This window comes from Actinomyces sp. zg296 (genome assembly GCF_009829695.1).
GTDB lineage: Bacteria > Actinomycetota > Actinomycetes > Actinomycetales > Actinomycetaceae > Actinomyces > Actinomyces marmotae.
The window spans coordinates 1-56,855 of the sequence record NZ_VWPG01000010.1 but is presented as its reverse complement, the minus strand read 5'-3'; the positions used below and the strand labels follow the sequence as shown (position 1 = coordinate 56,855).

General features: G+C 71.5%; 47 protein-coding genes, 4 tRNA genes and 1 other RNA gene (1 of these 52 running past the window's edge). 27 read left to right on the top strand and 25 right to left on the bottom strand.

Annotation, left to right across the window (positions count from 1 at the left end):
* On the bottom strand, positions 1 to 727 hold the 5' portion of the coding sequence (gene ypfJ / locus GVV76_RS08585; RefSeq protein WP_159523275.1) for a KPN_02809 family neutral zinc metallopeptidase. 182 nt of this gene lie to the left of the window's left edge; 727 of the gene's 909 nt are visible here — the first part of the coding sequence; it begins with the start codon at positions 725 to 727; its stop codon lies off the left edge, out of view.
* 91 nt (positions 728 to 818) lie between these two features.
* On the opposite strand from ypfJ, the gene GVV76_RS08580 reads away from it, so the two are divergent.
* Entirely contained in the window at positions 819 to 1,874 is a 1,056-nt protein-coding gene (locus GVV76_RS08580) for a quinone-dependent dihydroorotate dehydrogenase (protein ID WP_159626397.1), read from the top strand.
* Positions 1,875 to 1,930: 56 nt separating this feature from the next.
* On the opposite strand, the gene GVV76_RS08575 is transcribed toward GVV76_RS08580, so the two are convergent.
* On the bottom strand, positions 1,931 to 2,944 hold the full coding sequence (locus GVV76_RS08575) for an aldo/keto reductase family protein (RefSeq protein WP_159626395.1): 1,014 nt from the start codon (positions 2,942 to 2,944) through the stop codon (positions 1,931 to 1,933).
* 73 nt (positions 2,945 to 3,017) lie between these two features.
* A complete protein-coding gene (locus GVV76_RS08570; RefSeq protein WP_159523272.1) occupies positions 3,018 to 3,629 on the bottom strand; it encodes a DUF3043 domain-containing protein in 612 nt (203 codons plus the stop codon).
* Between the two features lie 19 nt (positions 3,630 to 3,648).
* Here GVV76_RS08570 and GVV76_RS08565 point away from each other — a divergent pair, with 19 nt between their 5' ends.
* Entirely contained in the window at positions 3,649 to 5,037 is a 1,389-nt protein-coding gene (locus GVV76_RS08565; RefSeq protein WP_159626393.1) for a dipeptidase, read from the top strand.
* Complete coding sequence (locus tag GVV76_RS08560; RefSeq protein WP_159626391.1) at positions 5,034 to 6,242, top strand: glycerate kinase; 1,209 nt, start codon at positions 5,034 to 5,036, stop codon at positions 6,240 to 6,242. The genes GVV76_RS08565 and GVV76_RS08560 overlap by 4 nt, the downstream gene beginning before the upstream one ends.
* Positions 6,243 to 6,264: 22 nt before the next feature.
* Here the strand turns inward: GVV76_RS08560 and GVV76_RS08555 are convergent, their stop codons facing one another.
* Both GVV76_RS08555 and GVV76_RS08550 read right to left on the bottom strand, forming a co-directional pair.
* On the bottom strand, positions 6,265 to 7,290 hold the full coding sequence (locus GVV76_RS08555; protein WP_159523269.1) for a LacI family DNA-binding transcriptional regulator: 1,026 nt from the start codon (positions 7,288 to 7,290) through the stop codon (positions 6,265 to 6,267).
* Between the two features lie 177 nt (positions 7,291 to 7,467).
* On the bottom strand, positions 7,468 to 8,694 hold the full coding sequence (locus tag GVV76_RS08550) for a glycosidase (protein WP_235905206.1): 1,227 nt from the start codon (positions 8,692 to 8,694) through the stop codon (positions 7,468 to 7,470).
* A 295-nt stretch (positions 8,695 to 8,989) separates the two neighbouring features.
* On the opposite strand from GVV76_RS08550, the gene GVV76_RS08545 reads away from it, so the two are divergent.
* From GVV76_RS08545 to GVV76_RS08530, 4 genes are all read left to right on the top strand, one after another.
* The gene (locus tag GVV76_RS08545) at positions 8,990 to 10,279 is read left to right on the top strand and encodes a deoxyguanosinetriphosphate triphosphohydrolase (protein WP_159626438.1); all 1,290 of its coding nucleotides are present in this window, start codon (positions 8,990 to 8,992) and stop codon (positions 10,277 to 10,279) included.
* A gap of 191 nt (positions 10,280 to 10,470) precedes the next feature.
* Positions 10,471 to 12,465 (top strand): DNA primase, encoded by a 1,995-nt coding sequence (gene dnaG, locus GVV76_RS08540; RefSeq protein ID WP_159626389.1) that lies wholly within the window; start codon positions 10,471 to 10,473, stop codon positions 12,463 to 12,465.
* 140 nt (positions 12,466 to 12,605) lie between these two features.
* The gene (locus GVV76_RS08535; RefSeq protein WP_159523267.1) at positions 12,606 to 13,073 is read left to right on the top strand and encodes a hypothetical protein; all 468 of its coding nucleotides are present in this window, start codon (positions 12,606 to 12,608) and stop codon (positions 13,071 to 13,073) included.
* Positions 13,074 to 13,164: 91 nt separating this feature from the next.
* Positions 13,165 to 13,236, top strand: a tRNA-Asn gene (locus GVV76_RS08530).
* Here GVV76_RS08530 and GVV76_RS10710 read toward each other — a convergent pair.
* On the bottom strand, positions 13,198 to 13,554 hold the full coding sequence (locus tag GVV76_RS10710; RefSeq protein WP_413227741.1) for a helix-turn-helix transcriptional regulator: 357 nt from the start codon (positions 13,552 to 13,554) through the stop codon (positions 13,198 to 13,200). The genes GVV76_RS08530 and GVV76_RS10710 overlap by 39 nt on opposite strands.
* A 72-nt stretch (positions 13,555 to 13,626) precedes the next feature.
* On the opposite strand from GVV76_RS10710, the gene GVV76_RS10705 reads away from it, so the two are divergent.
* Positions 13,627 to 13,890 (top strand): helix-turn-helix domain-containing protein, encoded by a 264-nt coding sequence (locus GVV76_RS10705; RefSeq protein WP_413227740.1) that lies wholly within the window; start codon positions 13,627 to 13,629, stop codon positions 13,888 to 13,890.
* 943 nt (positions 13,891 to 14,833) lie between these two features.
* Here GVV76_RS10705 and GVV76_RS08515 read toward each other — a convergent pair.
* Both GVV76_RS08515 and GVV76_RS08510 read right to left on the bottom strand, forming a co-directional pair.
* Positions 14,834 to 15,682, bottom strand: a complete 849-nt coding sequence (locus tag GVV76_RS08515; protein ID WP_159523264.1) for a hypothetical protein — start codon at positions 15,680 to 15,682, stop codon at positions 14,834 to 14,836.
* 398 nt (positions 15,683 to 16,080) lie between these two features.
* Positions 16,081 to 16,944, bottom strand: coding sequence for a hypothetical protein (locus GVV76_RS08510; RefSeq protein WP_159523262.1), 864 nt, complete (start codon positions 16,942 to 16,944; stop codon positions 16,081 to 16,083).
* Positions 16,945 to 17,760: 816 nt separating this feature from the next.
* Here GVV76_RS08510 and GVV76_RS08505 point away from each other — a divergent pair.
* The 4 genes from GVV76_RS08505 (at position 17,761) to GVV76_RS08490 (ending at position 22,501) form a co-directional block, all read left to right on the top strand.
* On the top strand, positions 17,761 to 19,842 hold the full coding sequence (locus tag GVV76_RS08505) for a DUF1800 family protein (protein WP_236263338.1): 2,082 nt from the start codon (positions 17,761 to 17,763) through the stop codon (positions 19,840 to 19,842).
* Positions 19,843 to 19,859: 17 nt separating this feature from the next.
* The gene (locus tag GVV76_RS08500; RefSeq protein WP_159626387.1) at positions 19,860 to 21,323 is read left to right on the top strand and encodes a DUF1501 domain-containing protein; all 1,464 of its coding nucleotides are present in this window, start codon (positions 19,860 to 19,862) and stop codon (positions 21,321 to 21,323) included.
* 30 nt (positions 21,324 to 21,353) lie between these two features.
* On the top strand, positions 21,354 to 21,845 hold the full coding sequence (locus GVV76_RS08495) for a peptide deformylase (RefSeq protein WP_159523258.1): 492 nt from the start codon (positions 21,354 to 21,356) through the stop codon (positions 21,843 to 21,845).
* Positions 21,846 to 22,000: 155 nt separating this feature from the next.
* Positions 22,001 to 22,501, top strand: coding sequence for a DUF3145 domain-containing protein (locus GVV76_RS08490; protein WP_159523256.1), 501 nt, complete (start codon positions 22,001 to 22,003; stop codon positions 22,499 to 22,501).
* 11 nt (positions 22,502 to 22,512) lie between these two features.
* On the opposite strand, the gene GVV76_RS08485 is transcribed toward GVV76_RS08490, so the two are convergent.
* The 3 genes from GVV76_RS08485 to GVV76_RS08475 form a co-directional block, all read right to left on the bottom strand.
* Positions 22,513 to 23,787 (bottom strand): beta-ketoacyl-[acyl-carrier-protein] synthase family protein, encoded by a 1,275-nt coding sequence (locus GVV76_RS08485; RefSeq protein ID WP_236263345.1) that lies wholly within the window; start codon positions 23,785 to 23,787, stop codon positions 22,513 to 22,515.
* Positions 23,788 to 23,800: 13 nt separating this feature from the next.
* Entirely contained in the window at positions 23,801 to 24,058 is a 258-nt protein-coding gene (locus GVV76_RS08480) for an acyl carrier protein (RefSeq protein ID WP_159523253.1), read from the bottom strand.
* A gap of 91 nt (positions 24,059 to 24,149) precedes the next feature.
* Positions 24,150 to 25,376 carry a PucR family transcriptional regulator gene (locus tag GVV76_RS08475; protein WP_159626383.1) on the bottom strand — a complete coding sequence of 409 codons (1,227 nt, stop codon included), beginning with the start codon at positions 25,374 to 25,376 and terminating at the stop codon, positions 24,150 to 24,152.
* Between the two features lie 122 nt (positions 25,377 to 25,498).
* Here GVV76_RS08475 and aspA point away from each other — a divergent pair, with 122 nt between their 5' ends.
* A complete protein-coding gene (aspA, locus tag GVV76_RS08470) occupies positions 25,499 to 26,995 on the top strand; it encodes an aspartate ammonia-lyase (protein WP_159523251.1) in 1,497 nt (498 codons plus the stop codon).
* A gap of 98 nt (positions 26,996 to 27,093) precedes the next feature.
* On the opposite strand, the gene aceE is transcribed toward aspA, so the two are convergent.
* On the bottom strand, positions 27,094 to 29,853 hold the full coding sequence (gene aceE, locus GVV76_RS08465; protein ID WP_159523249.1) for a pyruvate dehydrogenase (acetyl-transferring), homodimeric type: 2,760 nt from the start codon (positions 29,851 to 29,853) through the stop codon (positions 27,094 to 27,096).
* Positions 29,854 to 30,205: 352 nt separating this feature from the next.
* On the opposite strand from aceE, the gene GVV76_RS08460 reads away from it, so the two are divergent.
* The 6 genes from GVV76_RS08460 to GVV76_RS08435 all read left to right on the top strand — a co-directional run bounded on the left by GVV76_RS08460 (position 30,206) and on the right by GVV76_RS08435 (position 32,823).
* Positions 30,206 to 30,610: a DUF3052 family protein gene (locus tag GVV76_RS08460; protein ID WP_159523247.1), complete on the top strand. Its 405-nt coding sequence runs from the start codon at positions 30,206 to 30,208 to the stop codon at positions 30,608 to 30,610.
* 49 nt (positions 30,611 to 30,659) lie between these two features.
* Positions 30,660 to 30,732: transfer RNA gene (locus tag GVV76_RS08455), tRNA-Val, on the top strand.
* Positions 30,733 to 30,757: 25 nt separating this feature from the next.
* A complete protein-coding gene (locus tag GVV76_RS08450; RefSeq protein WP_159523245.1) occupies positions 30,758 to 31,435 on the top strand; it encodes a YdcF family protein in 678 nt (225 codons plus the stop codon).
* A gap of 5 nt (positions 31,436 to 31,440) precedes the next feature.
* A complete protein-coding gene (locus GVV76_RS08445; RefSeq protein WP_159626381.1) occupies positions 31,441 to 32,319 on the top strand; it encodes a Sir2 family NAD-dependent protein deacetylase in 879 nt (292 codons plus the stop codon).
* Between the two features lie 295 nt (positions 32,320 to 32,614).
* Positions 32,615 to 32,705, top strand: a tRNA-Ile gene (locus GVV76_RS08440).
* Positions 32,706 to 32,741: 36 nt separating this feature from the next.
* Positions 32,742 to 32,823, top strand: a tRNA-Leu gene (locus tag GVV76_RS08435).
* A 97-nt stretch (positions 32,824 to 32,920) separates the two neighbouring features.
* On the opposite strand, the gene GVV76_RS08430 is transcribed toward GVV76_RS08435, so the two are convergent.
* Complete coding sequence (locus tag GVV76_RS08430) at positions 32,921 to 33,538, bottom strand: DM13 domain-containing protein (protein ID WP_159626379.1); 618 nt, start codon at positions 33,536 to 33,538, stop codon at positions 32,921 to 32,923.
* Positions 33,539 to 33,785: 247 nt separating this feature from the next.
* Here GVV76_RS08430 and GVV76_RS08425 point away from each other — a divergent pair, with 247 nt between their 5' ends.
* Together GVV76_RS08425 and GVV76_RS08420 are read left to right on the top strand one after the other, a co-directional pair.
* Positions 33,786 to 34,682 (top strand): Nif3-like dinuclear metal center hexameric protein, encoded by an 897-nt coding sequence (locus tag GVV76_RS08425; protein WP_159626377.1) that lies wholly within the window; start codon positions 33,786 to 33,788, stop codon positions 34,680 to 34,682.
* A gap of 43 nt (positions 34,683 to 34,725) precedes the next feature.
* On the top strand, positions 34,726 to 35,460 hold the full coding sequence (locus GVV76_RS08420) for a zinc ribbon domain-containing protein (protein WP_159626375.1): 735 nt from the start codon (positions 34,726 to 34,728) through the stop codon (positions 35,458 to 35,460).
* Between the two features lie 66 nt (positions 35,461 to 35,526).
* On the opposite strand, the gene GVV76_RS08415 is transcribed toward GVV76_RS08420, so the two are convergent.
* Positions 35,527 to 36,321 carry a YaaA family protein gene (locus GVV76_RS08415; protein WP_159626372.1) on the bottom strand — a complete coding sequence of 265 codons (795 nt, stop codon included), beginning with the start codon at positions 36,319 to 36,321 and terminating at the stop codon, positions 35,527 to 35,529.
* 56 nt (positions 36,322 to 36,377) lie between these two features.
* Here GVV76_RS08415 and rnpB point away from each other — a divergent pair.
* Positions 36,378 to 36,761: RNase P RNA component class A (gene rnpB, locus GVV76_RS08410), an RNA gene on the top strand.
* A gap of 135 nt (positions 36,762 to 36,896) precedes the next feature.
* Here the strand turns inward: rnpB and GVV76_RS08405 are convergent.
* Both GVV76_RS08405 and map read right to left on the bottom strand, forming a co-directional pair.
* Positions 36,897 to 38,057 carry a hypothetical protein gene (locus GVV76_RS08405; RefSeq protein WP_159626370.1) on the bottom strand — a complete coding sequence of 387 codons (1,161 nt, stop codon included), beginning with the start codon at positions 38,055 to 38,057 and terminating at the stop codon, positions 36,897 to 36,899.
* A gap of 239 nt (positions 38,058 to 38,296) precedes the next feature.
* Positions 38,297 to 39,205, bottom strand: coding sequence for a type I methionyl aminopeptidase (map, locus tag GVV76_RS08400; RefSeq protein WP_159523231.1), 909 nt, complete (start codon positions 39,203 to 39,205; stop codon positions 38,297 to 38,299).
* Positions 39,206 to 39,327: 122 nt separating this feature from the next.
* Here map and GVV76_RS08395 point away from each other — a divergent pair, with 122 nt between their 5' ends.
* Positions 39,328 to 40,053: a histidine phosphatase family protein gene (locus GVV76_RS08395; RefSeq protein ID WP_159626368.1), complete on the top strand. Its 726-nt coding sequence runs from the start codon at positions 39,328 to 39,330 to the stop codon at positions 40,051 to 40,053.
* A 75-nt stretch (positions 40,054 to 40,128) separates the two neighbouring features.
* On the opposite strand, the gene panB is transcribed toward GVV76_RS08395, so the two are convergent.
* Positions 40,129 to 40,977 carry a 3-methyl-2-oxobutanoate hydroxymethyltransferase gene (panB, locus tag GVV76_RS08390; protein WP_159626366.1) on the bottom strand — a complete coding sequence of 283 codons (849 nt, stop codon included), beginning with the start codon at positions 40,975 to 40,977 and terminating at the stop codon, positions 40,129 to 40,131.
* A gap of 176 nt (positions 40,978 to 41,153) precedes the next feature.
* Between panB and glnA (GVV76_RS08385) the strand changes: the two genes are divergently transcribed.
* From glnA (GVV76_RS08385) to GVV76_RS08375, 3 genes are all read left to right on the top strand, one after another.
* Positions 41,154 to 42,485, top strand: coding sequence for a type I glutamate--ammonia ligase (gene glnA / locus GVV76_RS08385; protein WP_159523227.1), 1,332 nt, complete (start codon positions 41,154 to 41,156; stop codon positions 42,483 to 42,485).
* A gap of 43 nt (positions 42,486 to 42,528) precedes the next feature.
* The gene (locus GVV76_RS08380) at positions 42,529 to 45,987 is read left to right on the top strand and encodes a bifunctional [glutamine synthetase] adenylyltransferase/[glutamine synthetase]-adenylyl-L-tyrosine phosphorylase (protein WP_159626364.1); all 3,459 of its coding nucleotides are present in this window, start codon (positions 42,529 to 42,531) and stop codon (positions 45,985 to 45,987) included.
* Positions 45,988 to 46,057: 70 nt separating this feature from the next.
* Positions 46,058 to 46,744, top strand: a complete 687-nt coding sequence (locus GVV76_RS08375; protein WP_159626362.1) for a histidine phosphatase family protein — start codon at positions 46,058 to 46,060, stop codon at positions 46,742 to 46,744.
* 181 nt (positions 46,745 to 46,925) lie between these two features.
* On the opposite strand, the gene GVV76_RS08370 is transcribed toward GVV76_RS08375, so the two are convergent.
* From GVV76_RS08370 to lipB, 7 genes are all read right to left on the bottom strand, one after another.
* The gene (locus GVV76_RS08370; protein ID WP_159523224.1) at positions 46,926 to 47,738 is read right to left on the bottom strand and encodes an amino acid ABC transporter ATP-binding protein; all 813 of its coding nucleotides are present in this window, start codon (positions 47,736 to 47,738) and stop codon (positions 46,926 to 46,928) included.
* On the bottom strand, positions 47,735 to 48,718 hold the full coding sequence (locus GVV76_RS08365) for an amino acid ABC transporter permease (protein ID WP_159523223.1): 984 nt from the start codon (positions 48,716 to 48,718) through the stop codon (positions 47,735 to 47,737). Before GVV76_RS08365 ends, GVV76_RS08370 begins: the two co-directional genes overlap by 4 nt.
* Before the next feature lie 5 nt (positions 48,719 to 48,723).
* Positions 48,724 to 49,653: an ABC transporter substrate-binding protein gene (locus GVV76_RS08360; RefSeq protein WP_159523222.1), complete on the bottom strand. Its 930-nt coding sequence runs from the start codon at positions 49,651 to 49,653 to the stop codon at positions 48,724 to 48,726.
* Between the two features lie 121 nt (positions 49,654 to 49,774).
* Positions 49,775 to 51,199: a type I glutamate--ammonia ligase gene (glnA, locus tag GVV76_RS08355; protein WP_159523221.1), complete on the bottom strand. Its 1,425-nt coding sequence runs from the start codon at positions 51,197 to 51,199 to the stop codon at positions 49,775 to 49,777.
* 161 nt (positions 51,200 to 51,360) lie between these two features.
* The gene (locus GVV76_RS08350) at positions 51,361 to 52,083 is read right to left on the bottom strand and encodes a DUF4191 domain-containing protein (RefSeq protein ID WP_159523220.1); all 723 of its coding nucleotides are present in this window, start codon (positions 52,081 to 52,083) and stop codon (positions 51,361 to 51,363) included.
* Positions 52,084 to 52,182: 99 nt separating this feature from the next.
* Positions 52,183 to 53,250, bottom strand: coding sequence for a lipoyl synthase (gene lipA / locus GVV76_RS08345; RefSeq protein WP_175994040.1), 1,068 nt, complete (start codon positions 53,248 to 53,250; stop codon positions 52,183 to 52,185).
* Between the two features lie 105 nt (positions 53,251 to 53,355).
* A complete protein-coding gene (gene lipB, locus GVV76_RS08340) occupies positions 53,356 to 54,054 on the bottom strand; it encodes a lipoyl(octanoyl) transferase LipB (protein ID WP_159626434.1) in 699 nt (232 codons plus the stop codon).
* Between the two features lie 189 nt (positions 54,055 to 54,243).
* Between lipB and GVV76_RS08335 the strand changes: the two genes are divergently transcribed.
* Positions 54,244 to 55,722 (top strand): serine/threonine-protein kinase, encoded by a 1,479-nt coding sequence (locus GVV76_RS08335; protein ID WP_159626360.1) that lies wholly within the window; start codon positions 54,244 to 54,246, stop codon positions 55,720 to 55,722.
* A 96-nt stretch (positions 55,723 to 55,818) separates the two neighbouring features.
* Here GVV76_RS08335 and sucB read toward each other — a convergent pair.
* Positions 55,819 to 56,855, bottom strand: a 1,037-nt coding sequence (gene sucB, locus GVV76_RS08330) for a 2-oxoglutarate dehydrogenase, E2 component, dihydrolipoamide succinyltransferase (protein ID WP_236263336.1), incomplete at its 5' end; no start/stop codon positions are given.

Below are 56,855 nucleotides of genomic sequence, written 5' to 3'. Positions count from 1 at the left end.
CGGTCTGGATCTCCTCATCGCTGGGCGTTTTGAGGAAGGGCTTGCCGGTCTCGGGGTCTTTGGCCGTGGAGGCGTGGTGGACCCAGGCGCCGGCGTAGCAGTCCGCCTGGAGCTCGGTGCGCACGGAGTCGGAGTCGGCGCCGGTGCCGGAGCGGTCGGTCCTGCTCATCGTTCCCTGGAGGTTCTGGATGTGGTGGCCGAACTCATGGGCGACGATGTACTCCTCGGCCAGGGGCGTGTCATTGGCGCCGAGCCGGGACTCCATGTCGGAGAAGAAGGACATGTCGAGGTAGACGGTGGAGTCGCCGGGGCAGTAGAAGGGACCCACGGCGCTGCTGGCGGACCCGCAGGCGGTGGAGACCCGGTTGCCGTTCCACAGGACGAAGCCGGGCTTGGTGTAGGCGCGCCCGTCCTGGGCGGGCAGTTGCTCGCCCCACACCGCGTCGAGCGACTCGGCGGTGGCCACCATGCGGCACTGCGTGTGCTTGTTCGCGGCCTCGCCGGTGGTGCATATCGAGGTGTCGATCGAGGATGAGCCCGTCTGAGCGGCGCCCCCGCCGTCGTCCTGGCTCACCAGGCCGGTCAGGTCCACGCCGGTGAGTTGGGAGAGCAGCATGACGGCGATGACCGCCAGCACGGACCCGCCGCCGATGGCGGCGCCGCGGCGCCCCGTCGATCGCGTCGAGACCCGGTTCGGGTCGAGCTCGATGCCAGAGTTGAAGGACACGGTTCCTCCGATGCGGTGCGGGAGCCGGGGGACTGGCCCTCCGGCGCGTGACGGCACCAGGGTACTGGTAGAGCACGGGTAGGCTGGCCGCGTGCTCTACGACCTGCTGTACAAGACCGTGCTGACGCGAATCGATCCCGAGATCATCCACGACATCTGCCTGGACGCGATCGAGGCCACCGGGCGCGTTCCCATCGTGCGCGACCTCGTGCGCCAGATGTGGGGGCGCCGCCCGAGCCTGCCCGTGCCCAGCGCCTCCCAGGGCGGCCCCTTCGCCCGCCCGGTTCCCGGGATCCTGGGCCTGGCCGCGGGCATGGACAAGGAGGGCAGGGCCGTCGAGGGCCTGGATATGCTCGGTTTCGGCTTTATCGAGGTCGGCACGTTCACCGCCCGCGCCCAGCCCGGCAACGACAAGCCCCGCATGTGGCGCTACCCCGAGATGCGCGCGATCCGCAACCGCATGGGATTCAACAACGACGGCGCCGATGAGGCCGCCCGCCGCCTGCGCGCCCTGCGCTCGACGCCCAGGGGCCGCTCGATCGTCGTGGGCGCGAATATCGGCAAGACCAAGGCCACCGCGCTTGAGGACGCGGTCGAGGACTACCGCTACTCGGCCTCCCGGGTGGCCCGCTGGGCCGACTACATCGTCGTCAACGTCTCCAGCCCCAACACCCCCGGCTTGCGCAGCCTGCAGAGCGTGGAGTCCCTCAGGCCGATCCTCATCGCCGTGCGCGAGGCCGGGGACGCCGCCGCGCGCAGGCGCGTGCCGCTCCTGGTCAAGATCGCCCCGGACCTGGCCGATGAGGACATCGACGCCGTCGCTGACCTCGTGCGCGAGCTGGAGCTCGACGGCGTGGTGGCCACCAACACCACCATCGCCCATGACCTGGGTGAGGGGGGCCTGTCCGGCTCGCCGTTGCTGCCCCGGGCCCTGGAGGTCGTGCGCCGCCTGCGCGCGCGACTGGGGGAGGGGCCCACGATCATCGGCGTCGGCGGCATCTCCTCGATCATGGACGCCGAGCTCATGCTCGAGGCCGGCGCCGACCTCCTCCAGGCCTACTCGGCCTTCATCTACAACGGCCCGGCCTGGCCCGGCCGCATCAACCGCGCCCTGGCCGTCTCCCACGCCCGCCGCCCCGTGCGCTGAGCCGCCTTCTTCGACCGGAGGGGGCGGGATTCGGCGCGCGGGGCCGGCCGGGGCGATCAGGCCGGGCGGGGGTTGGGGGAGACGGCGCGGGTCAAAGCCGGATCGCGCGTGACGACGTCGCCGAGGGCGGTATCGATCGCCCGCATCACCGCCTCGTCTAGGACGACGCCGGAGGCCCCTACCGTGTCCCTCAGTTGCTCGGGGCGCGAGGCTCCCACGATGGCCGCCGAGATCGCGGGGTTCTGCAGGACCCAGGCGATCGCGAGCCGCGGCATGGTCAGGCCCGCTTCCTCGGCCACGCCCCGCAGGCGCTGGACGGCGGTGAGGACCTCGGGGCGCATCCACCTGGCGATCGTGCCCTTGCCGCCCTTGTCATCGGCGGCGCGAGAGCCCGCGGGCGGCTCAGCGCCCGGCAGGTACTTGCCGGACAGGACCCCCTGAGCCATGGGCGAGAAGACGATCTGGCCGATCCCCAACTCGGTGGAGGCGGGGATGACCTCGCCCTCGATGACCCGCCACAGCGCTGAGTACTGAGGCTGGTTGGACACCAGGCGGAAGCCCATCTGGGAGGCCAGCGCCTGGCCGGCGCGGATCTGCTCGGCCGTCCACTCCGAGACCCCGATGTAGAGGGCCTTGCCCGCGCGGACTACGTCCGCGAAGGCCTGCATCGTCTCCTCCAGCGGGGTCTCGTAGTCGTAGCGGTGCGCCTGGTAGAGGTCGACGTAGTCCACCCCGAGCCGCCTCAGCGAGCCGTTGATGCCCTCCATGATGTGCTTGCGGGACAGCCCCACGTCATTGGGGCCCTTCGGGCCGATGGGCCAGTAGACCTTCGTGAAGATCTCCAGGGACTCCCGGCGCTGCCCGGCCAGGGCGCGCCCGAGGGTCTCCTCGGCGACGGTGTTGGCGTAGACGTCGGCGGTATCGAAACTCGTGATCCCAAGGTCCAGCGCGGTGTGGACGCAGTCGATGGCGGTGTCCGCCTCGACCTGTGAGCCGTGGGTGATCCAGTTGCCGTAGGTGATCTCGGTGATTTTCAGCCCGGATGAGCCCAGGTGGCGGTAAGTGACCATGCCCCGACGCTAGCCCGAGGCGCGCCTGGTTGGAAGGGCTCTCGCGCCGGTGGGGTACTGAACCGGCGCGTCATCACTCCGGGTACTGGCGGCGGGCCACCTGCGGCTTGGGCTGGCGCATGCGGCGCATACTGACGCAGCGGGCCATGATGTACCAGAAGACCCGGCCCTGGGACGTCCAGGCCTCGCGGCCGAACTTGGCGTCGAGGCGGCGGCGCAGGATGAGCCAGCAGACGATGACGTCGAGGATCATGATGAGCGTCAGCGCGTACAGGCCGAGCATGAGCCACAGCATCAGTTGCCGCATCGACTGCCCGAAAAGGCCCAGGATGAGGACGGTGAAGGCTACGGGGATGAAGAACTCACCCACGGAGAAGCGGGCGTCGACGTAGTCGCGGACATAGCGCTTGACCGGTCCCTTGTCCCGGGCGGGGAGGTAGCGCTCATCCCCGGTCTCCATCGCCCGGCGCTGGCGCTCCCACGCCTCGTCGCGCCTCGCCCGGGCCTCACGCTTGGCGGCCTTGCGGTCCGTGGGCACCACCGGGTGCAGGCGCTTGGCCTGGGCGTCCCTGCGCTTGGGAGTGGGGCGGCCCTTCCCCCCGGCCTTGGACGGCGTCGTCTCGGGCTCAGGAGCGGGAGCCTCGTTCTTCTTGAAGAGCTTCACCGGCTCAGGGTAGCGGCTCATCCGCGATACCCTGCAAACCATGATCACCGTCGACTCGATCCGCGCCGCGGTGCGCGACGCCTTCCCCTCCATCGTTTCCGATCTGACCGATCTCGTGGCCATCCCCTCGGTCTCTGCCTCCAGCCATGACCAGGCCGAGGTGCTCCGCTCCGCCGAGCATGTGGCCGGTCTCCTGCGCGATGCCGGGCTGGAGGCCGAGGTGACCAGCGTGGACTGCCCCGACGGCACGCCAGGCCGCCCCGCGGTCCTGGCCCACGCCGATGGCCCCGCCGGCTCCCCGCGCGTGCTCATCTACTCCCACCACGACGTCCAGCCCGTCGGCGACCCCTCCGCCTGGCAGCAGGCCGACCCCTTCGTCGCCGAGCGGCGCGGTGATCGCCTCTTCGGGCGAGGGGCCTCGGACGACGGCGCCGGCGTCGTCACCCACCCCCACGCCCTGCGGATCCTGCGCGAACTCGGCGGCGGGGAGCTGCCCTGCTCCGTCACCGTGTACATCGAGGGCGAGGAGGAGGTCGGCTCGCCGTCCTTCGAGGCCTTCCTCGCCGCCCACCGCGACCGGCTCGACGCCGATGTCATCATCGTGGCCGACTCCTCGAACTGGAGGGTCGGGGTCCCGGCGCTCACTACCTCGCTGCGGGGCGTCGTCCAGGTCGACGCCCGCATCGACGTGCTCGACCACGCCCTGCACTCGGGCCAGTACGGCGGCCCCGTCCTGGACGCCGTGACCACCATGTGCCGGCTCGTGGCCACGCTCCACGACGACGCGGGCGACGTCACCGTCCCCGGCCTGGTCAGCGAGTCGACCGCCGCCCCCGACTTCCCCGAGTACCCCGAGGAGGACTTCCGCGCCGACGCCGGCGTGCTGCCCGGCGTCGAGCTCATCGGCACGGGGGACCTGACCGCCCGACTGTGGACCAAGCCGACCATCACCGTCATCGGCATGGACGTCACTCCCCTGGAGCGCTCCGGCAACGTGCTCGCCCCCTCCTGCACCGCCCGGATCTCCATGCGCATCGCCCCCGGGCAGGACCCCGGGCTGGCGATCGAGGCTCTCACCTCCCACCTGTCGTCCCACGTGCCCTTCGGCGCGCGCCTGACCGTCACCGGGCGCGAGGCGGGCCCCGCCTTCCACGGCTCCTCGGACACGCCCGCCGGACGCGCCGCCCACTGGGCCCTGACCACCGGCTTCGGAGTCGAGGCCGTCGACATCGGCCAGGGCGGCTCCATCCCCTTCATCGCCACCCTCCAGTCCACGTTCCCCGACGCCCAGGTCCTGGTCACCGGCGTCGAGGACCCGGACACCCGCGCGCACAGCGAGGACGAGTCGATGCACCTGGGGGACCTGGAGCGCATCGTCGTCTCCGAGGCCCTCCTCCTAGCGTGCCTGGGCGGGGCCATCGAGGCATGAGGGTCCTCCTCGCCCCGGGGGCGATGAGCCCCGAGCCCGGGGGAGCGCCCATCGCCGGGCTCGGACTGGGTGCCCGCGGCGTCGCCGAGGCCCTGGCCCGCGGGTGGTCGCGCGCCCGCCCGGACGATGCCCTCGCGCTCCTGCCGATTGCCGACGGCGGCCCCGAGCTCACTACCGCGATCCAGCCGAGCGCCGTCGAGGACCGCGCCGTCCTCGACGTCCCGGGCCCGCTGGGCCAGGCGCGGCAGGCGCCCCTCGTGCGCCTCGCGCGCGCCGCGGGAGCCAGGGGCGAGGGCTTAGGGGGCGCCACGTGGGTCCTCGACGCCGCGAGTGCCAGCGCCGTGCCCGCCGATCGCCGGGAGGCGGGCCGCGAGGCGCAGCGCGGCAGCACCCGGGGCCTCGGCGAGGCCGTGCGCCAGGCGCTGGAGCGCGCCCGGGAGGGCGACGTGCTCGTCGTCGGGCTCGCGCGCGCCGCGGCGCACGACGGCGGCGCTGGGCTGCTCGACGCCCTCGGCGGGCCCGAGGGGGCCCGCGTCTTGATCGCCGGGCGCGACGTCGTCCTCGCCCTGGCCGACACCTCGCCCCTGGGCGGGATGAACGGGGCGGGACAGGGCCTCATCGCCCTGACCGGGCTCGCCCCAGCCGTGGTCCAGGATCTCGACCGCGGGGCCTGCTCCTGGGCCTCGGCGCTCCTGCCCGCCCTCGCCGGAGGCGATCACGCCCCCAAGGCGCTCCCGATCGGCCAGGCGCCAGGTGCCGGGATGGGCGCTAAGGGCCACCGGGACGAGCCGCTGCGCCCCTCGGCCTGGGGGACGGGCGCTGGGGGAGGAGCGGCGATCATCCTCCGGGCGCTCGGGGCCCGAGCGCTCCCCGGGGCCCGCGTCATGGCGGGACTGACGGGCCTCGAGACCGCCGCGGAGGAGGCTGACCTGGTCATCACCGCCGTCGGGGAGGCCTATGACATCCTGGCCGACTCGGTCGTCGACGTGGTCGGCGCGGCGGCATCCCGACTGGCGCTTCCCGCGGTCCTCGTCACCGGGCTCTCAGCCGTTCCCCGCGGCGAACTCGCCGCGGCGGGCATCGTCTCCCAGTACGCGCTCACCCCCGCGGGCGACGGCGGGCAGTGGTTCGACGGCGGCCCACGCGTGATCGCGCGGCGCCTGGAGGGTCTGGGGGAGCGACTAGCGCGCACCTGGTCCCGCTGAGCGGTGGGCCGACGGCGCCGCCTCAGCGCAGCGCGGCGATCCCCGGGGCCATCGCGGTCGAGCCCCGCACGATGAGGTCCGGGATGAAGGTCATCTCCACGTCCACGGGCTTCTCCCCGCTGATCGCCGCGAGCAGCGTGGACACGGCCGCCCGGCAGATGGCCTCCACCGGCTGGCGGACCGTCGTCAGCGGCGGGTGCGTCATCGCCAGGAGGGGGGAGTCGTCGTAACCGATAACGGAGATGTCAGTGGGGACCGCGCGGCCGGTGGACTGGATTCCCTTGATCGCGCCCAGGGCCATCATGTCCGACCCGCAGATGATGCCGGTGCATCCCTGCTCCGCCAGGGCGGCTCCCGCCGTCGCCCCGCCCTCATAGGTATAGAGGCTCTCCGCGATCCGCAGGTGCTCGCCCGGGCAGCAGGCCCGCATCGCCTCCTCGTAGCCGACGCGCTTGCGCACGGCGGGGACCATCCGCGCGGGGCCGGTGGCGAATCCGATCCGCCGGTGCCCGAGGCTGGCCAGGTGCTCCACGGCCATCGCCGCCGCGGCCCGGTCATCGGTGGTGAACCCGGGCGCATTGATCATGGGCGCGTTGCCGTTGAGCGTCACCAGGGGCACGCCCCGGGACCGCAGCCTCTGGTACCTGGTGACATTGCCCGTCGTGTCCGCGTGCCGCCCGGAGACGAACACGATGCCGGACACGCCCCGCTCCACGAGCATCTCGATGTACTCGTCCTCGCTGACCCCGCCGGGCGTCTGGGTGCACAGCACCGGGGTGTGCCCGCTGGGGGTGAGCAGTTGCTCGATCTCCTGGGCGAAACGCGGGAAGATCGGGTTGCTGAGTTCGGGGACGATGAGGCCCACCAGGCCGCGGGACCGGTTGTCCACGGACTCGGGGCGCTCATAGCCCAGGACGTCGAGGGCTGCCAGCACCTGCCGCCGGGTCTCGTCGGCCACGTTCGACTTGCCGTTGAGCACGCGGGAGACGGTCGCCGTCGAGACACCCGCCTGCTCGGCGATGTCCGTCAGCGTGATGCGCTGCGCCACTGCTCCTCCTTCGAGCATGGATGATCGGCCCGAGCCGATGCATGGTTTCTGGGATGACTCTACGTCTCGCCCACCGGGACCGCTCGCAATCCCGCGCCCTCCCGCCCAACGACGGCGCCCTGGGGACGGTGACGGCGGCAGGCCCGGCTCTTCCCGGCGCGATGCGGGGCGCCCGGCTCAGGCGACGGTGTCAGCCACGCACCACACCGTGGTCGTGGGCGGCACGACAAGGCGGCCATCAGCATGGGCGAGTTCATGCGAGGCCAGCAGCACCTCGGCGTGCTCGGGGAGGCTGATGGAGGCGCTGGTGGTGTTGGCCAGGACGAGCGTGTCCCGCACCAAGATCGCCAGGGCGTCATCCGGGCACCACCCCATCCCCGAGACGAAGGCCATGGGGGCGTCGGGGAGCTGCCTGTCCCGCCGCAGACGGGAGGCGTGACGAACGGTCGCCACCGGGGAGCCGAGCAGATCGCCCTGCTCGGCCGCGAGGCGGTTGACCTCGCCGACGAGCGCCAACGGGCTGTCGTCCTTGTCGTCGTCGAGGATGCCGACCTCGTCCCCCTGGCGGAGGTAGACGGCTCCCGGCAGCGCCAGCATGAGCGTCTGGAGGGCTGTCCCACGGCGCAGGCGCGTGGCGCGGTCCGTGACGAACCAGCGGCGGTCGTCGCTCGGCTCGAGCTCGGGACGGTAGCGGTACGGGGGCATGACGCGCCATGCGGGAGGGGCGCCGAAGCGCTCGTACTCCTCCAGTGAGGCCGTCAGGTGCCGGGTGATCGAGTCGGCGTCCCAGCGCGTGAGGAAGAGCCTGTCATTGCGCAGGTGGTGGAACCAGTCCTTCTGCAAGTGGTGGCGCAGGCTGTCCCCGTACTCCGCGGTGACGTCCGCGCCGAGGATGCCATCGGGCGTCGAGGAGCTCACGAGCATGAGCAGCTCCGCGCAGGTCCGGCTCAGCAGGTCGAGATTGGTCTCCTCGCTGGCCTCGGGCGGGAGGATCGCGCCCAGGTCGATGCCGTCAACACCGGCGTCGATGAACTCCTCCGCGCGCTCGATGAGCCCGGGCCCCAGGGCCTCCTGGCCGGCTGTCAGCGGGTTGTCGTCATGCGCGTGCCGGCCGGTGACCGGCCCGAGAGCGCCCGAGAGCCGGGTGATGACCCGCAGGCCCCGGGCGTGGGCGGCGTCGGAGAAGCGGCGGAGGTCCTCCAGACCGGGGTCCCCCAGGCTGAAGAGGCTGGGGCGCACGAGGACGCCGTCACAGCTCAGCGACTTGGCGTGGTCCAACAGGCTGACAGCCTGGTCATGATCGACCTGGCCGATCACCGGGGCGTTGAGCTCGTAGACCTGAGCGCCTCTCCACCAAGCGTGATCGTTGCTCTGGGGACGATGGACCAGGGTTGTCGTCGTCATGACAGCCGGCTTCCTTCCATCGAGCGCGAGCGCGGCGTCGACCCGGCAGCGCGCCAAGGATAGAGTGAGAGAGGACCCGTCGGGGATCGGGGCGCCTCGGGTGCACTGACCATACCAATGCCGGGCGTCAGGCGCAGGTCGTCCCACCTTTTCCCACCAGGAGTCGCATCACACGCCCGTCGGCGCGCGGCTCCCAGGCCCGTCGCCCCGGCACGCCTGCGCCAGTCGCTAAGGGCGCGTGCGCTACCTTGGGCTGGTGACCCTCCCAGCGCACAGCGATGACACCGGCCTCCCGCTGCCGGCGCCCGGCGGCCGAGCGGGCTACGGCCAGCAGGACGCCGAGCGCTTCTGGGCTGAGCGGGCGAAGAACCCCCAGCGCACCCCCTTCGAGCGCGATCGCGCCCGTGTGCTGCACTCCTCCGCCCTGCGCCGCCTGGGGGCCAAGACCCAGGTGCTCGGCCCCGCCTCCGATGACTTCGTGCGCACCCGGCTCACCCACTCACTGGAGGTCGCGCAGGTGGGACGGGCCCTCGGCCAGGAACTCGGCTGCGATCCCGACATTGTCGACGCCGCCTGCCTCTCCCATGACCTGGGCCACCCGCCGTATGGGCACAACGGGGAGAAGGCGCTTAACGAGGTCGCCCGCTCGATCGGCGGCTTCGAGGGCAATGCCCAGACCTTCCGCATCCTGACCCGCTTGGAGCCCAAGACCATCGACGCCGCGGGGCGCGGCCTGGGGGTCAATCTCACCCGTGCCAGCCTCGACGCCGTCGCCAAGTACCCCTGGGCCAAGGGGGAGGGGCCGGGAGGGCCGGACGGCAAGAGCGCCCGGAAGTACTCCGTCTACGACTCCGACCGGGATGTCTTCGAGTGGATGCGCGCGGGCGCCCCGGCTGGGCGGCGCTGCATCGAGTCGCAGATCATGGACCTGGCCGACGACATCGGCTACTCGGTCCACGACGTCGAGGACGCCGTCGCGCTGGGGCGCATGGACCCGGGGGCCCTGGACCGCCCTGGCGAGATCGACGGCATCGTCGGCGCCACGCGGGCCTGGTACGGCTCCGCCTTCAGCGCCGACGAGCTTGGCGCCGCCTGGGAGCGCCTGGCCGGGACCCCGTACTGGATCGACTCCTACGATCACGGCATCGCCGACGCCGCCGCCCTCAAAAACCTCACGAGCCAGCTCATCGGCCGCTTCGTCGGCGCGGTGGCCGCGGCCACCAGGTCGGTGGCCGGTGACGGCCCGCTGACCCGCTACGCCGCCGACCTCGTCATCCCCGCCTCCACGGCCGCCGAGATCCTCGTCCTCAAAGGCGCGGCCGTCCGCTACGTCATGGCGCCCCGGGAGCACGAGCGCGTCTACCTCATCCAGCGCACCGAGATCTTCGACCTGGCGGACGCCCTCCTGGAGTCGGGGGACAAGCACCTCGATCCGATCTTCGCCGGGCTCTGGCGGGCCGCGGACGACGATGCCGGGCGCACCCGGGCGGTCATCGACCAGATCGCCTCGCTGACCGACACCTCCGCCCGCGCCTGGCACGCCCGCATCTGCGGGATGCTCTCCGAGATCCCCGACGGGCTGTGAGCATCGGCGGCTCGCGGGCCGTTGGCGGGCCCGGCGGACCCGGCTTCACCGGCCCGCCCCGCGCCCCCTGCCGGCCCGGTCGGCTCATGCCGCCGGCCCCGCCCCGGGCCTCCTGGCGGCGCTCCTCGGGGCCTGATGGCGCCAGCCGCCGCTCGTCGGAGCCTGTCAGTGCCCGGACGTAGGATGGCGCCATGGCGGGACTGATCAAGCGCGAGGACATCGACGCGGTGCGCGAGCGCGCCCGGATCGATGAGGTCGTCGCCGAGCACGTCACCCTCAAGCCCGCCGGCGTCGGCTCGCTCAAGGGCCTGTGCCCCTTCCACGATGAGCGCACCCCCTCCTTCCACGTCCGGCCCCAGGTGGGCATGTACCACTGCTTCGGCTGCGGTGAGGGCGGGGACGTCATCTCCTTCATCCAGAAGATCAACCACCTGCCCTTCGCGGAGGCCGTCGAGCACCTCGCGGGGAGGGTCGGCGTGCAACTGCGCTACGAGGAGGGCGGCGGTCAGGTACGCCGCGGCGTCGAGCCGGGCACCCGGCAGCGGCTCCTGGACGCCAACCGCCTCGCCGAGGCCTGGTTCATCGAGCAGCTCGCCACGCCCGCCGCCCAGCACGGGCGGGACTTCCTGACCTCGCGGGGCTTCGACCGCCTCGCCGCCGAGCGCTTCGGCGTCGGCTACGCCCCGGCCGGATGGGACAACCTCGCCCGCCGCCTGCGTGACGCCGGGTACACCGAGGCCGAGCTCGTGGAATCCGGCCTGTGCTCCCAGGGCGGTCAGGACGGCCGCCGCGTCTACGACCGCTTCCGTGACCGGCTCATCTGGCCCATCCGCGACGTCACCGGCGCGACGCTCGGCTTCGGGGCGCGGCGGCTCTCCGAGGAGGACAAGGGCCCCAAGTACCTCAACACCCCGGAGACGGCCATCTACCACAAGGCCCAGGTCCTCTACGGCCTCGACCTCGCTAAGCGCGACATCGCCCGCGAGCACTCGATCGTCGTCGTCGAGGGCTACACGGACGTCATGGCCGCCCACCTGTCCGGCGTGCCCACCGCCGTGGCCACCTGCGGCACCGCCTTCGGCAGTGAGCACGTGCGGATCGTGCGCCGCCTGCTGGGGGATGTCGCCGATCCCTCCGCGGGCGTCATCTCCGGCAACCGCGCGCGCGGCGGTGAGGTCGTCTTCACCTTCGACGGCGACGCCGCGGGTCAGAAGGCCGCCATGCGGGCCTACGCCGAGGACCAGCACTTCGCCGCCCAGACCTTCGTCGCCGTCGACCCCCACGGCTACGATCCCTGCGACCTGCGCATGGCGGAGGGCGACCAGGCCATCCCGCGCCTGCTGTCCCGGCGCATCCCCCTGTTCGAATTCGTCATCCGCACCTCCCTGGGCAGCGTCAACCTTGACACCGCCGAGGGGCGCGTGTCTGGGCTGCGGGCCGCGGCGCCCGTGGTCGCCGGGATCCGTGACCGGGCCCTGCGCCGCGAGTACACGCGGCGCCTGGCCGGCTGGGTCGGCATGCCCAACGAGGAGGCCCGCGCCGCCGTGCGCGCCTACGAGGGCCGCGCTTGGCGCGCCGAGGATCCGCCCCCGGAGGACGGCGGTCAGCCGGCCACGGCGGCGCGCCCGGGCCTGCCCGCGGCGGATGACCCGGTGGCCGCCCTGGAGCGCCAGGCCCTGGAGGTCATCCTGCAGATGCCGCTCGTCGCCGAGCGGGCGGGCGCTGACGACATCGCCCCCGCCTCCTTCACCCTCCCGATCCACCGCGCGGTTTTCGAGGCCGTGCAGGCCGCTGGCGGCACCAGCACGCTGCCGGGTCTCGTCGAGCGCGCCAGCGCCGCCGGCATGGAGCCGCGCGAGGCCCAGTCCCGCGCGATCCGCCACTGGATCGACCTCGTGCGTGGCGGGGCCATCACCTCCGTCGACTCCGCCATCACCGAGCTCGTCGTCGCCCCCCTGCCGCTGCCCGCGCCGCGCGGCAAATCCCCTGAGCTCGACGCCGAGGCGGTGCGCCGCTACGCCGAGGGCGTCCTGGCCGCCCAGGTGCGGCTCGACATCAATCGCCGCCTGGCCGAACTGCGCGCCCGGCACCGGCGCATGAGCCCCGAGGACGAGGGCTACCGGGATCTCTTCGAGGAGATCACCGGCCTGGAGCGCCGCCGCCTACGGATCGGGCAGCGCCCATGAGCCCGGCGCGCTGGCCCCGACCCCACGGGCGAGATGAGGACGAGCGGCGCCCGCGGCGCTGGCGGCGCGGGGGACTCACGCCCGCCGGCCTGCCAGCCCCCTGCCGGGCCCAGTTGCCCCAGGGCAGGCTCCTGGGCGCCGTGCCGATCGATGAGGCGGGGGAGTCCTGGGCCGTCGCCATGACAAGCGGTCTGGTCATCGTGTCGGCCGACGCCCTGGCCGCCGAGCACCCCTGGGACCGCATCGACAAGGGCTCCTGGGACGCCGAGGCCCGTGCCTTCACCCTCACGCTCTCCGACGCCCCCGAGCAGCGCCTGGCCCTCACGGTCCCCGCCCGGATCGAGCAGGGGGGCGCGGCCCGCCCCGTCGCCGTCGACCGCTTCGCCCGAGCGCTGCGCCAGCGCGTGGAGGCCTCCCTCGTCCACCTTGTCACCAGGAGCCTGCCCAGCGGAGCCCAGGCGCGGATTGCCATCCGGCGGGACGCCGACGGGGCCCTCTACGCCGTCGCCTCCCCAGAGCCCGCCAGTGCGGCGACGGCGGAGGACCGCGCCGAGCTCGAGGCCCTCCTACGGCAGGCCCGCGACAGTGTGGGTCTGGACACACGCTGACTTTGCCCCGGTCTGGCGCGCATTCACGGGCGCGGCACGATTCGACGCCCCGGCTCGGTGTTGCTAGAGTTCTATCCGCGCTCAGCGCCTTTCCCGCGTAGCTCAATGGCAGAGCATCCGACTGTTAATCGGACGGTTGCTGGTTCGAGTCCAGCCGCGGGAGCCCACCACGGGCCCCGGCCACAACGGCCGGGGTTCCGTCGTTCCCGAGACCGTCTGGTGAGGGCTGTGGACCGTCCATCAGCCCCAGAATCCAGGCAGCGGGAATCCGGGTCAGCAGTTCGATCCGCTTCGCCAGTGCGACGACGTCGCGCGGCTGGGTGTTGCCCGCCTCCCACTGCGCGTAGGTGCCGGGCTTGGCGTCGAGCGCAGCGGCGAAGTCTCGCTGCGACATGCCCACTTCGAGACGCGCCTTGCGCAGGTAGTCAGCAAGTGTCCACTTCGGAATCCAAAGCGAAGACGGTTGTGGTGCGATGCTCATGGTGAGAGTGTGCCACAACCGCGCAACCCACGCAATGCGCTTGTTACCCAAGCATGCTTGACCTGACGGCACATGCCGCGTATGTTGCTCGCCATGAGCAAGCATGCTTTGAACAAGCGATCCTCACTCAGTTCTGTTGAGGCTGCCGCGATCCTCGGGGTCAGCCGTGACACCGTCGTCCGAGCCGCCGACCGAGGAGAGATCCCAGTCAGGCGGACGCCTGGGGGCCAGCGCCGCTTCAATCCGGATGATGTCGAGGCGTACAGAGCGCGACTCGCCTCGGTCCCGCAGGTCCCGGCCGCGCTCGCGGCCTCCTCTGGTGGGGAGGCGGCGTGATGGTCTTGCGTCGTTCGCTCAGTCGTCCTGTGTGGTGCGCTGTCGCCGCGTTCGCCCTGTTCGTCTTGCTGCTCGCTCGGCCCGACGTGTATAGCGCTGTCGGGCTCGCAGCAGCGCTCGCGGCTCAGACGGCCATGTCGCTGTCACTCGCGCTCCAGGTGCGACGTGCATGCGATGTGCTGGACGCAGTTCTAGGTGGCGCCACCAAGGACGCGCGAGAACTCGAAATCTTGTGGCCGCCAGTTCCGAGTTTGGGACGGCGGGCAGCCAGGTCACGAGGTATTTCCCATGCCGGTGGGGGTGACGCATCATGACCAGGAACCATGTCTCATCGTTGATGGGGGCGGACCTGAACTGCTCCTGGCCGCCCATCGGAACCCGAGCGAGCGATGCGACCGCACCAAGTTCTCTATCGCATGGGTCGAAGAGGAGCACCCCGCTGGCATCGACTTCCCCCCGTGTTGCGCACGAGGCCCTGGTCTCTGTATCTCCCGTCGATAAGCGTTGAGGGGAAGAGCGGCTTGATCTCTAGGATCGGCAGCTTCTGCCGACTCCTCACCTCCTGCCAGAGCACGAGCAGGAATGTCAGTACACCGGCCACCGCGCCTATGCGGGTCAGGAGATCGTCCATGCGCCGGATCCTAGCCACTTCTCGTGGTGAGACGACTGAGGGGGTGGCGTGATGGGTGCTTACTCGGAGCTTCGCACCATGCTGCCGTCTCGTGTTCAACTGAAGTTGAATCGGGTGCGCGATGAGGCCCTGGCCATGGACGACCATGTGGAGGCTGTCCGGCATGCTGTGGGCGCCACGCGTGACATCCTCGTCGACTGGCAGGTGGACGGGAAGCGCTTCGTTCTGCGTTCCCCCACCGCCGCGCCGGCTTGGCTCACCGTTGATGGTGCCCGTCTGTACTTGTGGGGCATCCTGCGTGAGATGCGTTGCTCACGGGGTCTCGTTCAGGCGGAGGACCCCATCCCGAAGCCAGGCCACCACGGTGGTCGCGAGCAGCACCATGCTGCGTGCCGTGACCTGGTCGGTCTTGTCCGTGTGGTCGCCCCCGTGGCGGCCCGGCTGGTAGCCGATGGTGCGAAGGGTGTTCGCAAGGATCTCCAGCGGCGGTTTGACGGTCCCCTGCCCGTTGGTCTTGTAGGCGCGTTCGGGCAGTCGGCACGCCCACTTCGACGGGTTGTCGGTGAGCGCGCGGGTCATCTTCCCGAGCGTGGCCTTGGAGTCCGCCGGGGTGGTGATCGGCTTGAGGAGGGTCTCGACGGCCTTGATGGCCTGGCCCCAGCCGGCGGTGGGGTCGGGGTTGCGGCCGAAGGCCAGGCGCCACGCGTCCGCGAGAAGCTCACTCGCTTTGTCGTCGGGGCTGGTGGCTCTGGTGTAGAGCGCCCAGGTGCTCGGGTCGAGGCGCTGGACGAGCCCGCTTCCGTCGGGGGCCACGCGCAGTTCGTGCCCGGCGAAGTCGAGCATGAGGTCCAGGACGTCCGCATCCCCGAGACCGCGGGAGAGCAGGTTGTCGACGAGGTCGAGGGCGTCGAGGTCACGGCGCGATCTGTTGTACCCGATCTGCCCGACGAAGAGAGTGACGGCATCCTTTCCGACGTAGTCGGACCTCAGCGGGATGTGAAGGCTCAGGGCAAGGAAACGAGCGAGTCCTTCGTCGTCGAGGGCGTCGATGAGCCACAACTGAAGCGGCTCCCACAGGAAGTCGGGGACGCCCTCGACGGGCTCGAAGGGCGGTCTCTTGCCCATGCGGACGGACAGGGGGATGTGCCTGGTCTCGCTCATGACTCCTCCTCGGTAGGCGGTGACGGCGCTGCGTGTGGCTGTGCGGCGTCGTCGGGTGGTGGTGCCTCGGAGCCTACCGAGGCGGATCCCTCGGGCCTCGGTCAGGAGGTGGCGTGATGGCGTTCCTGACTGGTGATGGGGTTGTTTCTCAGGCGAGTCGACAGTTGAGCCAGGAGGAGATTGCTTCTGCGTTCAGGCCTGATGGTGCCTCGTGGCCTTCGTTGGCTGATGAGGAGCCGGATAGGGAGGCACTGGTTCGGGTTGCTCGCCGGGTGATGCGTCTTGAAGCGGGTGATGTTCCTGCTGGGGAGCGCGTGGGGTACTTGCGGGCGAAGCTCGATGTTCTGACCGCGGTCGATGAGGCGGCCCTGGATATGGGCTTGGATCCGCTCAGGCCTTCATGCCTGGCCGATGGCCTTGAGGATGTGACTCGCGATTTCCCCGGCCGCCGTGCTGACGCCGTTGGTGAGCAGGCCGGCGATGGTCGGGTAGGCGACAAGGGTGCTGATCTTGCTCCAGCGTTCTTTCCACGTCTTGTCGGTGCTCTCTCCTGCTGCGGCCTTGACTGCGGTGACCGCGTCGTCTGCGGCCTCGGCGAAGTCGGCAAGGTTGTAGGCGCCGGGGTTGGCCAGGCAGTTGCGCAGGTGGTTGACCACTCGCTGCAGGTGGATGCGGAGCTGGTCGGTAAGAGTCGGGTCGTTCTCGATGCCCTCGGAGATTTGGTTCGCAAGATCCATGAGTTGCTCGTGGGTCTGGTTGCCCGGGGCGGGGGTCAGCATGTCCAGGACCTCGGCGAGGGAGTCCAGGGAGTCCATGGCGGACTGCGGGCACACCTCTTCCGGGGAGTAGAAGTTGGACCAGGCCTTGCCGATGGCGAGGGTGCTGTTGACCCAGATCGGGTAGTTGCGGCGGAAGGGGCGGACTCTGCGGCCGACCCGTTCGAGAGTGTCGATGAGCCTGTTGATATCGATCAGCCAGACGGCGGATTCGAGGAGGGCGGCATAACTCTCGTCACTGATGACAAGGCCATTGCCCTCGACGATGTTCCATCGGTTAGTGGTTCGAGTCCGCTCGCGGGAGCGGATAGAGCCCCGGACCCAAGGTCCGGGGCTCTTCGCGTTGTTGCTATCGGTGGGCCGTTGTCGGCATCGGTGGGCGGCGTCGGTAGGCCGTTGAGGACAGCGTTGGGCCGCCGAGAGCAACGCGGGGCCGTTGTCGGCATCGGTCGGCCGTCGAGAGTAGCGCTGGGCCGTTTGTGGCATCGGTGGGCCGAGTCGCTGGTCTGTTGGACGTCCTGCGCGGGACCCGGCCTGGGTGCTGCTGGATCGTTGAGGGCATCGGTGGGCCGCCGAGAGCAACGCGGGGCCGTTTGCAGCACCGAAGGGCCGTCGAGAGCAACGCGGGGAGCGCTGCTTTGGATGGCTTAGCGCTGCCCTGGACGGCCCAGCGCTGCTTTGGGCGGCCCACAGTTGCCCTATGGAAGGCCTACTGCCGCTTCTCGATGAGCGGCGAGCGGGCGCTGTGGCCACCAGACCCACGACGGCGTCATTACCTGGCGCAGCCCGGGCATCCCAGCCGTGAGCGATCAGGATCTTCGTCTCGGCGGTACCAGTGTGACCAGCAGAAACCGTCCTCTTGGCCCGCCGGCCGAGCCGCGGGGGCGAACCAGGGGCAGGAGGCGGCTGCTGTCAAGAGTTCCGCCGGCCGACCCGGGGAGGGCGAACCAGGGGCAGGAGGCGGCTGCTGCCAAGAGCCCCGCCGGCCGACCCGCGGGGAAGAGAGGGACGTGCTTCACATTTCTGTGAATCATCCCCCGCCCGCGCGATTTCCTCCCCCCTCCCGCCGGGGCATGGGAGTGCAGGTGAGAGCACTAGTGGGTGCCAGAAACCGCCGCCTATCTGGTGATTTGGTCAATAGAACCTGAAAAAGCCCTGATCAAAGCCCTAGTGGGGGTGCTCTAGCATGGGGCGCACGACCCAGTGGTGCTCGATTGCAAGGGGGAGGGAAGAGGCTCTCCTGCAAGGGGGGAAGAGGCTCTCCGCAGCGCGTCAGCATCATCACGACACAGGAGGCAACCCGTGCCACGAGCCGAAAGCCTGAGCGAGCGCCCCATGAGCGATGGCCCCGCTCCGGCCGGCCCCCGTCACGCGGGAGGCGGTACCGCCAGCACTGTCGGATCACGTCGCGTCGCGCTCGCCGCGCTGAGCACGGCGGCGGTTGGCGCGGTCGGCGAGCTCAGCGCCCTGCTGTGGGAGAGCGGCCCAGGGAGCAGTGCTTCCGCGGCGGCCCCGGGCGGTCCGGCCCCGGGCGAGGGCGGGCCCCTGGCCCTGCCGGACGCCCTGAAGCGAACCGTGGCCGGGGGCGACGAGGGGGACACCGGCGACACCAGCCCGGATCCCTCCGCCGCGGGCAGCGGGATGAATGACGCCGACGGCGCCAGCGGGGCGCGGGGCGCGGGTGGCGCGCGCGACGGCTCTGGGGTGTCTGACGACGGCGCCCAGGCCGCATCGCCGGCCCAGGCCGGCACCGGTGGCGCGGCGCAGGCCGGTGGCGCGGCCCAGGCCGGCACCGGTGGCGCGGGTGGCGCCAACAGCGGTGAGGCCCCGTTCTCCTCCGGCAGCGGGAGCGCCCCGGAGACCGCCAAGACCGACGTCCTCGACGTCTACCGCAAGGCCCCGGGAACAGCAGACCTTGAGGCCTCCTCCGGGCTCGCCCCCGGACTCCGGCTGCGCACCTCCTCGGCATGGCACCTCGCCAGGCGCGCCTCCATCGCCGCCACCGCGGAGATCGCCTCCGATATCGAGACGATGGGCGCCACCGCCTGGATCGACAGGCAGCTGGCCCCCGAGGGCATCGATGACACCTACGCCGAGAGCCTGGTCTCACGCCACTACGGGTGGTCCCGGCTCTCCGCCCTTGAGATCAAGCGGATCACCGGCGACCACTCCGCCAAGGCCTCGCCGTCGGTCATCAACGCCGCCCTGACCCGGATGCGCTTCGGCAACAGGGTCCTGGCCGAGTCCGTCGTCGAGCTCATGGCCGACCACGTCTACGTCCCCATCCACGGCAAGGGGGAGCCCTTCATCACGGAGTTCGACGTCCTGCTGCGCAAGCACGCGCTGGGCCGCTACGCCGACCTCCTCTACGCCGCGGTGACCAACGCCGCTCTGCTGCGCGAACTGGACAACACCGCTTCCACCAAGGACAACCCCAACGAGAACCTGGGGCGCGAGCTCCTAGAGCTCTACACCGTGGGGCGCGACTCCTACTCGGAGGAGGACGTCAAGGCCTCCACCCGCATCCTGACCGGCAACGGCAACGACTGGACCACCATGAGTTACGTCTACCGGCCTGAGCAGCACGCCGTCGGGAGCGTCGACGTGCTGGGCTTCTCCGACGCCAACACGGATGCCTCCGCCGGTCAGCGCATGCTCAAGCGCTATGTCGAGCACCTGTGCCACCTGCGGCCCACCGCTCTCAGGCTCGCCAAGAGGATCGCCCGCCGCTACATCGCCGACGAGCCCTCCGACGCCGCTGTGGAGGCGATCGCGAAGGCCTACTTGGACAACGACACATCCATCGCCTCCGCCGTCAAGGCCGCGCTCACCCATCCCGACTTCGCCGCCTCGGTGGGCAGGAAATGGCGCCGCCCCACGGAGTTCTACATGACGATCGCCCGTGCCGCCCACGCCCGGGTCGCCGTCGCCCACGGGGACGTCAACGTCGGCGATTACTTCAACCTGGGCACCTATGGCTGGCTCATTAAGGAGGCCGGCCACGAGCCCCGGATGTACGGGAGCGTTGACGGCTACCCGGACACCGCCGAGTACTGGATGTCCGCGGGGATCACGATGGCCCTGTGGAACGGCGCCCAGAACGCCGTCGACGGCGATAAGAGGGAGTCGGGCAGGACCGACTGGCCCACGGCGCTGTCCATCGCCGCCGGCCAGCCTGCGCTGGAGACGGCGCGGCGCATCACCTGGCACCTCACGGGCTACGCCTGGGCAGACGCCGAGCTCTCCGGGGTCGCCGAGGTGCTCGCCGGCCTGCCCGGCACCGGCACCGCGGCCACCTGGACCGTCACTGACAAGCACCTGCCTGCCTTCGCCGAGCACGCGGTCCGCCTGTGCTTCTGCAGTCCTTACGCCTTGCTGCGCTGAGAGGAGACGAGACAACCATGGAGCGCTCGGAGCCCAGGAACCGCAAGACCCGCTTCACCCAGGGCGCCGCCCTCATGAGGGAGGACATCGTCACCCCCATGCACCATCACGACGAGGCCCAGGACGCCCTCCTGGTCGACGTCGGCGGGCGGACCACGCGCATGACCGGCTGCCAGGCCGACGGCTACGTCACCGAGAAGCACGATCTGCCCGAGCTCACCGAGGTCGACCACGTCGACGGCGGCCCCACGAATGTCAAGCGCCGCCATGTCCTGGCCGGCGCGGCCGCCGGCTTCGGCGCGCTGCTGACGAGCACGTCCATGCCCCGATACTCCTTCGCGGCCCCCGCAGCGGACGGCGGGAACGAGTTGCTCGTCTGCGTGTTCATGCGCGGCGGCTTCGACGGGCTGTCCGCCGTCGTCCCCCTCAACGACCCCGCCTACTACGCGGCCCGGCCCATGATCGCCGTGCGCGCCGAGCAGACGACGCCCCTCGACTCCACTTGGGGCCTCAACAACCACATGAAGGCCCTCAAGCCGATCTGGGACGCCGGGGAGATGGCCATCATCCAGGGCTCGGGCTCGCCGGATGTCTCCCGCTCGCACTTCACCGACCAGGTCACGGTGGAGCGGGCCGCCCCGGCGTCGGTCCGCTCGGGCTGGCTCGGACGCCACCTCCAGACCAAGTCCGCGGACACGGGGACCTTCCGGGGCGTGACCATCGGGGCCTCCACGGTCTTCTCCCTGACCACCAACAGCCTCGATACCCTGGCGGTGTCCTCCATCGACGAGTTCGACCTGCGGGTCTGGGGCGGGGACGATATGAAGTCCCGTGTCCGGCGGGCCCTGGACGAGATGTACGGGAGCGCCGGGGGAGAGTTCCAGCGCTGCGCGCAGTCGGCCTTCGACGCCGCCAGCACCCTCCAGCGGGTCCGCTCCTCCTACCCCCAGGCCCCGAGCGCCGGCTACCCGGACTCCGACTGGGGCAGGGGGCTGGCGGAGATCGCCCGCATGGCCAAGGCCGGGGTGGGCATGGAGGTCGCCTGCATCGACATCGGGGACTGGGACATGCACTCCGGCCTGGGCCAGGCCGCCGACGAGCAGGCCTGGTTCTCCAGACGCGCCCGTGACTTCGCCGACGGTCTGGCGGCCTTCCGCAAGGACCTGGGGGGCAAGTGGGCGACGACGACGATCGTCACCATGAGCGAGTTCGGCAGGCGCGTCGCGGAGAACGGCTCAGGCGGGCTCGACCACGGGCAGGGAAACACGATGTTCGTCATGGGCGGGGGAGTTAAGGGCGGCCGCGTCCTGGGCACGGTCCCCAGCCTGGTGGAGTCCAATCTCTCCCTGGGGGACGTCCCGATCACCCTGGACTACCGCCAGGCGCTGTCCGAGATCGTGTCGAACAAGCTCGGCAACAAGGCCTCCGTCAAAGAGGTCTTCCCCGGCTTCACCCCTGGGACCCCGCTGGGCATCGTCTGAGGGGCTCGTCGGCCGTGAGAGGATGGGCCCATGGCGTATCGCGACATCCGCATCATCGGCGACCCGGTCCTGCGCACGGAGTGCGCCTGGATCACTGACATCGACGACTCCGTGAAGTCTCTCGTGGAGGACCTCCTCGAGACGGTCGATGAGGATGGCCGCGCGGGCCTGGCCGCCAATCAGATCGGCGTCGGGCTGCGGGCGTTCTCATGGAACATCGACGGCGAGATCGGCTACATCCTCAACCCCCGCCTCGATGAGCTCGTCTGGGACGAGTACCAGGACGGTGACGAGGGCTGCCTGTCGGTGCCGGGCCTGTGGTTCCCCACCAAGCGCGCGTGGTACGCGCGAGCCACGGGCATCGACCTCGATGGCAAGGAGATCGTCGTCGAGGGGGAGGAGCTCATGGGCCGCTGCCTGCAGCACGAGTGCGACCACCTCGAGGGCCACCTCTACCTGGACCGCCTGGACCGCAAGAATCGGGCGCGCGCCATGAAGGAGCTGCGCGAGCAGGGGCTGTGAGCCCGATGCCCCTCGCGGGCGAGGCGCCTTGAGTGAGGGCTCGCATCCTGGCATGATTCAAGGGCGCGCCGCGCGCATCATGATGACCGCCCCGGAAGCACTTGGCGAGATCGTTGGGGAAGACGACCCTCGACCAATCCAGGAGGCTGTTGATCGTGAACGGTGGTTACACCCGCGGTGTACTTTTCGTGCACTCCGCCCCCCGGGCGCTGTGCCCACATATCGTCTGGGCGGCTCAGAACGCCCTGGGCACCGAGCTCCGCCTCGATTGGACCGAGCAGCCTGCCGCTCCTGGCATGATGCGCGCTGAGACCAGTTGGGTGGGGCGGGTCGGCATGGGCGCGGTCCTCGCCTCCGCCCTGCGGGGGTGGGCCAACCTGCGCTACGAGGTGACGGAGGAGGCCAGTCCCGGCTCCGACGGCGGGCGCTGGTCGCACACCCCGGACCTCGGGATCTTCCACGCCCAGACCGATGTCCACGGCAATGTTGTCGTCCCAGAGGACCGCATCCGCGCCGCCCTCCAGTACGCCTCCCAGCCCGAGGCCATGAGGCGGCACCTCGACCTCGCCCTGGGCCAGGCCTGGGATGACGAGCTCGAGCCCTTCCGCTACGCCGGCTCCGGCGCCCCCGTGCGCTGGCTTCACCGGGTGGGCTGAGGGGCTCGCGGTCAGAGCCGGCGCAGCACGAGGGCGGCGTTGTGCCCGCCAAACCCGAAGGAGGTCGACGCCGCGCTGCCCAGCCCCGGCGCCTCGCGACCATCCGGGCCGACGACGTCGAGCCCCAGGTCCGCGATCTCAGGGTCGATCCGGCCGGGTAGGAGCGTGGGTGGCAGGAACCCGTCGACGATCGCCATGGCGGCCAGCACCGCCTCCAGGCCACCGGCGCCACCGAGCAGGTGCCCGGTGGCTGATTTCGTGGCGCTGAGCGCCGCTCCGTGGGCGACTCGGGCGATCATCCGCGCCTCGACGAGATCACCCGCGGGCGTGGATGTGGCATGGGCGTTGATGTGGCCGAGCTCGGCCGGGGCGAGGCCGGCTTGGGCCAGAGCCTGGCGCAGGGCGCGCTCCTGCTGAGCGCCGGTGGGGTCGGGCCGCGCGATATCCATGGCATCGGCGGTGATAGCGCTGCCGGCGAGATGGGCGAGCGGCCGCGCGCCCCGCGCGCGCGCGTGCGCGGCGGCCTCCAGGACGACGACGCCGGCACCCTCGCCCAGGACGAATCCATCGCGGTCCGCCGCCAGGGGGCGCGAAGCCCCGGCGGGGTCGTCGTTGCGAGTGGACAGGGCCCGCATGGCGGCGAACGCGGCGACGGTCATCGGGTGCAGCGCGGCGTCCGTGCCCCCGGCCAGCACCATGTCGGCGCGGCCCAGGGCGATCAGGTCGGCGCCGTGGGCGATGGCCTCGGCGCCGGAGGCGCAGGCGGCCACGGGGGAGTGGATGCCCGCCCTCGTCCCGAGCTCGATGCCGACGGCGACAGCCGGGGCGTTGGGCATCAGCGCGGGCACCGCCGTGGGCGCCACCCTGCGAGCGCCCCGCTCCCGCAGCGCGTCCCAGGCCCCCATGACGGAGAGCACCGGGCCCATCCCGGGCGAGATAGACACCGCTAGCCGCTCCTGGTCGATCTCGGGGGAGCCCGCCTGGGCCCAGGCCTCGCGGGCGGCGATGAGCGCCAGTTGGCTGGCGCGGTCGAGCCTGCGCAGCTCCCGGGGCCCCAGGACCCCGGAGGGCTCGACGGCCAGGGGCGCGGCGATGCGCACCGGCAGCCCCATGTCCTCCGCCCAGTCCTCGGTGATCGCCCGCACGGCGCAGGCGCCCGAGCGCAGCGCGCGCCAGGTACTCGCCACGTCCCCGCCCAGCGGCGTGGTGGCACCCAGACCGGTGATGACGACCTGCCGCTCCGGGTCCTGTCCCAGCCCTTGGGCGGCTGGGTGACCGGGCTCCACCGCGGGCACGGGGTCAGGCCTTGCGCGCCATGACGTGCTCGACAAGGGCGCCCACGGTCGGCAGCGCGGGGATGAGCGAGTCCTCGAGGGCCACCCCGAGGCGCTCCTCGACCTGCGTGGCGATGGTGAGCAGCCCCAGGGAGTCGATGTCGAGGTCCTCGGCGAAGCGCGAGTCGCTGGTGATCAGCGCCGGCGCCACGCCAGCCTCCTCGGCGGTGAGCTCGATGATGACGCCCTGGACGTCGGTGGCCTGCTCGGTGTTGTCGGCCATGGTGGTCTCCTTGGTGTGGGTCGGGGCGGCATGCGCCGCCGGGTGGGTGGCAGTTGTGGGACGAGGGGGGCGACCGGGGCCCGGGGCGGGGTCAGAGGCGTGAGGCCGCCGCGAGCCGGCCGACGAGGACCGCCATGTGGAGCATGAGCCCGTCGCGAGGATTCGTGGCGTCCCAGCCGACCTGCTCGCTCACCCTCCCCAGCCGGTAACGGACCGTGTTGGCGTGGACGAACAGGGCGCGAGCCGTCGCCTCCAGGCTCCCGCCGAGCGCCAGGTAGGTGGCGACGGTCTCCTCGAAGGGGTCGCCCATGGCGTGGAGCGGCTCGTGGACGAGGGCGAGGATCTGCTCATGGGCGAGCTCGTCGCCGGACAGCAGGCGCTCGGGCAGGAGGTCATCGGCGCGCACGGGGTTGGGGGCCTCGGCCCAGCCCGGCAGCGCCCGCAGCCCGGCCAGGGCCGAGCGCAGGGAGAGCCCCGCGTGATCGACCTCGGGCACCACGGGGCCCACCACGGTCGGGCCATCGAGGGACGCGGCGATCTCCAGGGCGACCTCATCGAGGCCGCGCTCGGCGCGGCCCTCGCGGAGGGGGCGGCCGTGCGGGCTGTGCTGGCCGTGCGGGCCGGCAGGCCCACTGGGGGCCTCGGGGGAGGCGCCCAGGATGATGATGACCGAGTCTCCGCGCACCGAGACGAGGCAGTCCCCGGCCTGAGCACGGCAGGCGTCACGCAGGCGGGAGGTGGCAATCGCGCCCAGCGCCGTTCTCGACGCGATGGCGACCACGGGGCCGCGATGGGTCCAGCCGGCCGAGCCGGCGCGGGTGGCCGCCTCCGCGGGGGTGCCGTGGAGCATGGAGTCCACGGCGACCGATTCGAGGCGGGCGTCCCATGCGCCGCGGGCCTCGGCGGCGCGGGCGTAGACCTCGGCCGCGGCGAAACCGACGTCGCGGCCGAAGGTGAGCACGAGGATGCGGACGGTGTCATGGTCCTCGGGGGGAACCGCCTGAGGCGCCTCCTCGACGACGACGTCGAGAACGGTGCGCACGAGGTCGAGGGTCTGACCCAGGGTGATCGTGCCGGTCAGCGTCGCGGGGGCGACGGAGAAGATCTGGGAGGGCTTCGCCGCGCTCTCGGGCTCCTCGACGGAGTCGACGAACATCGACACGCCCAGGTGGGAGACCTTTTCGATCTGCTTGCGCGAGGCCTCGGGAAGCGTGCGGTACCAGGGATGGGCGGCGCTGATGCGGTCGAGGGAGTGCTCGATGATCGTGTTCTGCGCCCGCCGGAGGGCCGCGACAGACGCCTCGCTCAACTCGTCCATGATCAGATGCTACCCAGTGCGAGGCCGCCGACGATAATGTAGTGCACCCGATTGGGGCGCGATGAGCCGGGGAGAACGGGTCCCACGCCGTCGGCCCCGAGATCCTGATGGAGGACATGGACATGCGACCGGCGACTCGTACCGAGGTGGATCTCCTGGGATCGCGCGAGGTGCCCCTCGACGCCTACTGGGGCATCCACACGCTGCGGGCCATGGAGAACTTCCAGATCTCCGGGACCACCATCGGCGAAGTCCCCGAGTTCGTCCGGGGCATGGTCCAGGTCAAGAAGGCCTCCGCCCTGGCCAACGCCGAGCTGGGAACCCTGGCCCCCGATCTCGCGGAGGCCATCGTGTGGGCGTGCGATGAGATCCTCGTGGGCGGCCGGTGCATGGACCAGTTCCCGGTCGATGTCTTCCAGGGCGGCGCGGGCACCAGCCTGAACATGAACACCAACGAGGTCGTGGCGAACCTCGCCCTGGAGCGCCTGGGCTACGCCAAGGGCCGCTACGACGTCGTCAACCCCAACGACCACGTCAACAAGTCCCAGTCGACGAACGACGCCTACCCCACCGGCTTCCGCCTCGGCCTGCACCAGGCGGTGGCCGGGATGGAGGCGGACCTGTGCGACCTCATCGACGCCTTCCTCGATAAATCCCGCCAGTTCCACGACGTCCTCAAGATGGGGCGCACCCAGCTCCAGGACGCGGTCCCCATGAGCCTGGGCCAGGAGTTCAAGGCCTTCGCCGTCCTGCTCGATGAGGAGATCACGCGCCTCATGCACAACAGCGCCCTCCTCCTGGAGGTCAACCTAGGGGCCACCGCCATCGGCACCGGACTCAACACGCCCCCCGGCTACCCGCAGACCGCCGTGCGACACCTCAAGGAGGTCACGGGCTTGCCGGTCTCCGGGGCCCAGAACCTCCTGGAGGCCACGAGCGACACCGGCGCCTACGTGTCCATGCACGCCACGATCAAGCGCCTGGCGGTCAAGCTCTCCAAGATCTGCAACGACCTGCGGCTGCTCTCCTCGGGGCCGCGCGCCGGCCTGGCGGAGATTCGCCTGCCAGAGCGCCAGGCCGGCTCCTCCATCATGCCCGCGAAGGTCAACCCCGTCATCCCGGAGGTGGTCAACCAGATCTGCTTCAAGGTGATCGGCAACGATCTGACGGTGACCATGGCCGCTGAGGCCGGCCAGCTCCAGCTCAACGTCATGGAGCCCGTCATCGGGCAGGCGGCCTTCGAGTCGATCCACCTGCTGCGCCGGGCCATGCGCGTCCTGCGAGACCTGTGCGTCGTGGGCATTGAGGCCAATGAGGAGGTCTGCCGGCGCAACGTGCTCGACTCCATCGGCATCGTCACCTACCTCAACGAGGTGATCGGTCACCACAACGGGGACCTCGTGGGCCGCGAGTGCGCGCGGTCGGGGCGCTCGGTGCGCGAGGTCGTCCTGGAGATGGGCCTGCTGGAGGAGCCGGTTCTCGACGAGCTCCTCAGCGCGGAGAACCTGCTGCGGCCCAAGTACCGGGACGCCCAGCACTACTTGGGCGCGGATCCCTCTGTCGCCGCCGTGGACGCCTCAGCGGCGCAGGAGGGCGCCAGGGCCCCGCGCGAGGCCTGAGCCCCGCACGGGCCGGGGCCCGAAGTCCGCGGCAAGCGCGAGGGGCCCGGCTGGTGACGATCACCAGCCGGGCCCCTCGCGCCTAGCGGGCGCCGCGCTCAGGCGTCCCCGCCGTCGGAGCCGGAGGTGCCGGCGTTGACGTTGGTCAGGTCGTAGCGGGCGATGGCCTGGGCGACGACGTCGCGCCCGAGTTTGCCCTCATCCGCCAGCGCCTGCAGCGCCTTGACGACCACGGAGGCCGAGTCGATGAGGAAGAAGCGGCGCGCGGCCGGCCGGGTCTCGGAGAAGCCGAAGCCGTCGGCCCCCAGGGTGTGGTAGTTGCCCGGGACCCACTTGCGGATCTGGTCGGCGACGAGGTGGTCGTAGTCGCTCGTGGCGATGAAGGGGCCCTGCGCCGCCTGGAGGCGGGAGGTCACGAAGGGAACCCGCTGGTCGCCGGTGGGGTTGAGGAAGTTCTCCCTCTCGGCGGCCAGGGCGTCGCGGCGCAACTCGTTCCAGGACGTCACGGACCAGGTGGAGGCGCGCACGCCCCAATCCTCGGCGAGCACTCGGCGGGCCTCCTCGATCCAGGGAAGTCCCACGCCGGAGGCGAGGAGCTGGACCTCGGGGCCATCGCCGTCGGCGGGGCCGGACAGGCGGTGGATGCCCTTGATGATGCCCTCGACGTCCACGTCCTCGGGCTCCGCGGGCTGGCTGATCGGCTCGTTGTACACGGTGAGGTAGTACATGACGTCGCGGTTGCGCCCGGTCTCGGGCCCGTACCAGCGCTCGAGGGCGTCGCGAACGATGTGCCGGATCTCGTAGGCGTAGCCGGGGTCGTAGGTGACGACGGCCTCGTTCGTGGCCGAGATGAGCGGCGAGTGCCCGTCCATGTGCTGGGTGCCCTCGCCGGCCAGCGTGGTGCGTCCAGCCGTGGCGCCCATGATGAAGCCGCGCGTGAGCTGGTCACCGGCGGCCCAGAACTGGTCCGCGGTGCGCTGGAAGCCGAACATCGAGTAGAAGATGTACACGGGGATCATCGGCTCGCCATGGGTGGCGTAGCTGGTGCCCACCACCTGGAACAGCGCGGCGGAGCCCGCCTCGTTGATGCCGGTGTGCATGATCTGGCCGTCCGTGGACTCGCGGTAGGACAGCATCATCTCCGCGTCCACGGGCGTGTAGTTCTGGCCCTGGGTGTTGAAGATCTTCTTCGTGGGGAAGAGGGACTCCAGGCCGAAGGTGCGCGACTCGTCGGGGACGATGGGCACGATGCGCCGGCCGATGCCGTCCTCCTTGATGAGCTCCTTGAGCAGTTGGACGAAGGCCATGGTGCTGGCCACCTCGCGCTTGCCCGAGCCGCCCTTGAGCACGTCGTAGGGGCGGTCACCGGGAAGCTGGACCTGCCTGGGGGCGTCGCGGCGCTCGGGGAGGAAGCCGCCGAGCTGGCGCCGACGGTCCATCATGTAGAGCAGGGCCGGGTCATCCGCGGCGGGCCGGTAGTAAGGGGGCATCTTCGGGTTGGCCTCGAGCTGCTCGTCCGTGATCGGGATGTGCAGCCGGTCGCGCAGGCCCTTGAGGTCGTCCAGGGTCAGCTTCTTCATCTGGTGGGTGGCGTTGCGGCCCGCGAAGTGAGAGCCGAGCAGGTAGCCCTTGACCGTGTGCGCCAGGATGACCGTGGGCTGCCCCTTGTGCTCAGTGGCGGCCTTGTAGGCGGCGTACATCTTGCGGTAGTCGTTGCCACCGCGCTGCAGGGCCCAGATCTCCTCATCCGTCCAGTCCTTGACCAGGGCGGCGGTGCGCGGGTCGCGGCCGAAGAAGTGCTCGCGGACGTAGGCGCCGTCGTTGGCTTTGAAGGTCTGGTAGTCGCCGTCGAGCGTCTCCATCATGAGGTGCTCCAGGGCGTGGTCCTTGTCCGCGGCGAGGAGCTGGTCCCAGCCGCGGCCCCACAGGACCTTGATGACGTTCCACCCGGCGCCCTTGAAGGAGGCCTCGAGTTCCTGAACGATCTTCCCGTTGCCGCGCACCGGGCCGTCGAGGCGCTGGAGGTTGCAGTTGATGACGAAGGTGAGGTTGTCGAGCTGCTGGCTGGCAGCGAGTTGCAGCATGCCGCGCGACTCGGGCTCGTCCATCTCGCCGTCGCCCAGGAACGCCCAGGTGCGCTGCTGGCTGGTGTCCTTGATGCCGGCTCCCGCGAGGTAGCGGTCGAACCAGGCCTGGTAGATCGCCTCGGCCGGGCCCAGGCCCATGGAGACCGTGGGGTACTCCCAGAAGTCCTCCATGCGGCGCGGGTGCGGGTAGGAGGGCAGGCCGCGGCCCTTGCCGCGAGCCGGGTGGGAGACCTCCTGGCGGAAGCCGTCGAGGTCGTCCTCGCTCAGGCGGCCCTCGATGTAGGCGCGGGCGTAGTTGCCGGGGGAGGCGTGGCCCTGGAAGAAGACGTGGTCCCCGCCTCCGGGGTGGTCCTTGCCGCGGAAGAAGTGGTTGAAGCCGACCTCGTAGAGGGTCGCGGTCGAGGCGTAGGAGGAGATGTGCCCGCCGACGCCCACCCCCGGGCGCTGGGCGCGGGTGACCATGACGGCGGCGTTCCAGCGCAGCCAGCGGCGGTAGGCGCGCTCCATTGACTCATCGCCGGGGAAGTAGGGCTCATCCTCGACGGGGATGGTGTTGACGTAGGGCGTGGTGGTCTGCCCCGGGACCGTGACGTTCTTCTTGCGGGCCTCGGCGAGCATCGACAGCAGAATGAAGCGCGCGCGGGGGCCGCCCTTCTCCTCGATGAGGGCGTCGAGGGACTCGCGCCACTCCTGGGTCTCCTCGGGATCGTTGTCGTTGACCTTGGTCAGGAGGCCATCGATGAGGGGGGTGGCATCGCTGGTGGGGCTCACGGAATCCTCTTCCTTGCGTCGTTCCGATGGATTGGAGGGCGCTGGCGGGCTGGTCGGCCCGGCGTCGCTCCCGCGCGCCCGGTGACCCGGTCCGCCGCGAGCCCGGGGTCGGCCCGCGTCCTGTTGGACTCTAATCTACGGCGTTCCAAGGCGCTTCAGGACGGCCAACGGGGAAAGAAGTCCCAAGCGACCTGTGAGGTCAGGCACGTGGTGCGGCACCGCCATGGGCGCCGCGGCGCGCCGAGGAACGGACGGGCGCTTGCGCGGGCGGCCCTCATGCGGTGGGCTATGCACAGGTCCCACAGGGGGGCCGTAGCAGGGGCGCTGAGCCCGGAAGGACGGTAGAGGGATAGTGGCGAGCGCAGCGGGCGGGGCTTTCGGCTTCGCCTCCGGTCTCATCATCCAGGAGTTCGGGTACGACGACGATGTCGACCCCGCCCTGAGGCGGGCCGCCGAGGCTCTCACCGGCACAGAGTTGGTGGACGAGGACTACGAGGACGTGGCTGACTCCGCCATCGTGTGGTGGCGCGCCGACGACGGCGACATCGACGATTTGACGGACCTGCTCGTTGACGCGCAGGCCAACCTCGACGGCGATGGGATCATCTGGGTGCTCACGCCCAAGGCGCGCACGGCGGGCGCCGTGGCGGCGGCCGATATCGAGGAGGCCGCGGCGACGGCGGGCATGCACGCCACGTCGACGGCCTCGATGGGCGATGCCTGGAGCGGCACCCGGGTCTCCAGCCGGCGCCGCTGAGGCGCTGGCGGCGGGCCCCGCCCGGGCGCCCCGCGAGGGGCGCCCTGAAGGACCTGTAGCTCAGTTGGTAGAGCAACGCGCTTACACCGCGTCGGTCGTCGGTTCGAGCCCGGCCGGGTCCACTGTCGCGCTGAGGGGGTGGGGCCGATGGATCCGCGTGACCGGATACCGGTGTTTGGGCGCGCGCCGCGCCAGCCCGATGGGCGTGGAGCGGGGCGCGGGAGGGTCGTAGTCGTCCTCGGACACGCCGATGCCGGGCCGAGGGCGGGTCGGGCCAACAGGCGCCGCGCCAGGGCCGCCGTCGCCGTCCTGCGCCCGGGGGATCTGCTCATCTGCTCCGGAGGCGCCGTCGCCGGCGAGCGCCCCGAGGCGGAGATGCTCGCCGAGCACGCCCGCGGCCTCGGTTGGCGGGGCGCCACCTGGACTGAGACCGACTCGCGCTCCACCTGGGAGAACATCGGTGCCCTGCCACCGCTGATCGAGTCCGCTGGCGGGGACGGCCCCATCATCCTCGTCTCCGATCCGTTCCACGCCGCCAAGGCCAGGCTGATCGCCGGGCGCCGGTTCCCGGCCCTCGCGCGCCGGCTCGCCCCCATGCCCCCGCGCGCCGCCGCCCTGGCGCGCCCCGGTCCGGCGCGCGCGGCGCTGGCCGCCGCCGACCTCGCCCTGACACGCGCCCTTCCCTCCTGGGCGCCGCGCTCGGCCACGGGGGTGGCCGGGATCCGAGCCCTCGGCGGTGCCGTGGCGGGACAATGGCGGTGTCAGCGCCGACGTGGGCGCGAGAGCGGCGCGGCGATGGAGCAGGACGAGCGGGGGAGGGCGTGAGCAGCATGAGCAGGAGCACCACCGGGGGATCCGCCGGCGCGGGCGACGACGGCGCCGAGCAGGAGATGGAGGCGGCTGAGGCGATCGCGGCGATCATTGAGGGGCGGCGGACGCTCATCGTCACCGGCGCGGGCATGTCAACCGACTCCGGGCTGCCCGACTACCGGGGGGTCGGCACCACCCCCATCGAGCCCGTCGATCTTCCCTCCTTCGCCACCGACCCCGTCTGGTACCGCTGGCTCTGGTTCCGCAACGAGACCACCTGGCGCTCCCTGGAGGCCCTGGAGCCCAACGCCGGGCATCGCGCCCTGGCGCGCCTCGAGGCCGCTGGCGCGATCATGGGCGTGGCCACCCAGAACGTCGACCGCCTCGATGCGCGCGCCGGCGTGCGCAACCTCTGGGAGCTCCACGGCGCCTACGACGCAGTGGTCTGTCTGCGCTGCGGGGCGCGGAGCACCCGCGCGGAGGTCTCCGATCGCTTACGAGCCCTCAACCCGGGCCTGATCGAGGACCTCGACCCCATGCGCCTGGAGATCACACCCGAGGCGCGCCGTGCCGAGGCAGAGGCCTGCGACTTCCGGACTGCCGTCTGCGAGGCCTGCGGTGGCCTGCTCAAGCCGGGCATCGTCATGTTCGGTGAGGGCCTGCCCGAGGAGGCGATGGAGGGCGCGCTCGCCGCGGCGCGCGACTGCGAGGCGGTCATCGTGGCTGGGACGAGCCTGGCGGTCTCCACCGGCATGTGGGTGGTCCAGTCCGCGCTGGCCGGCGGTGCGAGACTCGTCGTCATCAACCGCGGGCGCACCCAGGCTGACCCGCTGGCCGAGGTCATCGTCCACGGCGGCTGCTCGGAGGTGCTGGCGGCCCTCGCCGACCGGCTCGACTGAGGGGCGCGAGCCGGTCGGCGAGCCGAACGGGGCGCGCCCGCCGGTGGGCTCGGCGGAGCCCGAGGCCGCGGAGAAACCCGCCCAACCGCTCCAGGCGCTCAGCCAGCCCTTCTCGGGCGGCGGCGTAGGACGATGGTCTCGCGCGCGGCCGGGGGGAGCGCCGCGGGAGGGCTCTGCCAGGCTCGGCTTGGCGATCCGGTGCCCGGCGGCCCGGGGCGATTGGCCCGCTCAACCACATGTGGACGCGGCGTCATGACTGGTAACCTCGCTCAGGCGCGGGCCTCGCCCGCCGCCAGCCCCCATAGCTCAGCGGTTAGAGCAGCGAGCTTATACCTCGTCCGTGCCTGATAAGCACAAGGTCCCGGGTTCGAATCCCGGTGGGGGTACCGCGTCCAGGGCCCGCGGGCCCTGGACGGTCGCCCGCCCCTGTGGTGGAATCGGTAGACACAGCGGCCTTAAAAGCCGATGCCGTGAGGCGTGCGGGTTCGAGTCCCGCCGGGGGCACCGCGACACGCCTATGCGCACCCGCGCCAAGCGGGCGCGCCCTGTGCACGCCCGCTTGGTGCCGGAGTAGCCCGTGGGTGCCTCGCCCCGCGCGTTCTCACGAGGCGGACAGTTCGGCGGCGCCGAAGGAGACGTTGAAGTCGTCGCACCACAGAACCACGCTCTTCCACTCGCTCAGGTCCGTCCCGGCGGGCAGGTTGTAGACCTGGTTGCCGAGATTGCCCTTGATCGGCGCCACATCCAGGTGCTTGTAGTCCCCGGCTGTGAACCAGCCGGCCTTGCCCTCGATCACCGGCCCAGCGCTCAGCCAGACCCGCACATCCGGGCCGTTCGACGTCGCCAGGTTCTCCAGCACCAGCTGGTGCGAGCCGTCCGGGTTGCGCAGGATGCGCGCCGTGCCGGTCGTCGAGTGCTCGTGGGAGACGAACGAGCCGCTCGCCACCTGAACGGGCCCCTGCTGGGCGGGCTCCTGCTGCGCGGGCCCCTGCTGCGCGGGCTCCTCGGTGGCGCCAGCGGTGCTCTCCGGCCCTGCCGACGCGCTCGACTGCGCCGGGGGCGCCGCCGCCGTCGAGAAGGTGGGGATCTCATCATTCACCGTCTCATCGATGAACAGCAGCCACGGCTTGAAGATGGCCAGTCCGACGCCGGTGACGGCCAGGAGGATCACGGCCAGTGAAACCGTGAGGCGCTTGTGTAGGGAAAAGAATCGGGGCATGTCAATGGCTCCTCAGAGTCATAGGGGCCGGCGTGATGTGCCGGACATCAATGATGGTTCGTCTTATCAACGTGTTCGCGCCCAGGAATCATCGTCGATCGCCACGTGATGCTCCTCACTGCTCATGATGGATGTCCGGGCCCCGCGCGGGCCAGCCGCGCCCCATGACCCGCTTGATCCCATTGATGACGTGGGGGAGGGTCGCGCCGTGTCGCCCGGGCGCTCGCCGCGCCGCTAGCCTTGCCGCATGATCGATTCGCCGCTCCACCAGTGCCCTGACGCCGGGGAGGACTCCTCGGCCGCTGAGGCGCTGACCGTCGCCGACGTCGTCGCTCTCGTCGAGGCCGCCGCCCCGCCCCGCCTGGCCGAGTCCTGGGACTCCAACGGGCTCATCTGCGGGGACCCCGGGGCTCCCGTGGCCTCGATCCTGCTCGCCGTGGACCCCGTCGCCTCCGTCGTCGACGAGGCCATCGAGCGTGGCGCCGACATGATCATCACCCACCACCCCCTCTACTTGCGCGGCACCGACCACGTGGCCGCCACCGACCCCAAGGGCCGTGTCATTCACCGCCTCATCCGCGGCGGCATCGCCCTGCTCAATGCCCACACCAGCCTCGATGCCGCTCATGGAGGCGTCGCCGCGGCACTGGCCGCCTCCATCGGCCTGCTCGGGGCGGTCCCGCTAGAGCCCAGCCCCTCCGACCCCTCCCAGGGCATCGGGCGCATCGGCTCCCTGCCGGCGCCCACCCGCCTGCGCGACCTCGCCGCCGCCGTCGCCGCCGCCCTGCCGGACTCGCCTCCCGGCATCCTCGTGGGCGGAGACCTGGACGCCACCGTGGAGACCATCGCCGTGTCCGGGGGAGCGGGCGACTCCCTCCTGGCGCGCGCCCGCGAGGCCGGCGCGGACGCCTTCCTCACCGCCGACCTGCGCCACCACCCGGCCAGCGAGCATCTGGAGGGCGGGCGCCCCTACCTCATCTGCGGCACCCACTGGGCCACGGAATGGGTGGGCCTGCCCCCGCTCGCCCAGCGGCTGGCCACCGCCGCCGAGCGCGGTGGACGTAGACTCTCCACGCACGTGTCCACGATCTGCACCGACCCCTGGGCCCTGCGCCTGAGCCCCGGCACCACTCCAGCGAGCTGACGCCCCGGCAGCCCCCCACCCTCGACGCCCGGAAGGACATCCAGTGACCAGCGCCCCCCTCGCCGAGCAGCGGCTCCTCATCGACCTGCAGGACATCGACGCCACGCTCGCGAGGCTCGCGCACGAGCGGCGCGCCCTTCCCGTCCTGGCGCGCATCGAGGCGACCATCGCCCGCCTCAAGGACAACAAGCGCTCCGCCCTGCTGGCCACCGCCGCTCTGACCGAGGCCAAGCGGGGCGCCACCCACGCCGAGGACGAGGTCGGGCAGGTCGTCCGACGGGCCGCCGCCCTGCGCGAGCGCCTGGCCGCGGGCAGTGACGCCGCCCGGGACCTGGCCGCGATCCAGGGGGAGATCGACCAGCTCGGACGGCGCCAGAGCGTCCTTGAGGACGCCCAGATCGCCGCCATGGAGGCCCTTGAGGCGGCCCAGGCCGAATCCGACCGGCTCGCCGATGAGGAGCAGGCCATCCGCGCCGCGGGCCGGGAGCTCACTGCTGAGCGCGACGCCGGGTTCACCCGGATCGATGAGGAGACCGAGCGCCTGCGCGCCCGGCGCGATGAGCTCGCCGGCACCATCTCGCCCGCCCTGCTCGCTGAATACGACGCCGTGCGCGCCGCGACCGGGGGTCTCGGCGTCCTCGCCCTCCACGGGCACCGCCTCGAGGGGGGCTCCGTCGAGCTCAGCCCGGCCGAGCTCGCCCGCATCGACGCCGCTCCGGCCGACACCGTCATCCACGCCGAGGAGAACGACGTCATCCTCGTGCGCATGGACATCTGAGCCAGCCCGGCTCCCGCGGGACCCGGGGCGCATCGGGACGCCGTCGGCCCGCCCGCCAGGTGGGGCTCAGGCCAGGATGAGGGTCAGGTCGCGGCGCCCCGAGCGATCGGGGGCGGACAATTCAGCGTCCGCCACGCCGTCCAGGCCGGCGCCCACCTCGGCCACGCCGTTCGCCGTCGACGGCGCGCGGCCGGCAGCGCGCAGGGCGATGAGCTCCCCGGCCAGCAGGCCCCGCGTGTGCTTGGCATGATGGGAGACCACTTGACGCCGGCCTTCACGGATCCGGACCGCCCGGATGCGGAGCAGTTCTCCGCCCCAGGAGCGATCAGGCTGCCAGGCCGCGGCATAGGCGGAGGAACGGGCGTCGATGACGAGCCCTGCCTCCTCCGCGATCGGGCCGAGAACTGCGGCGAGCTCCCGGACCCAGAAAGCGTTGAGCCTCCCGCATCCCGGAAGGGTGACGCCCATCGCCAGGCGGTGGTCGGGCAGCCGGTCCGTGGCCCGCACGGCGCCCCACAGGCCCGAGAGGATGACCACATGGCGCGACAACGCCTCTGCCTCGCCCGGCGCGCCCGTCCCACCGAGGCGGGCGGCCTCGTAGAGCACTCCTGTGAACAGCTCGTGGGCCGGCGCGCACGGCGCCGCGTCGAGGACGAGGTTGACAGCGGCGTCCGCGCTGGAGCGCGGGCCCAGGCCGAGCACCTTGGCGGCGTCCGCGGCGGCGCTCACCCGCGCTAGTTCCTCCATCACCGCCTGGCGCGCGGCGGTGAGCCGGTCGGCCGCGAGCAGGGAGGACAGGCGAAGGCTTGGCCCGGAGTCAGGAGGGGTCTTGCCCTCGCTGGGAGGCAGGAGGATGAGCACGCGCACATGCTAGACGCTCGGCTCCCGTCTTCTGGGGGATATGCTTGGCGCGCGGACGAGCCGACCGGGCGGCCGCGGTACCCCATGGGGATCCATGCGGGATCGAGGAACGTCCGGGCTCCACAGAGCAGGGCGGTTGCTAACAGCAACCCGGGGCGACCCGCGGGACAGTGCCACAGAGAGAAGACCGCCGCCAGGCCACTGGCGGTCAGGGTGAAAGGGTGGGGTAAGAGCCCACCAGCGCGCCGGGTGACCGGCGCGGCTCGGCAAACCCCGCCCGGAGCAAGACCGCGCAGCAGGCGCCCGAGGGCTGCTCGCCCGAGCCTGCGGGTAGGTCGCGCGAGACCGTCGGCGACGGCGGTCCAAGATGGATGGTCGCCACCGCCCGGGCCGGCGACGGCGGGCGGCAACAGAACCCGGCGTACAGGTCGACTCGTCCGCCTCCCGTCCTTCTCCCGGCAGGCGCCGACAACGCTTGGAGAAGCGTGGTGGGCCCCTCCCGGATCGGGAGGGGCCCACCAGTTCGCTGTGCTCGACTGCCCGTCAGGTGATCCTCGGAGCAGCGGGGCGCTGGGTCACTTCGCCGCGACGTAGCCCTCGTCGGAGGCGGTGAACGCGGTGACCGCGAAGACGCCCTGGTTGACGGAACTCTTATCGATGAGGAAGGTGGCGTAGCCGCTGGCCTTGCCGCCGTCGCGGGGCATGGCCTGGTTGGACAGCTCGCCCTTGTCGCTGTAACTCTGCGTGGCGGAGGTGGTCGTCCCGTTGTGGACGAAGTCCACCTTGAAGGAGTACTTCGGGTACTGGCCCTTGCCGTGGTACGTGATGTCGATCGGCACCCGGATGTACACCTGGCCCGGACCGGGCTCCTTGTAGCTGTAGCTGCTCACGGTGCTCTTCACGTCGGCAGTGGCGTCCCAGTTGACCTTGCCGAACGTCACATCGAGGCTCGCGTTGGGGTCGTTGTAGTCGTACTTGGAGGCGTGGAAGGTCAACGGGCCCGTCGCCGTGTCCTTGGGGTTGTCCATCGAGGTGCCCTCGGACCCGCCTGCCGGCTTGGCCGGACTGGAGGGCGTGGAGGCCGCCGTCTTAGGGGCTGACGGCTCAGACTCGTCCCCGGTGGGACTCGGGCCGGGCTCGTCCACCTTCTTGGGCGCCGAGGTCTGCGTGCTGCTGCCGGCCTTCTCATCGCTGTCACCGCCGGCGAAGGCCCAGACCAGGCCGCCGATGAGCGCGACCACCACAACACCGATGATCGTGAAGAACCACCACTGCTTGTAGACGGGCTTGGCCGCGCTGGCGCCGCCGGTCACGTCCACCGGCTGCCAGCCACCGCCAGCGCCGGGAACCGGCTGGGCCTGGCCGTGGAAGGGGGTGGGCGCCTGAGCGTAGTTCATCTCCGCGGCGTAGGGGCTTCCGGGAGCCGAGGAGCCCATCGGGGCGGGCATCCCGGCGGGGGCGTAGTCCGCGGACGGGGCGGAGGCCGACTGGCCGGTCGGGTCGGCCACCGGGCCCGACTGGCCGGTCTGGACCGCCTGGGTCGGGGCCCAGGCGGGGTCCGAGGCGCCGGGGGCGGAGGCCGAGACGGGGCTCGCGGCACCGCCCGAGTCCTCGACCCAGAGCTGCCAACCCTCGGGGGCCGGACCCCATGCGGGGTCGGGCTGCCACCCGGCGGGCGGGACGAAGCCCTCCGGCGGGGCAGGCCAGTTCGGCGGTGGGTTGAAACGAAGAGCCATTGGGGACCTCCGGGAGTGGGAATGCTGGCTGAAGGAGTCGTCATGGGGCACATCTCCGGCGGCGAGCGCTCGTCCCGTCGGTGCCACAGCCGATAAGTCGAATCTACACCGAACAGCCGGTGCGGCGGGCGCCGTATCGGCGCTGTTCTCGGGGAACCCGTCCCCGGGCACCGCTCCCCATCCGTGATCCCGCCCGATCCGCGGGCTGGGCGCGGCGGGGAGGCGCGCGCCGGGGCGGCTCAGGGCAGGGTGAGGATGTCCGCGCCGTCCTCGGTGACCACGAGCGTGTGCTCGAACTGGGCTGTGCGGGAGCGGTCCCGGGTGACCACCGTCCAGCCGTCCTCCCACTGGTCCCACTCGATCCCGCCCAGGGTGAGCATCGGCTCGATGGTGAAGACCATGCCCGGCTCCATGACGGTGTCGTAGCGGGGGGCGGAGTCGTAGTGCGGGATGATGAGCCCCGAGTGGAAGGCCTCGCCGACGCCATGACCCGTGTAGTCCCGCACGACGCCGTAGTCGAAGCGCTTGGCGTAGGCCTCGATGACCCGCCCGATGATGTTGACCTCGCGGCCCGGGCGGACGGCCTTGATGCCCCGCTCCATGGAGGTGCGGGTGCGCTCAATGAGCAGGCGTGTCTCCTCATCCACCTCGCCGACGGCATAGGTGGCGTTCGTGTCGCCGTGGACGCCGTCGACGTAGGCGGTGACGTCCAGGTTGATGAGGTCGCCCTCGGCCAGCGTCGTGGAGTCGGGGATGCCATGGCAGATCACCTCGTTGATCGAGGTGCAGATCGACTTCGGGAAGCCCATGTAACCCAGGCAGGAGGGGTAGGCGCCGTGGTCGCACAGGTACTCGTGGGCGATGCGGTCCAGTTCATCAGTGGTCACGCCCGGTGCGATCGCCGCCGCGGCGGCCCGCATGGCCCGCGCCGCGATCCTGCCCGCCGCCCGAATGCGCTCAACGGTCTCGGGGGACTTGATGTCCGAGGCCGTCACCCTCTCGGGCCCATCGTGGAACATGTACTCGGGGCGGGCGATCGATTCGGGCACGTCGCGCCGGGGCCCGACGATGCCGGGCACGAGGGTTCCGCGCGGTGCCCGATCGGCGCCGAGGCGATGGGGGGATCCAGGAGGCGTCGGAGCAGTCATGCCCCCCAGCATAGGAGCCGAGCGGCGGGCGCACAGCCCGCCCGCCGCCCCGGCCGGGCGCGCGCGGTCCGACCTGTCTCACGCCCCCCTGCCCAGGCGGGGGTGTGACCTACGATGCCACCATGGCAAAGATCCACTTCGTGCGCCACGGCCGCACCGTCCTCAACGAGCAGCGTCGCACCCAGGGCTCAGCGGACTCGCCCCTGACCTCCTCGGGGCGCGAGGGCGCCGCGCTGGCGCGCGACTTCCTGGCCGACTACCCCCTCACCCGCGTCTACCTCAGCCCCCTGGGGCGGGTCGTCGAGACCACGGACATCCTCACCGAGGGCCGCGAGCTCCCGCGCACCATCCTCACCGGGCTGCGCGAGTACGACTACGGGATCTACGACGGCGGCCCCGACCCCGAGATGATCGCCGCCCTGCCCACGCGCGTACTGCTGCCCGGGGTCCTGTCCGGCCGCTTCGAGGGGGCGCCCGGGGGCATCAGCGCCACCGACTACCTGCGCGACATCGACGGCGCCCTCGCCCGCATCCTGGCCGACCTGCGCGCCGACGCCGAGGCCGGCAGGAGCGACGCCGAGGCGCTGGCGGTCTCCCACGGCATGACCATCATGACGATCATGGCCCGCTGGATCGGCCTGGAGGTCTACTCCAAGGCGCCCATGGCCAACTGCGCCATCACCACCGTCGAGGTCGACCCGACGGCCCCCGGCGGCTCGCCCCGCCTCCTGGACTGGGCCCTCGACCCCGGCGACCAGGGTGTGACATTCCCGACCGAGGACATGAGCGGCGTCTTCGACGGCGTCGACATCGTGCCCATCGACTTCACCCGGCCCGAGGGGCTGTGAGCCACGCGGCCGGCGCCCGTCACGACGCGGAGGCGTCACGACGGGCGCCGGCCAATCCGCGCGCACCGGGCGCGATCAGGAGGCGAAACTCTCCTTGGCGCTGGGGAAGGACCCGTCGCGCACCGCGGAGTTGAAGTCCTCGGCGGCCTGGCGCAGCGCGGCGCCCACCTCGCCGAAGGCGCGGGCGAAGCGCGGCTTCCATTCCGTCATCCCCGCCATATCCGTCCACACGAGCACCTGCGCGTCGCAGCCCGCCCCCGCGCCGATGCCGATCGTGGGAATGTCGAGGGCCCCGGTGACGGCCGCGGCGAGGTCCTGCGGCACCATCTCCAGGACGAGGGCGATCGCCCCAGCGCCCGCGAGGGCGGAGGCGCCCGCCAGCAGCGCCTGGGAGGCGGCCTCGCCGCGGCCCTGAACGCGGAAGCCGCCGAGCATGTTCACCGACTGCGGGGTGAAGCCCAGGTGCCCCACGACCGGGATCCCCGCGTCGCTGAGCGCGCGGACCGTCGCCGCGCGCGGCGCGCCGCCCTCCAGCTTGACCGCGTTGGCCCCGGCCTTGACCAGCCGGACGGCCGACTCCAAGGCTTGAGCGGGCCCCGCCTCATAGGTGCCGAAAGGCAGATCGGCGACGACGAGCGCGCGCGTCGTCGCCGTGGCCACGGCCCTGGTGGCCACGGCCATCTCATCGAGGGTCACCGGCAGCGTTGAGCCATGACCGAGCATGACATTGCCGATCGAGTCGCCGACCAGGAGCATGTCCGTGCCCGCCGCATCGAGGATCGACGCCGTCACGGCGTCATAGGCGGTGAGCATGGTCAGGCGCTCGCCCTGGGCCTTCGCGGCGGCGAGGTGGTGGACGCGCACCGGCTTGCCGGCCGGTGGCAGGGCGCTCGGGGGAGCGTAGGGGGAGTCCATGGTTGCCATGATTCCAGCCTAGCCGCCACCGCCGGGCCTCTCGCGCCACCATCATCCGCCGCCCGCCGGACCGGTCCGCCGGCGACCCGCGCGCCGAAACCCGGCCGACTCCCGCTCCCGATAGAGTCGGGGCGTCCCGGCACCGCCGTCGGGATCCGAGCGCTGATCAGAGATGGGGAGCAGGCATGGACAAGCAGCAGGAGTACGTGCTCCGCGCGATCGAGGAGCGGGACGTTCGCTTCGTGCGATTGTGGTTCACCGATGTCCTCGGCCAGCTCAAGTCCGTGGCCATCGCGCCGGCCGAGGTCGAGGCCGCCTTCGAGGAGGGCATCGGCTTCGACGGCTCTACCATTGAGGGCCTCACCCGCGTGTACGAGTCCGACATGCTCCTGAGCCCCGACCCCTCCACCTTCCAGATGCTGCCCTGGCGCGATGACCGCGACCGCGTCGCGCGCATGTTCTGCTCCGTGCTCACGCCCGACGGCGAGCCCGCCCGCACCGACCCGCGCGCCGTCCTTGAGCGCCAGCTCGCGCGCGTCGCCGACGCCGGATTCACCTGCTATATCCACCCCGAGATCGAGTTCTACCTCGTCAACCGCGACGATCAGGGACGCATCACCCCCACCGATGACGCCGGCTACTTCGACCACGTCCCCGGCGGCACCGCCCACGACTTCCGCCGCCGCGCCATCCTCATGCTCGAGCAGATGGGCATCTCCGTGGAGTTCTCCCACCACGAGGGGGGCCTGGGCCAGAACGAGATCGACCTGCGCTTCGCCGATGCTCTCTCGATGGCGGACAACATCATGACCTTCCGCGCCGTCATCGAGGAGGTCGCCATCCAGGAGGGCTGCATCGCGACCTTCATGCCCAAGCCCTTCGTCGGCCAGCCCGGCAGCGGCATGCACACGCACTTCTCCCTCTTCGAGGGCGACCACAACGCCTTCTACGACCCCGCCGGCCAGTACCAGCTCTCCGCCACCGGGCGCGCCTTCATCGCCGGGATACTGCGCCACGCCAAGGAGATCACCGCGATCACCAACCAGTACGTCAACTCCTACAAGCGGCTGTGGGGCGGGGACGAGGCCCCGAGTTACGTGTGCTGGGGCCACAACAACCGCTCCGCCCTCGTGCGCGTCCCCATGCACAAGCCCGGCAAGGCGCAGGCCGTGCGTGTCGAGTACCGCTCTCTCGACCCCGCCGCCAACCCCTACCTCGCCTTCGCCACCATCCTCGCCGCGGGCATGAAGGGCATTGAGGAGGGGTACGAGCTCCCCGCCGAGGCCGAGGACGACGTGTGGGCCCTGACCGACGGCGAGCGCGATGCCCTGGGCATCGAGCCCCTGCCCACGTCCCTCAAGCGGGCGGTATCCGCGATGAGCGGCTCCGACCTCGTGGCGGACACCCTGGGGGAGGACACCTTCGAGTACTTCCGGCGCAACAAGAGGCATGAGTACCAGGCCTACGATGCCCAGGTCACCGACTTCGAGATCGGCCAGTTCTTCCGCCGCGTCTGAGGCGGGCCGTCGCCCGGGAGCGAGGCGCAGGAGGGATGACCTGATGGCCAGCGAGAGCCGGCGCGCCGGCGGCATGACCCCGCTCATGGGAGTGCCGGCTCCCAGCCCGCGCCGCAGGCTCCTCGGCGCCGGCTTCGCCGAGCCCGACCGCGCCCTGCGGGCCCTGGAGGACCGGGCGATCGCGGACCTCCTCAACCGCGCGAGCGGGGAGGACGCCGAGGCCAGGGACCGTCTCATCGACGCCCTGGGCGACACCGCTGACCCCGATCTGGCCCTGCTCTCGCTCCTGCGCCTGGCCGCGGCGCTGGCCCAGGAGGACGACCCGACCGCCGCCAACGGCCTCGTCACGGCCCTGCGCGCCGTCGTCGGCGAGCCCGTCCGGGAAGGGGCGGGTGGGGGCTCCCGGGCCCACGCCGATCGGCTGCTCGCGGTCCTCGGGGCGTCCCAGGCGCTCGGCGATTTCCTCGTCTCCCACCCCGATCACCTCGACGCCCTGAGCCCTGAGCGCGCCTGGAACGCGCCCGGCCAGCCCGACGCCTCCCTCCTCCTCGTCGACGCCGCGCGCGAGGCCCTCGCCGCTCACGCGGGGGCCGATCACCCCGCCCCGGCCGGACCCGCCGACCCCGCGGCCATCGAGGCGGCCACCGCCGCGATGCGCCGCGCGTACTACGACCGGCTGCTCGCGATCGCCGCCGACGACCTCGTCTCAACCGCCCCCGCCGCCCATGTGGGTGTCGTCGGGGCCGCGATGGCCGACCTGGCCGACGCCGCGCTGGAGGCCGCCCTCCTCATCGCCCGCGCGGGCGTGGGGGCGGGTGCGCGCAGGGTCGCCTTCGCCGTCATCGCCATGGGCAAGGCCGGCGGGCGCGAGCTCAACTACATCTCCGACGTCGATGTCATCCATGTCGTCGGACCCGCCGCCGCCGTCGCCGGGACCGCCGAGGAGCCCGACGAGGCCGAACTCGTGCGCGTGGGCACCGAGATCGCTGGCCTCCTGCGCCGCGCCACCTCCGCCTCCGGGACCGAGCCCTCCTTGTGGCCCCTGGACACAGGGCTGCGCCCCGAGGGGAAGGACGGCGCTCTCGTGCGCACCCTCGCCTCGCACGTGGCCTACTACGAGCGCTGGGCCTCCTCCTGGGAGTTCCAGGCGCTCCTCAAGGCGCGGGCCGCCGCGGGGGACCCGGTGCTCGGCCGCGCCTACGAGGAGGCCATCGCCCCCTTCATCTGGTCGGCGAGCTCGCGGCCCCACTTCGTCGACGATGCCCGCGCCATGCGCCGCCGGGTGGAGCGCGAGTCCCAGCCGGTGGGGGAGGACAGGCGCATCAAGCTCGGCCCCGGTGGCCTGCGGGACGTTGAGTTCACTGTCCAGCTCCTCCAACTCGTCCACGGGCGCGCCGACGCCGAACTGCGGGTGCGCTCCACGCTCGACGCGCTGGCGGCGCTGTCCGTGGGCGGGTACGTGGGCCGCGATGACGCCCTCGCGCTTGACGAGGGCTACCGGGAGCTGCGCCTCCTGGAGCACCGCGCCCAGCTCCACCGCCTGCGTCGCACCCACGATCTGCCCGAGCGCGACGCCGATCTGCGCCGCATCGGCCGGGGGATCGGCATCCCCGATCCCGGCAGCCTCCGCACCGCCTTCCGGACCCGCCGCCGGCAGGTGCGCGCCCTCCACGAGGAGATCTACTACCGGCCCCTCCTGGGCGCTGCCGCGGCCCTCTCCGCTGACGAGATGCGGCTCAGCCCGCAGGCCGCCCGGGACCGGCTGGCCGCCGTCGGATACCTCGACCCCGACGGCGCCCTGCGGCACATCCAGGCCCTCACCGAGGGAATCAGCCGCCGCGCCGCCATCCAGCGCCAACTCCTGCCGGTGATCATCGGGTGGATCGGCGAGGGCCCGGACCCGGACAACGGGCTGCTCGGATTCCGCCGGCTCTCCGACGACATCGGCACCTCCCACTGGTACCTGGGGCTGCTTCGCGACTCGCCCGTGGCGGCCCAGCGCCTTTGCCAGGTGGTCTCTGGGGCCCGGTGGACCACGGACCGCCTCGCCGAGCGCCCGGAGGCCGTCGCCTGGCTCGACGATGACGCCGAACTCGCCCCGCGCAGCGGCGAGCAACTGCGCGAGGAGATCACCAGGATCCTCGCCCGCCGCGGCCTCGAGGGGGCCACGCCCGCCCAGGCGGAGGCGCGCAGCGCCGAGGCCGTGCGCAGGATCCTGGGCGTGCGTACCCGCGAGCTGCTGCGGGCGGCCCTCGCCGACTCCCTCGACGGCGTCAACCCGGCCCGCACCGCCCGCATCCTGACCAACACCACGGACGCCGTCATCGAAGGCGCCCTGCGGGCCGCGATCAGGCTCGTCGTCGCTCAGCGGGGACAGCGGGACGAGGCCGGCGGCCAGACCGGCTCGCTAGCCCGGCACTCCGTCATCGCGATGGGGCGGCTCGGGGGAGAAGAGACCACCTACGCCTCGGACGCCGACGTCATCTTCCTCCACGCCCCGCGTACCGGGGTTGACGAGCGCGCTGCCGCCCGCGAGGGAGACGAGGTGGCCCGCGCCACGATGCGCCTGCTCGCCTCCGGCCCGCACCCGCTCGCGATCGACGCGGGCCTGAGGCCCGAGGGCCGCCAGGGCGCGCTCAGCCGGTCGCTGGCCTCAGCCGCCGAGTACTACGGCTCGTGGTCGGCGGTGTGGGAGCGCCAGGCGCTGCTGCGGGCGAGGGCCTGCGCGGGGGATACGGCGCTGGGCGAGGAGTTCCTGGCCCTCATCGCCCCCCTGCGATGGTCCGCCGATGGCCTGGGGGAGGAGGAACTGCGCCAGATCCGCAGGCTCAAGGCCCGCATGGAGGCCGAGCGGCTGCCGCGGGGCGCTGACCCCGCCCGGCACCTCAAGCTCGGCCCCGGTGGGCTGTCCGACGTCGAATGGGTGGCGCAGGTCCTCCAGCTCGCCCACGCCCATGAGGTGAGCGGCCTGCGCACCACCTCCACCCTCGAGGCGCTCATGGCGGCCGCCGAGGCCGAGTTGCTGCCGGTCGATGACGCCGGCGTTCTCATGAGCGCCTGGATCCTGGCCACCCGCATCCGGGCCGCCACGGTGCTCGGCGTGGGCCGCGACTCCGGCGCGAGGGTGGACATCCTGCCCTCCGACGAGCGGGGCATCAGGCTGGTCGGCAGGCTCCTGGGGCTCGCCAGCGGCAGCGAGCGGGACCTGGAGGACCTCTACCGGCGCAGCGCCCGCCACGCTCGCGCCGTCGTCGAGCGCGTGCTGCGCTCGGCCGGAGGAGGACCGGGGCTGCTGGATCAGCCGGAGCAGCAGGGCAAGTGGAGCCGACGGGGATCGGAGGGCGCGCGGCCCACCGCCCCCGGCGCGGCGGGAGGGACGCCGCCGGGGCAGGCCGGTCGAGCGGGTCAGGCCGTCACCCCCGGCAGGGCGTCGTCGTCACGCTCGACCTCCCCGCGGTGGCGCGCCCGGCGCCGCGATGCCGGGCCGTACCCGTGGTCCTGAGCGGCCCCGGGCGCGCCCGGGACGGCCTGGGGGCGCTCTCCGCGAGTGCCGGCGCTGGCAGGATAAGGCCGTGAAACTCATCCTCGTGCGCCACGGGCGCACCATCGCCAATGTCATGCAGGCCCTCGATACGGGGTTCCCCGGGCAGCCCCTCGACGAGATCGGGCGCGAGCAGGCCGCCACCATCCCGGGAAGACTGGAGGACGCCGGGCTCCTGGCGGGGCTCTCCTCACTGTGGGTCTCCCCGATCCTGCGGGCGCGCCAGACCATGGAACCGGTCGAGCGGGCCACGGGGCTGCGGGCGACGATCCTGCCTGGGCTGCGCGAAGTCCTCGCGGGTGATCTGGAGATGGCCACGGACGGCCGGTCGGTGGCCTGCTACGCGGACACGACGCGCGCGTGGATGGCGGGCAGGCTGGGCGCGCGCATCCCGGGTTCCCTGGAAGACGGTCTCGACACGATCGCGCGCTTCGACGGCGCTGTGCGCACCATCGCGGAGCACTCGGCCCATGCGGCCCCCGAGGGCGGGCAGGACGAGCGGGGCGGGGGAGCGGCGCTGCTCGTCTCCCACGGCACGGTGCTGCGCCTGTGGACCGCACTGCGCGCAGCACCGGGAGGTGGCGCCGATCCGCTGTGGGTCGCGGAGCACCCGCTGCGCAACACCGGCATCACGGTGGCCGAGGGCGACCCCGATGCCGGCTGGCGCCTCCTCGACTGGAATGACGGTGCGTGGAGGGGCGGTGCCGGCTCCGCGTGACGCAAGGGCGGGGGCGAGCACCATGACGGACCCGTCGTTGCGCCCTCGTCCCCGTCATACCGTCTCGTCCCGGCGTTGCGCCCTCAAACTGCGAGAATGAGGGCGCAACGCCGGGACGAGACGGTATTTGCGGGCTGAGGCGGTTTTCCGCAGCCAAGGGTGCTCCGTGCCGGGGGAGCCCCTACAACACGGAGGACAAGAATGCCCGGGTGCGCTCGTTGGTGGGGCGGTCGAGGACCTCGGCGGGCGCTCCCCGCTCCACGACCACGCCGCCGTCCATGAACAGGAGTTGATCGCCGACCTCGCGGGCGAAGCCCATCTCGTGTGTGACGACCACCATCGTCATCCCGTCCCGGGCCAGGTCCTTCATGACAGCTAGGACCTCGCCGACGAGCTCGGGGTCGAGCGCGGAGGTGGGCTCGTCGAAGAGCATGAGCTCGGGATCCATGGCAAGCGCCCGGGCGATGGCCACGCGCTGCTGCTGACCGCCGGAGAGCTGCGAGGGGTAGTGATCCATCCGCTCGGCGAGGCCCACGCGCTCAAGCAACTCGGCGGCCCGCCCGCGGGCCTGAGCCTTGGGCGTCTTCTTGACGTGGACGGGTGCCTCCATGACGTTCTGGATCGCCGTCATATGGGGGAATAGGTTGAAACGTTGGAAAACCATGCCGATCTTGGCCCGCTGCGCCGCCCGCTGCTTGTCTGACAGGGCGTGCAGCACGGGCTTGCCGTCGCGGCCGGGGGCCTCCCTCATGCCGATGAGCTCGCCGTCGATCCACACGCGCCCGGCGTCGATGGACTCCAACTCGTTGATGCAGCGCAGCAGTGTGGACTTGCCCGAGCCCGAAGGCCCCACGAGCACCGTGACGGTGCCCGCCGGGACGGTCAAGTCGACGCCGCGCAGCACGTGGAGCTCGTCGAAGAACTTGTGGAGACCGGAGACGCGGACCTTGGGCTCCGTCGCCGGGGCGGCCTGCTGGGGGGATGACTGGCTCACGGGGTGACCTCCAAGAAGGGATCGGCCTTGGTGGTGTGGGCGTCGAGGATGGCCTGCTGACGCGCCGACAGGCGGCGCCGCTTGCCACCGGCACCCGGACGCGAGGAATCGAAGCCGCGCCCGTAGTAGCGCTCCAGGTAGTGCTGACCCACCATGAGGATCGAGGTGATGATGATGTACCACAGCGCCGCCACGATGAGCAGCGGGATCGTCTGGTAGGTGCGCGAGGCGTAAGAGTTGGTCACGAAGGTCAGGTCCAGGGTGAATGGCACCGCGAGGACCAGAGACGTCGTCTTGAGCATCGAGATCGTCTCATTGCCCGTGGGCGGCACGATCACCCGCATCGCCTGGGGCAGGACGATCCGGCGCAGGATCTGGCCCTTGCTCATCCCCAGGGCGCCGGCGGCCTCGGCCTGGCCCGGGTCCACGCTGCCCAGCCCGGAGCGCACGATCTCGGATAGGTACGCACCCTCGTTGATGCCCAGGCCCAGCACCGCGGCCACGAAGGGCGTGAACACGGCGTTCGTCTGGAAGCTAAGCAGCTCGGGGCCGAACGGGACGCCCAGGCTCAGGTGCTGGTAGAGGGCGGACAGCGCGCCCCAGAACACCAGCTGGGTGTAGATCGGAGTGCCGCGGAAGAACCACAGGTAGGCGATGGCGACGCCGCGCAGCACCGGGTTGGTGGACTGGCGCATGATCGCCGTCGTCACCGCCAGGGTGATACCGATGAGCATGGCCAGGAAGGTCAGGAGGATCGTCCACCCGACGGCGCGGATGACGTGGACCTCCCGGAAGAAGAACCAGACGCGGTCCCAGTGGAAACTTTCGTTGGTGACCAGCGAGTGCGCGAGCATCGCGCCGAGGACCATGACGATCGCGGCGCTGATCCACGTCCCCGGCCGGGGCACCGGGCGCGGGTGGTTGAGGACGACGGCGTCGCTCTCAGAACTGTTCAGGGCGTTGTTCTCTGCGGCCGTCATATGAGTCACTCCGATACGGCTGGGTTGAGGGTGGCGTTCGAGAGGGCCGCGCCCTCGACTCCCCAGCTCTTGAGGATGTCAGTGAGGATGCCCTCATCCATGAGGTACTGGAGCGCGGCCTGGATGGCGGCGTAGGCCTGGGAGTTCTTCTGCAGGACCACGCCCTGGGGCGCGGCGTCCTCCACCTCCCCGATGGTCTGGACGGCGCCGTTCGTGGTCTCGACGGCGTAGCCGGCGACGGTGGAGTCCGAGTAGGTGGCGTCCAGGGTGCTCCCGACGAGCGCGGAGGTCGCCTCGGCCTGCTTGTCGTAGGAGCGGATGTCGATGGCGCTCTGGCCCGCGGCCGCGCAGGACTGGTTGTCAGCCTCCAGGGCGTCGGCCTGGGCGGTGCCCGTCTGAACGCCCACGACCTTGCCGCACAGGTTGAGGTGGTCGGAGACGTCGAGGCCCTTGGGGTTCCCCTTGGCCACGTTGAACTGGCTGCCGACCCGGACGTACTGGATCATGTCCACGTTCTGCATGCGCTCATTGGTGATGGAGAACGAGGAGATGCCCGCGTCGTACTCGGTGCCCACCTTGGCGATGATCGAGTCGAAGGAGGCGGAGTGCATCGTGGCCTCGACGCCGAGGACCTTCCCAAGGGCCTTGGTGATATCGGCGTCGTATCCGATCGGCTTGCCGTTAGCGTCCAGGAACTCGGCGGGGGCGTAGTCGGTGGCAGCGCCGATGTCGAGCCTGCCGTCGGCGCCGAGCGCCCCGGCGGGAAGGAGGGCAGCGATGTTGTCCTGCTTGGTGATGCTCGACACGTCGTAGCCCTGGGTCTTGGCCTTGGCGGACCCGGTGGCGAGGTCGTTGGCGTTCGTGCAGGCCGACAGGCCGGCGGCCAGGCCGAGCGCGGCGATGGCTGCGATGATCCGGGTGGGGTTGGTGCGCATGGGAAGGCTCCTTGGGGTAGATGACCGTGGCCCACTCTATCCACTCCGGTGCATATCTATTGCATGGAATGGGTATTGCGCGTGTCACGGCCGGGGGCGGGCGCCCACGCCCCCGCCTGCCTCACATGTCGTAGTACAGCTCGAACTCGTAGGGGTTCGGGCGGGCCCGCAGCGGCTCGATCTCCTTGGACCGCTTGTAGTCGATCCAGGTCTCGATGAGATCGGGGGTGAAGACATCGCCCTCGGTGAGGTAGTCGTGGTCGGCCTCCAGGGCCTCCAGGGCGGCGTCGAGCGTGCAGGGCAGCTTCTCGATGTCGAAGTACTCCTCGGGGGCGAGCTCGTAGAGGTCCTTGTCGATGGGCTCGCGCGGCTCGATCCGGTTGCGGATGCCGTCGATGCCGGCCATGAGGACGGCGGAGAAGCACAGGTAGGGGTTCGCCGACGGATCCGGGACCCGGTACTCCACGCGCTTGGCCTTCGGTGAGGAGCCGGTGACGGGGATGCGGATGCACGCCGAGCGGTTGCGCGCCGAGTAGACCAGGTTGACGGGCGCCTCGAAACCGGGGACGAGCCGGTGATAGGAGTTGACCGACGGGTTGGTGAACGCCAGCAGGCTCGGGGCGTGGGCGAGGATGCCGCCGATGTACCAGCGGGCGATGTCGGAGAGCTGGCCGTAGCCGCGCTCGTCGAAGAACAGGGGGCGCCCGTCCTTCCACAGGGAGTGGTGGCAGTGCATGCCCGATCCCGCCGCGCCGAAGAGCGGCTTGGGCATGAAGGTGGCGGACTTGCCCGCCCCCCAGGCGACGTTCTTGATGACGTACTTGAACTTCATCATGTCATCGCCGGCGGTCAGCAGTGAGGCGAAGCGGTAGTTGATCTCCTGCTGGCCGCCGGTGCCCACCTCGTGGTGGGCGCGCTCGATGTCCAGGCCCGTCTCCTGGCAGACCCGCACCATCTCATCGCGCAGGTCCGCCATCTGATCGGTGGGGGAGACCGGGAAGTAGCCGCCCTGGAAGGCGACCTTGTAGCCCTGGTTCCCGCCGGGCTCCTCGCGCCCGGTGTTCCAGGAGGCCTCGTCGGAGTCGACGGCGTAAAAGGCGCCCTGGGGAGTGGAGTCGAAGCGCACGGAGTCGAAGAGGTAGAACTCGGCCTCGGCGCCGATGAAGCAGGTGTCGGCGATGCCGGTGGAGCGCAGGTAGTTCTCGGCCTTGGCGGCGATAGAGCGGGGATCGCGTGAGAAGACCTCGTCGGTGAAAGGATCGACGATCGAGAAGTTGATGATGAGGGTCTTGCGGGCGCGGAAAGGATCGAGGAACGCCGTCGTGACATCGGGGACGAGCTTCATATCCGACTCGTGGATGGCGGTGAACCCACGGATCGAGGAGCCGTCGAACATGAGGCCGTCGGTCAGGGCGTCGGACTTGAACGCCGCCGCCGGGATCGTGAAGTGCTGCATGACGCCGGGGAGATCGCAGAAGCGCGCATCGACGAGCTCGACCCCCTCCCGCTCGATGTACTCCAGTGCCTCGGTGGCGTCTTTGAACATGCGCTCGCTCCTCGACGATCGTTGGTTCGGCTACGGGTTCGGCAAGTAATGAGCCTAGTCGAGCGGTGATGACGCGGCGGTGCCGCGCGTGTGTCCCTGGTGTTTCGGCCGAGGCGCCGTCGTCCGCCGTCAGCGCCCCGGGGGGCGTGGCCGGGCCCGGCTCAGTGGCCGCGCAGCGCCCGGCGGTCCGGGCGGGCCTTGGACGGGTCGATGCCCTTGGGGATGGGCAGGCCCTTGGCCCCCAGGGAGGACAGGCGCTTGGAGACCTGGGAGATCTCGGAGTCCGTCAGGCGGGTCGGCTTCGTGGGCAGCTTGCGCAGCGCGGCCGACAGCTCCCCGAGGCGGACCTGGCCCTCATCGGTGCCGACGTTGATGACGTGGAGGGGGACCGTGGACAGGATGCGGTTGATCTTCTTGCGCTCATCGGCCACCAGTCGCTGCGTGCGGCCCGTGGGGCCCTCCACGACGAGGACGACGCCGGGGCGGCCCACCAGGCGCCAGATGACGTCCTGGGTCTTGGGGTTGACGGCGGCCGGCTGCTCCTCCAGGTACCAGCCCTTGCCGACCTGATCGAGCACGGCCTTGGCCGCGCCGGGGACGCCCTCGATCTGGGAGTAGGAGGCCCGGCGCACCGTCCACGACAGCAGGATCATGTCGAGGAGGAAGGCGAGCATGATCCCCAGGATCACCCAGTACCAGACCGCCATACCGGTGCCCAGGGCGATCGCGATCGCCAGGAGGATCGAGGCGGTGGTGGTGCCGATCAGCGCCCAACCGATCCACGGGTAGGTGCGCCGCGAGATGGTGTAGGCGTCCTTGAGGTTCTGGGCGTAGGCGGCCAGGCGGCGCTTCTTCTTGGGCTGGGGGCTTCGGGCTGTGCTCACGGTGAACAGGATAGACGACGCCGCAGGCGCGGCCCGGTGGTCAGTCGATCATCGGCCGTGTCCAGCGGCTCCGGGGCCCGGCGCCCGCCCTGCGCTGGCTCAGGAGGCGGCGGCCAGGGCGGGGGAGGGAGCGAGGAGCGCGCTGGCCTCCTGGCGCGCGGTCGTCGGCTCGGTGAGGGCGCGCAGGTGCTCGGGCACCTCCCAGCCGCGCTTGACCACGGCCCTGCCCCACAGCATCCCGGCGCGGTAGGAGGAGCGCACCATCGGCCCGCTCATGACGGCGGCGAAGCCCATCTCCTCGGCCAGGGAGGACAACTCGATGAACTCCTGGGGCTTGACCCAGCGGTCGATGGGGTGGTGGAGCTTGGAGGGGCGCAGGTACTGCGTGATCGTCAGGATGTCGCAGCGCGCCTCGACGAGCGTCGCCATCGCCTCCTCGATCTCCTCGCGGGTCTCGCCCATACCGAGGATGAGGTTCGACTTGGTCACCAGGCCGGCCTCGGAGGCGGAGCGGATGACGTCCAGGCTGCGCTCGTAGGAGAAGGCGGGGCGGATGCGCTTGTGGATGCGCGGGACCGTCTCCACGTTGTGGCCTAGGACCTCCGGGCGCGAGGAGTAGACCTCGGCGAGGGCGCCCGGGTCCCCCTTGAAGTCGGGGATGAGCAGCTCGACGCCGGTGCCGGGGGAGAGCTCGTGGATCTGGCGGCAGGTCTCGGCGTAGAGCCAGGCACCGCCGTCGGGGCGGTCATCGCGGGCGACCCCGGTGACCGTGGCGTAGCGCAGCTCCATCTCCTTAATGGAGACCGCCACGCGCCGGGGCTCATCGACGTCGTACTCCGTGGGGCGGCCCGTGGCGATGTCGCAGAAGTCGCAGCGCCGGGTGCAGATCTCCCCGCCCACGAGGAAGGTAGCCTCGCGGTCGTTCCAGCACTCGTAGATGTTGGGGCAGTTCGCCTCGGCGCACACGGTGTGCAGGTTCTTCTCGCGCACCAGGCCGCGCACGTCCTGATAGGTCTCGGAGACGACGGCCTTGGTGCGCAGCCACGAGGGCTTGGACTCGATGGGCGTCTCGGCGTTGCGGGCCTCGACGCGCAGCAGCCTGCGCCCCTCGGGGGCGACGGCCGCCTGTGTCCTGAGTGAGGCCCTGGGGGCGATCGGGTCAGCCACATGCTCTCCTTCTGAGTGCGTTCGCGCGAGCCCCCATAGTTTATGGCCCCGTGCGACATCATGGGATTGAGGTCCTATGTGATTCTCCAGCCAGCGCCTCCGCGCTCAATCCGCCCGCAGTGGGGCGAGATGGGCCTCGAGGGCGGCGATGACGCCGTCGGCGAGCGCTTCCGCCGCGAGTGCGCCGGGCTGCCCGCCGAGCTCGGCGGCGATGGAGGTGACCCCGGCGTCCTCGATCCCGCAGGGGATGATCCGGTCCAGGGCGAAGGCGTCGAGATCCGGGCTGACGTTGAGCCCGATCCCGTGCTTCGTGACGCCTCTCGCCACGCGCACGCCGAGAGCGCAGATCTTCCGGTCCGCCCGGAAGAAGGGCCCCCGGGGGTCGTCGGGGCGGCCCGGTGCCCACACGCCCGAGCGCCCCTCGACGCGCTTCGTGGGGATCCCGAGCTCCGCGCAGACTTCCATCACCGCGGCCTCCAGCGCGCGCACGTACTTGATGACGTCGATGGGCTCAGCCAGGCGCACGATCGGGTAGACGGTCAGCTGCCCCGGCCCGTGCCAGGTCACCTTGCCCCCGCGGTCGACGTCGACCACGGGCACTCGATCCGGGCCCGCGACGTCCCCGCTTGGGCGCTCCCAGGAATGCGTGCGGCGCCCCACCGTGTACACCGGCTCGTGCTCCAGGGCGATGATCGTCGAGCGCCGCTCCCCGGAGGCGACGGAGGCGTGGACCTCGTCCTGGAGGCGCGCCCCCTCGCCATAGGGGACGAGGCGGTCGCCCAGATCGATGTCCAGGCGGTCCATGGGGAGCGCCGGGGCGCCGGCTGTCATGCGCTGCACGGGCCCACAGTAGGCCACCGGCACCGGCGGAGGCGGCGCGCGGGCCAGGCGCCGGGAGTTGTCGGTGAGTCCGCCGGCGCAAACATCCGATGAGTTATCCACAGATTCTCCAGGGTACTTCCGTCAGCCCCCGCAGCCGCTGACCATGGGACCATGAGGACTTCATCACCCAAGGCCGCGCCGGCGTGGCGCCGCGCGGCACCGCTGGCTCGGTGGCGACGGGCCCAGAGCGAGGACGGCGAGCCCTCGCGGGGCCCGGGAGGGATTACAGACGCCGAGTCGAGCGCCCTGGCCAACAAGGGGATCGCCCTCGGTGAAGCGCTGGGGAGGAACGGGCGGGCCGACGGCTGCCCGATCCGGGGCGTGGACGGCGAGGGGCGTGACGTCGTCGTGCGGGTCATCGAGCCGCCGGAGCGGGGCGCGCGCGCCATGCGCCGCCTGGCGGCCCTGAGGGACCTGCGGCACAGCGGCATCGCGAGGATCCGCTCCCTCGTGCCACTGGCCGGAGGGCGACTGGCCGTCGTCACCGATCTCATCGATGGCGCCGACCTCGCCGTCGTCCTCGGATCGCGGGGCCGCCTGGGCAGGGGGGAGAGCGCCGCGCTCCTCGACGGAGTGGGCTCGGCCCTGGCCGCCCTCCATGACGAGGGGCTGGTCCATGGGGATGTGTCGGCGGCGAATGTCATGATCGCCTCCTCGGGGGCTCCCGTGCTCATCGACCTGCTCGGCGGGATCATGGAGATGGGCACGCAGGGGACCGCCGCGCCGGAGCGGCTCGCGGGAGGGGCCGCGACGCCGTCGTCCGATGTGTACTCCCTGGCCGCCCTCGTCCTGGAGTGCCAGGGGGCCGATCCCTCCTCGCGGGGGGAGGCCGCGTCGCTGCTCGCCGACGCCCTCCGGGAGGACGCGAGGGCGCGGCCTACCGCGCGGGACCTGGCCGCCCGCGCCCCGCAACTCGGATGGCCCGAGGCGATCGACCTGCCCGAGGGCGCCCGTCTGGCCTCGGGAGCGCTGCGCTCAGCGGCGCGCACCCCCACTCGGGTGGTTCCGTCGCGGAGGTCCCTTGGCTCCGGCGGGGGCGGTCGCCTTTCTCTGGGCCGGAAAGCCACGGCCCTGGCCGCCGGAGGGGCCGTTCTCGCGCTGGGGGTCGCTGGGGTCATGGCCTGGGCGGGCAGGGGCGATGACGCCGGCGCCCCGGCCCCCTCCGCCGGCCCGGGGGTCGCGCCCGTGAGCGCGGGGGATGAGTCGCTGGAGGCAGTCGTCACCGGTCTGGTCGCGGCGCGGGACTCCGCCCTGGTCTCCGGCGATGAAGCGGCGCTCGCCCTGACCTCCGTCGAGGGCTCGCCCGCCGCGCGCGCCGACAGTGAGCTGCTGGCCTCCCTCCGGGATGGCGGCGAGCGGGTGGCGGGACTGACGACCTCGGTGACCGGCGTGAGCGAGATGGTGGGCGCCTCCTGCCCGGACCGGCAGTGGGAGGGGGCCAGGTGCGCCCGGGTGTCCCTGAGTCAGGGGCCCACCACCTGGACGGGAGACGACGGCGCGCATGAGGCGCCCGCCCCGGGCGCGCGCGAGGTGGTGCTCGTCCTCGTGCCCGGTCCGTGGCGCGTCGCCGAGGTCCTGGAGGCCGGGTGACCCGGCGGGATCGCACCTAAACGACGGCGGGGGCGGGCCCGCGCGGTGATGCGGGCCCGCCCCCACCGAAGAGGCGGTCAAAGCGGTCTTAGGGCCTCACAGGCCGAGCTCGCCAGCGAAGTCGCCGTCCTCAAGGCGCTTCTTGACGGTCATGAGGTAGCGCGCGGCGTCGGCCCCGTCCACCAGGCGGTGGTCGTAGGACAGGGCCAGGTAGCACACGGAGCGGATCGCGATGACCTCGTTACCGTCAGCGTCCTTGATGACGCGCGGCTGCTTGACGATCGCGCCCAGGCCGAGGATGGCGACCTCGGGCTGGTTGATGATCGGGGTGTCGAACAGGGCGCCACCGGAGCCGGTGTTGGTGATGGTGAAGGTGGAGCCGGAGAGCTCGTCCGGGTTCACCTTGTTGTCACGGGTGCGGGCGGCCAGATCGTTGATGCGCTTGGCCAGGCCCGGGATGTTGAGGTCCCCGGCGTTCTTGACCACGGGCACGAGCAGGCCGCGCGGGGTGTCCACGGCGATGCCGACGTGCTCGACATCGTGGTAGGTGACCTCCTTGCCGTTGATGGAGGCGTTCACCTTCGGGTGGGCCTTGAGGGCCTCGGTGGCGGCCTGCACGAAGAAGGGCAGGAAAGTGAGCTTCGTGCCGTTGGCGGCCAGGAACGCGTCCTTCGCCTTGGCGCGCAGCGCGGCGACGCGGGTGACATCCACCTCGACGACCGTGGTCAGCTGGGCGGAGGTCTGCAGCGAGTCGATCATGCGCTCGGAGATGACCTGGCGCAGGCGGCTCATCTTCTCGGTCTTGCCGCGCAGCGCGGTGTCCACGGCGGGCTTGGCCGACGGCGCCGCGGCGGCGGCGGGCGCGGGCGCGGCGGCGGGAGCCGCCTGGGCGGCGGCAGCCTTGGCCGCGGCCTCCTCCGCAGCCTTGGCAGCGGCGAGCACATCCTCCTTGCGGATGCGGCCCCCCACGCCGGTGCCGGTCACCTGGGTCAGGTCGACGCCCTTGTCGCGCGCGAGCTTGCGCACGATCGGGGTGACGTAGCCCGCCGCGGCGGGGGCGGCGGGAGCCTCGGGGGCGGGGGTGGAGCCGGCCTCGGAGGGCTCTCCGATGATGGCCAGGACGGTGCCGACCT

Excerpts from the sequence above, each read along its gene's own strand:
- GVV76_RS10710 (WP_413227741.1), bottom strand. The coding sequence starts at position 13,554 with ATGAGCATCGCACCACAACCGTCTTCGCTTTGGATTCCGAAGTGGACA.
- dnaG (WP_159626389.1), top strand. The coding sequence starts at position 10,471 with ATGGCGGGACTGATCAAGCGCGAGGACATCGACGCGGTGCGCGAGCGC.
- GVV76_RS08335 (WP_159626360.1), top strand. The coding sequence starts at position 54,244 with ATGAGGACTTCATCACCCAAGGCCGCGCCGGCGTGGCGCCGCGCGGCA.
- GVV76_RS08445 (WP_159626381.1), top strand. The coding sequence starts at position 31,441 with ATGAGCAGGAGCACCACCGGGGGATCCGCCGGCGCGGGCGACGACGGC.
- GVV76_RS08560 (WP_159626391.1), top strand. The coding sequence starts at position 5,034 with ATGAGGGTCCTCCTCGCCCCGGGGGCGATGAGCCCCGAGCCCGGGGGA.
- GVV76_RS08395 (WP_159626368.1), top strand. The coding sequence starts at position 39,328 with ATGGCAAAGATCCACTTCGTGCGCCACGGCCGCACCGTCCTCAACGAG.
- GVV76_RS08550 (WP_235905206.1), bottom strand. The coding sequence starts at position 8,694 with ATGACGACGACAACCCTGGTCCATCGTCCCCAGAGCAACGATCACGCT.
- GVV76_RS08480 (WP_159523253.1), bottom strand. The coding sequence starts at position 24,058 with ATGGCCGACAACACCGAGCAGGCCACCGACGTCCAGGGCGTCATCATC.
- GVV76_RS08380 (WP_159626364.1), top strand. The coding sequence starts at position 42,529 with ATGGCCAGCGAGAGCCGGCGCGCCGGCGGCATGACCCCGCTCATGGGA.
- GVV76_RS10705 (WP_413227740.1), top strand. The coding sequence starts at position 13,627 with ATGCCGCGTATGTTGCTCGCCATGAGCAAGCATGCTTTGAACAAGCGA.
- glnA (WP_159523221.1), bottom strand. The coding sequence starts at position 51,199 with ATGTTCAAAGACGCCACCGAGGCACTGGAGTACATCGAGCGGGAGGGG.
- GVV76_RS08425 (WP_159626377.1), top strand. The coding sequence starts at position 33,786 with ATGATCGATTCGCCGCTCCACCAGTGCCCTGACGCCGGGGAGGACTCC.
- GVV76_RS08430 (WP_159626379.1), bottom strand. The coding sequence starts at position 33,538 with ATGCCCCGATTCTTTTCCCTACACAAGCGCCTCACGGTTTCACTGGCC.
- GVV76_RS08405 (WP_159626370.1), bottom strand. The coding sequence starts at position 38,057 with ATGGCTCTTCGTTTCAACCCACCGCCGAACTGGCCTGCCCCGCCGGAG.
- glnA (WP_159523227.1), top strand. The coding sequence starts at position 41,154 with ATGGACAAGCAGCAGGAGTACGTGCTCCGCGCGATCGAGGAGCGGGAC.
- GVV76_RS08575 (WP_159626395.1), bottom strand. The coding sequence starts at position 2,944 with ATGGTCACTTACCGCCACCTGGGCTCATCCGGGCTGAAAATCACCGAG.
- GVV76_RS08365 (WP_159523223.1), bottom strand. The coding sequence starts at position 48,718 with ATGACGGCCGCAGAGAACAACGCCCTGAACAGTTCTGAGAGCGACGCC.
- GVV76_RS08570 (WP_159523272.1), bottom strand. The coding sequence starts at position 3,629 with ATGAGCCGCTACCCTGAGCCGGTGAAGCTCTTCAAGAAGAACGAGGCT.
- lipB (WP_159626434.1), bottom strand. The coding sequence starts at position 54,054 with ATGGACCGCCTGGACATCGATCTGGGCGACCGCCTCGTCCCCTATGGC.
- GVV76_RS08515 (WP_159523264.1), bottom strand. The coding sequence starts at position 15,682 with ATGAGCGAGACCAGGCACATCCCCCTGTCCGTCCGCATGGGCAAGAGA.
- aspA (WP_159523251.1), top strand. The coding sequence starts at position 25,499 with ATGCGACCGGCGACTCGTACCGAGGTGGATCTCCTGGGATCGCGCGAG.
- panB (WP_159626366.1), bottom strand. The coding sequence starts at position 40,977 with ATGGCAACCATGGACTCCCCCTACGCTCCCCCGAGCGCCCTGCCACCG.
- GVV76_RS08510 (WP_159523262.1), bottom strand. The coding sequence starts at position 16,944 with ATGCCACAAACGGCCCAGCGCTACTCTCGACGGCCGACCGATGCCGAC.
- GVV76_RS08500 (WP_159626387.1), top strand. The coding sequence starts at position 19,860 with ATGGAGCGCTCGGAGCCCAGGAACCGCAAGACCCGCTTCACCCAGGGC.
- GVV76_RS08565 (WP_159626393.1), top strand. The coding sequence starts at position 3,649 with ATGATCACCGTCGACTCGATCCGCGCCGCGGTGCGCGACGCCTTCCCC.
- GVV76_RS08475 (WP_159626383.1), bottom strand. The coding sequence starts at position 25,376 with ATGGACGAGTTGAGCGAGGCGTCTGTCGCGGCCCTCCGGCGGGCGCAG.
- GVV76_RS08360 (WP_159523222.1), bottom strand. The coding sequence starts at position 49,653 with ATGCGCACCAACCCCACCCGGATCATCGCAGCCATCGCCGCGCTCGGC.
- GVV76_RS08495 (WP_159523258.1), top strand. The coding sequence starts at position 21,354 with ATGGCGTATCGCGACATCCGCATCATCGGCGACCCGGTCCTGCGCACG.
- map (WP_159523231.1), bottom strand. The coding sequence starts at position 39,205 with ATGACTGCTCCGACGCCTCCTGGATCCCCCCATCGCCTCGGCGCCGAT.
- GVV76_RS08450 (WP_159523245.1), top strand. The coding sequence starts at position 30,758 with ATGGATCCGCGTGACCGGATACCGGTGTTTGGGCGCGCGCCGCGCCAG.